Source organism: Nocardia sp. NPDC050799 (assembly GCF_040654015.1).
Taxonomy (GTDB): domain Bacteria; phylum Actinomycetota; class Actinomycetes; order Mycobacteriales; family Mycobacteriaceae; genus Nocardia.
This window is the reverse complement of sequence record NZ_JBFAHF010000005.1, coordinates 218,355-273,992: the sequence shown is the minus strand read 5'-3', so window position 1 is coordinate 273,992 and position 55,638 is coordinate 218,355. Positions and strand designations below refer to the sequence as shown.

The window sequence follows — 55,638 nt, the reverse complement described above, 5'->3', positions numbered from 1 at the left end:
CGATGTATCGCGCCTGGCTCGGGCTGAGCTGGGTGGACGAGAACGTGATGCGCCGGGTGGTGCCGCGGCAGTTCTTCTACAACGCCATGATCACCGGGGTGAAACCGGCCGCCGCCGGGAAATAGTGGGGTACGGCTTCAGCGCGGCCGATATCGGCTACCTCGGCTCGGCCGCGGGTACGGCCGCGCTGGCCGAGGTAGCGGAACTGGAACTCACCGCCGCCTCGCAACTCCGTGATGTGGCCGCGGTGCGCCGGGCCTACGGTGAGCGCGCCCCGGCGCTCCTCGAGACCGTCCGCCTGCGCCGCCGGGCCGCGGCCAAACTGTCCGGTGCGCAGAATTGGCTGCTGACCGACGACGCGGTACAGCAGGCCACCCCGACCCTGGTCGCCCGCCACCGCGCGGGCCGGCTGGCGGGTCGCGATGTCCACGACGTCACCTGCTCGATCGGCGCGGAGCTGACCGAACTTGCCCGTGTGTGCCCGCGGGTGGTCGGTAGCGACCTGGACCCGATCCGGCTCGCCATGGCCCGCCACAATCTGACCCACCCGGTCCCGATACCACCTGCTGCCGCGACAGCAGCACCCCCGCACTACAGGGGCGTCTCTGTGGCCGAAGCCGTCGAAGGGACAGAGCGGAGAGGTGGCGAACCAGGGCCCCGAGGGCTCGGCTCCGGTGGTGCCGCGGGCGAGGTGGACCGACACAGCTCGCCAGCGCCTCGCCCCACGGTGCCCCGGGCGATGCCGAATACTGTGCTCGTACGCGCCGACGCCCTGGCCCCGTGCACATCCGGCACGGTCGTGGTGGCCGATCCGGGTCGCCGGGCCGACGGGAAACGCACCCACGATCCGGCCGCGCTGCAACCGCCGCTACCGGATCTGCTGTCGGTGTACGCGGGTCGTGATCTGGTCGTGAAATGCGCTCCCGGACTGGATTTCGACCGGCTGGGCTGGGCCGGCGAGATCGAGGTCGTATCACTGGACGGGGGGGTCCGCGAAGCCTGCCTGTGGTCGGCGGGTCTGCGCGAGCCCGGTGTCGGCCGCCGGGCCACCGTCCTCACCTCCGCCGGTTCGGCGTCCACCCTGACCGATGCCGATCCGAGCGAGATACCGGAACGCGAGCCGGGGGAGTGGATCGTCGACCCGGACGGCGCGGTGGTCCGCGCCGGGCTGGTCCGGCACTACGCGGCCCGCCACGGTCTGTGGCAACTGGATCCGCGGATCGCCTACCTGACCGGTGACCGTATCCCGGAGGGCATGCGCGGTTTCCGGATCGTCGACCGCTGCGTTCTCCGGGAGAAGGTCTTGCGGGCCGAACTCCGTCGTCGCGACTGCGGCCCGCTCGAAATCCTGGTCCGCGGAATCGATCTCGACCCCGATATGCTGCGCCGCCGTCTGAAGCTCACCGGATCCCGGCCGTATACGCTCGTGATCACGCGCATCGGCACCACCGCCACCGTATTCCTGTGCGAGGCTTCGCGTCCGTGAGGCGGGGCCGTGCGGGCCGCGCGCAGGGGTCTGGATTGTCGCCTGGCTGGGCTACGGTCGGCACATGACGAGATACGCGGCGCTACTGCGGGGAATCATGCCCAGCAACCCGAATATGAGCAACGAGAAATTGCGCGGCGTATTCACCGGGCTCGGTTTCGAATCGGTGGCCTCGGTGCTGTCCAGCGGCAATATCGTGTTCGCGACCGAGGAGACCGGGAGCGCCGAACTCGAGGATCGCATCCAGGAGGCGCTGAGCGCCGAACTCGGGATCCCCGGCGGCACGATCATTCGCACCGAGGCCGAACTGCGCGATCTGCTCGACCGGGACCCGTTCGCCGGTTTCATCCACGGCCGTGGCACCTATCTCACCGCCACCTTCTTCAAGAAACAGGGCGAAGCCCCGCCGGCGACGCCCGCCGGCGACGATCCGCTCACGACGATCATCGGTTACGACGCGGCGGCCCGTGTTTTTCTCTCGGTCATCGACAACAGCACGCCGAAGACGCCGAATTTCATGGCGTGGCTCGAGCGCGCCTACGGCAAGGACATCACCACCCGCACCTGGCTGACGGTGCAGCGGGTGGTCAAGAAGATCGATGCGGTGAAGTAGCGGCGGCTCACGCCTCCTGCGTGACGCCGCTCTTCTTCCGGGCGATATCGGCCAGCGCCGCCTCCCGCGCCGCCCGCTGGGCCGCACCGGCCTCCCAGGTGGATTTCCGGTTCTTCACCACCCGTGCCGGTGCGCCGACCGCGATGCTGTAATCCGGGATCTCACCCTTGGCCACGGCGTGCGCGCCGAGCACACAGCCGCGGCCGACCCGGGTCTCACGCAGCACGGTGACCTTGGCCGCGATCCAGGTATCGGGGCCGATCCGGACCGGGCTCTTCACGATGCCCTGGTCCTTGATCGGCAGGGTGATGTCGTCCATGCGGTGATCGAAGTCGGTGATATAGCACCAGTCGGCGACCAGGGTGGATTCGCCGATCTCGATATCGAGGTAGGTGTTGACGACATTGTCTTTGCCGAACACCACCTTGTCGCCGATCCGCAGCGAGCCCTCGTGGCAGCGGATGGCGTTCCCGTCACCGATATGAACCCAGCGCCCGATCTCGAGCCGGCCGAGCTCGGGGGTCGCGTGGATCTCCACATTGCGCCCGAGGAACACCATGCCGCGCAGGATCACGTGCGGGTTGGCGAGCCGGAATTTGAACAGGCGGTAGTAGCGGACCAGGTACCAGGGTGTGTAGGCGCGGTTGGCCAGCACCCAGCGCAACGAGTCGAGGGTGAGGAACCGGGCCTGCCGCCGGTCACGGCGCCGGGAGCCCTGCCAGCGTGAGCGCAGCGGTGCGCCCCACATGCTCGTCACGAACGTGTCTCCTCGTATCCTGTGCTGCCAGTACTGCCGAACAGCCTACTTTCGTGCTCGGAAGGCCCGGCCTATACCCTTCCGTTAATCTTCCACACACGTGGGCTCGGGGAGACAGGACGACAGAGGAGACCAGCAGGTGCGTATCGGCAGCGGCGTACGGACCGTGTCCTGGCTTGCGGCGGCGGTGGCCGCCCTGGGGGTGCTCACCGCCTGCGGTACCGATGTCGACGACATCACCGTCGGCCGCGGCCTGGGCTGGCCCGCGCCGGGGCACGAGAGCCGCAACAGCGGCACCACCGCGGTGACCGGTTCGCAGGCGCTGAGCCTGCAGTGGTCGCGGCCGGTGGGCGGGCCGGTCGTGCAGCCGCTGACGGTGGGGTCGGACGGGCAGATCTTCGCCACCAGCCGCACCGACGCGGAATGCGATATCTTCTCCTATCAGATGCCCACGGGACGTAAGCGTTTCTGCAATCCGCTGGGTCCCAATGCCGTCTATTCGCCCACCCTGCTCGACGGCGCGAACAATGTGTACGTCGGTCTCGACAGCGGCGTGGAATCGGATAATCTGCTCGGCCAGCCGCGCTGGCGGACACCGGTGGCGGGCGTGCCGGTCGGGATGCAGTTCACCGGGGACGGTCATCTGCTGGTGATCACCCAGTCCGGCCAGGTCGACGTGCTGGAACGGCAGACCGGCAAACGGATGGTCCCCACGCAGCAATTGCTGCCACAGCCCGATTTCCTGCAGTCACCGAATCTGGACTGGCCGCCGGCCGGCGCCGGCCTGGAGGATTGCCGCACCGGCGGCCCGGATTGCGCGGTCGCCACGGTGGCGGCGATGGATATCGGCACCGGGCGGATCTACGCGACGGTCCGCAAGCCCGGGGAGTCCAAGGCCGCTCTGGTGGCGCTGCGCTATGGCGACGGGAAGGTCCAGCAGGAGTGGAGCCGGGAGATCCTGGCCGGCGGTAGTGCCACCGATCCGGCCCTGTCCGCCGACGGCGCGACGCTCTATGTCGGGGACAACAGCAAACGCCTGATCGCGGTGAACACCGCCGACGGCACCCCGAAGTGGGAGGCGCAGCTGGATTGGGAGCCGCGCCGCGGGATCTCTGTCTCCGACGACGGCCTGGTCATTCCGGCCGGTGACGACGGCTATCTGCTCGCCCTGCGGGACACCGGTGACAGTTTCGAACGGGTCTGGGAGCGTAAGGATCTCGCGCTGCGGGGCAGCCCCGTACAGACCGCGGGTGGGATCGGCTACGTCACCGCCGCCATCGGCACCGGGCTGAACCTGGTCACCTTCGACACCGGTACGGGCGCCACCCTCGACTCCGATGTTCTGCCAGGAGCCCAGGGCACCACCACCGGCACCGCGGTCGGCGCCCAGGGCGAGGTCGTGGTCGCCACCCGGATCGGGGAGATCTTCGCCTTCGCGGAAAACGACTGATACGTCGGCGCCCCGCCTGGGCGAGGGTCGCTCGTGCGCGAACGCCGCGAAGCTCTCCGGCGCCGCACACCGCGCGGGGGCGAATCGTCACTCCCGCGGTCACCCCAGCGGTGCGATCATCGACGGTGCGCTCGGCGAATGCCCCGGCGAGGACGAAGTGACGGTGACGCACGACGACCTCCGCGGACCGAGGTGAGCGGGGTGCGATGCGCAGGCTCGGATTACTGCGGATCCCGTTCCGGCAGCGGGCGTTCCACGATCACCGGGCGGCCCAGTGGATTGCGCACCCGCCGTTTCGCGTCCGAGTAGATATCGGCTGTTTCGGCCGCCACCACATCCCAGGCGAAATCGGCGGTCAGCCGCTCCCGCGCGGCGAACGCGCGCTCCTGGGCGGTCATCGGATCGTCGAGTACCGAGACCACCGCGTCCACCAGACCGTGCACATCGGCCGGTTCGAAAGATGCCCCGGTGACCCCGTCGATCACGGCTTCACCGAGCCCGCCGGCGGTCGAGGTGACCAGCGGGGTCCCGGCCGCGGCCGCCTCGAGCGCCACGATCCCGAACGGTTCGTAGCGGCTGGGCAGCACGATCGCGTCGGCGCCGTGCAGCCAGCCGAGCAGTTCCGCGTGGTCGAGCCGGCCCGCGAAATGTACGGCCCGCGCCACCCGGTGCGTCCGGGCGAGTTGGCGTAGCCATTCGAACTGGGTCCCGACCCCGGCCACGGTGAGGACGGTCCCGGGATGGGCCCGGCGGATACGGGGCAGGGCGGCGATGGCGTCCTGCACGCCCTTCTCGTATTCCAGGCGTCCCACGTAGAGCAGCCGGGGCGGGCCGCTGCGCGGCGAGCGGGTGCGGAATGTCCACGCGCCCACGTCGATTCCGTTCCGAATCACATGCACCGGGATCCGGTCGGGCCGGTAGAGCCGCTCCACCTCGTCCTTCATCGAGGTGGAGCAGGTGATCAGCACATCGGATTCGTTGGCCAGCCACCACTCCACCGAATGCACCTGCCGGTTGACCCGGCCGGCGACCCAGCCGCTGTGCCGGCCGGCTTCGGTGGCGTGGATGGTCGACACCAGCGGGACGTCGTAGTACTCGGCCAGCGCGATCGCGGGATGGGCGACCAGCCAGTCGTGCGCGTGCACCACGTCCGGTGTCCAGCCCTCGCCGATTCCCGGTTTGTCCAGTGCGACCCCCGCGCGCACCATCGCATGCCCCATGGCCAGGGTCCAGGCGAGCATATCCTCGCCGAAATCGAAGATCGGCGGATCTTCGGCGACCGCCACCACCAGCACCCCCTCGGCGATGAACGAATGGGTGGGGTGGGTGGCCGGGCTGGTGCCGGTGGGCCGCCGGGCGAGTACCACCACTTCGTGACCGGCCGCGGCCAGTGATGTCGCCAGGTGATAGACATGTCTGCCCAGCCCGCCGACGACCACCGGTGGGTACTCCCACGACACCATCAAGATTTTCATCGCGGTCCTTCTGCAGGGGTGACGCGTAGCCTACGCGCGTCCAGGGCCGGGAACACTCCGTCGGCCACCGCCCATCCTGCCGCCAAATCGTGCGCTCTGCCGAGTTGACCGGCTTCGACCGCAGCGGCGATTTCGCGAACCGCGTGCGCGTGCTGATGGGCTCGGTCGCGGGCATAACCGGCGGCAGAGTCCTTGCTGACCATGAACGCCCAGTCGCTGGACACGGCCAGGATCGCTTCGCGCAGCAGCTGGTCGGCCACCGGATCGCGGCCGGTCGGTGCGCCGGCGCGCATCTTGTCGGCGGTATCCAGCGCGAGCCGGACGATCTCGGAGTTCAGCTCCACCAGATCGCGGACCTGATCGCCGGCCCAGACCCGCCAGTCCTTCCCGGATCCCCAGGAGGAATCGGCGAGCGGAACCGGGTCTCCGACGAAGCCGCGGTCGCGCGCGTCGGCCAGGGTGCCGACGGTGATCCCGGCTTCCGGCAGCGCCCGCAGCACCTGCGCCAGCCACTGCGGGCCTTCGTGCCACCAGTGCCCGTAGAGCTCGGTGTCGAATGCGGCCACCACCAGTGCCGGGCGCCCGATCCGTTCGGATTCGGCGATCAGCCGCTCCCGCACCGTCTGCACGAAGTCCGCTACGTCGCGGCCGATCTGCGCGGCGGCGAGGTCGGGATCGTAGGGGGCCTTGTCCGGCCCGGCCACGGTTTTCCCGGTGACCCGGGCGGGCTTGAGTCCGGTCGCGTGATCATAGTGATGGAAGTCCCGGTAGGCCCCGTGCCCCGGATAACCCGATTTCGGCGACCACACCCGGTAACTGACCGTGAGATCGCGGCCGAACGCCAGGACCGGCGATTCGCGCACCGGCCGGCCCAGGGTCGTATCGCCGCGCAGCGCGGGCCCGTCGACCATGAAATGCGTCACACCCGCATCCGCGTAGCCCTGTTCCATCCCGGGGGTGAAGCCGCATTCCGGCGCCCAGATCCCGGACGGGGCGTGCCCCCAGCGCAGCCGGGCGTCGGTGAGGCCCTCGCGGAGCTGGAACTCGCGCAGCCGCTCGTCCAGCAGCGGCTGGAACGGGTGCGCCAGCGGACCGCCCAGCAGTTCGATGACGTCGGCGTCGAGGAGTTGCCGCCAGACCGGCGCGGCGCCGTGCCGCCAGTTCTGCTCGAATTCGGCCAGTGTCGCGGCCGCCAGCCGGTGTTCGTGTGCGCCGAGTGCGCGGTTTCCGGCTTTCGCGGCTTCGTCGGCTCGCAGCTGCCAATTGCCCAGCCAGTGGTGCATACCCGCCAGGCAGTGCGGATCGTCGAGCTGGGCGGCCAGTACGGGGGTGATCCCGAGGGTCAGCAGATGCGATCGGCCCTCGGCGGCCAGTGCGCGCAGTACTTCCACGACCGGGAGATAGGACGCGGCCCAGGACTGGTAGAGCCATTCCTCGCCGACCGGCCAGCGGCCGTGGTGGGCGAGCCAGGGCAGATGGGAGTGCAGGACGAGCGTGAACTGTCCGGGTACGGCGTCGGTGCGCTTGCCGCTCAAGGCTTCACCGCGAGCGCGACGAGATCGAGACTGGTGTCGATGGCGTCGGGGGTCAGCGCGAAATCGTCGACGGTGATCCCGGCGACGTCGGCGGTGAGTTCGGCGGGCCAGGGTTCACCCGCCAGGGCGCGTTCGATCTGGGCATCGATGAACGAGCCGCCGTGTTTGGCGTCGAGGGCCCGCAGTGTCGGCCCGTGATGCACGCCGGTCATCAGTTCCACCCGGAAGCCGGCCTCCTCGAGGAGTTCGGTGAGTTCGGCCGCGTTCAGTTCGCGCGTGTGGAAGGGATTGAGCGGGGTATCGCGGCCGGGCGAGAAGGTGATCCGGTTCGGGGTGCTGATGAGTAGTTCCCCGCCGGGACGCAGGACTCGCAGGCATTCGCGGAGAAACTCGGCCTGATCCCAAAGGTGTTCGATCACTTGGAAATTGACCACCGCGTCCACCGCGGATTCCGGGAGGGGGAGCGCGGCGAGATTGCCGCGGACCATCTGGACCGCCGGGTAGCGGGTGTGTACATGCGCCGCGGCGGTCCGGTCGTAGTCCAGGCCCACCACCGCTTTCGCGACCGCGGCGATCATATTCGCGCCGTAGCCTTCGCCCGATCCCGCCTCCAGGACGATCTTGCCCGCGCACCGCGGCAGCAGCCGGTCGTAGACGATCTCGTGCCGGCGGAACCAGTAGTTCTCCTCCGCGATACCCGGCACCGTGCGCTCGCCGGTCAACGGCAGCGGCTCCGGTGCGTCGTCGGTGGCCGGTGCGGCGGGAATCACAGCCTCGCTCATTGCGACGAGGTTACTGGTACGGCCCGGTACGGGAGACGCCCGGTGGTGCCTCGGAGCGGCTCGACACGTAAGTTACCCACGAGTAACTTAACGTAGGGTAATGTCTCGGCCTGAGCTACTCACATGGACGTACGGCCACTGGAGATCGTGCGACCGCCAATACAGGTAACCAGAACAGGAGGTCGACGAAGACCGATGCCGAATATCGTCGTACTCATCAAGCAGGTGCCCGATACCTGGTCCGAGCGCAAGCTGACCGACGGTGACTTCACCCTCGACCGTGAAGCCGCCGACGCGGTGCTCGACGAGATCAACGAGCGCGCCGTCGAGGAAGCCCTCCTGATCAAGGAGGCGCAGGGTGGCGAGGTCACCGTGCTGGCCGCCGGTCCGGATCGCGCCACCGAGGCCATCCGCAAGGCGCTGTCCATGGGCGCCGACAAGGCCATTCACATCAACGACCCCGCCATTCACGGCTCCGACGCGGTGCAGACCGCGTGGGTGCTGGCCGGTGCGCTGGGCCAGGTCGAGGGTGTCGAACTCGTCATTGCCGGTAACGAGGCCACCGACGGCCGCGCCGGCGCCGTCCCGGCCATCATCGCCGAGTACCTGGGCATCCCGCAGCTCACGCACCTGCGCAAGCTGACCGTCGACGGCGAGAAGATCACCGGTGAGCGGGAAACCGACGACGGTGTCTTCAAGCTGGAGGCCACGCTTCCAGCCATCGTGAGCGTCACCGAGAAGATCAACGAGCCGCGCTTCCCCTCCTTCAAGGGCATCATGGCCGCGAAGAAGAAGGAAGTGCAGACCTTCACCCTGGAAGATCTGGGCATCGACCCGTCGACCGTGGGTGTCGAGAACGCGGGCAGCAAGGTCACCGCGTCCACCCCGAAGCCGCCGCGTACCGCGGGCGAGAAGATCTCCGACGAGGGCGACGGCGGCACCAAGATCGCCCAGTACCTGGTCGGCCAGAAGATCATCTGAGTCCCGCACCCGCAGCAACTTCTAGGAGAACAGACAAATGGCAGAAGTACTTGTGCTCGTAGAGCACGCCGAAGGTGCGGTCAAGAAGGTCAGCACCGAACTGCTGAGCGCCGCCGCCACCCTGGGCGAACCGGCCGCGGTGGTGCTGGGCGCGCCCGGCACCGCGGACAAGCTGTCGGACGCGCTGGCCGCCGCGGGCGCCGCCAAGATCTACGTCGCCGAATCCGATGACGTGGAGAACTACCTGGTGACTCCGAAGGTCGACGTGCTGGCCGGCCTCGTCGAATCCGCTTCCCCGGCCGCCGTTCTGGTCGCCGCCACCGCGGAGGGCAAAGAGGTCTCCGGTCGGCTCGCCGCCCGCATCGGCTCGGGTCTGCTGGTCGACGTGATCGATGTGAAGGCCGACAGTACCGCCGTGCACAGCATCTTCGGTGGCGCCTTCACCGTCGATGCCCAGGCCACCGGCGATGTGCCGGTCATCTCCGTGCGCCCGGGTTCGATCGAGGCCAAGCCCTCGGCCGGCGCCGGAGAGAAGGTCACCGTCGAGGTTCCCGCGCAGGAAGACGGCGTCGTCAAGGTCACCAGCCGCGAGCCCGTGGTGGCCGGTGACCGTCCGGAACTCACCGAGGCGAGCATCGTCGTCTCCGGTGGCCGCGGTGTCGGTTCGGCCGACAACTTCTCCGTGGTCGAGGCCCTCGCCGATTCGCTCGGCGCGGCCGTCGGCGCCTCCCGTGCCGCGGTCGACTCGGGGTACTACCCGGGCCAGTTCCAGGTCGGTCAGACCGGTAAGACGGTCTCCCCGCAGCTGTACGTCGCCTTGGGAATCTCGGGCGCCATCCAGCACCGGGCCGGTATGCAGACGTCCAAGACCATCATCGCGGTCAACAAGGACGAGGAAGCCCCGATCTTCGAGATCGCCGACTACGGCATCGTGGGCGATCTGTTCAATGTCGCCCCGCAGCTGACCGAAGAGGTCAAGAAGCACAAGGGCTGATTCCAGCGCGCTTCGCGGAGAACGTCCGGCCGGTATCCGGCCGGACGTTTTCTATGCCCGGATACTGCGCCGGGTGCCCATCCGCTCCGCCTCCGCAGCCGGCGGCACCGGCCGCCGTAGCAGCCGACTCTCGTGGGCGGCGGGGGCTGCCCGGGAGCGGGGCCGCGGCCCGGCCGGTCAACTCCCGGCCGGTGGGGGATAGATTCGCCATAAAGCCCCCTGGACGGACGCGGGGCACAGCCGGGGGACGGATGAGGGAAGAGGACGGGATCGATGACCATTCTGGACGAGAAGCTCCACGACATCTATGCCGAGGTACTCCAGCGCAACCCCGGTGAAACGGAGTTCCACCAGGCGGTACACGAGGTGCTGGACAGTCTCGGTCCGGTGGTGGCCAAACATCCCGCCTACACCGACGCCGCGGTGCTGCGACGCCTGTGCGAGCCGGAGCGCCAGATCATTTTCCGGGTGCCCTGGGTCGACGATATGGGCCGGGTCCAGATCAATCGCGGCTTCCGGGTCGAATTCAACTCCGCGCTCGGCCCGTACAAGGGCGGGTTGCGGTTCCACCCCAGCGTCTACCTCGGAATCGTCAAATTCCTCGGCTTCGAGCAGACTTTCAAGAACGCGCTGACCGGTATGCCGATCGGCGGCGGAAAGGGTGGCTCCGACTTCGATCCGAAAGGCCGCTCCGAGGGCGAGGTGATGCGCTTCTGTCAGGCGTTCATGACCGAGCTCTATCGCCATATCGGGGAGTACACCGACGTACCGGCCGGTGATATCGGTGTCGGTGGACGCGAGATCGGTTATCTCTTCGGTCAGTACAAACGCATCACCAATCGTTTCGAATCCGGGGTGCTCACCGGGAAGGGTCTGGCCTGGGGCGGGTCCCGGGTCCGGACCGAGGCCACCGGGTACGGCGTCGTCTTCTTCGTCAACGAGATTCTGCGGGCACGCGGCGGCAGCTTCGAGGGCAAACAGGTCGTCATCTCCGGTTCCGGCAATGTCGCCATCTACGCGATCGAGAAAGTCGAACAACTCGGCGGCACCGTGGTCGCCTGCTCCGATTCCGGCGGCTACATCGTCGACGAGAAAGGTATCGACCTCGAGCTCCTCAAAGACGTGAAGGAGCGGCGACGGGCCCGGATCGGGAGTTACGCCGACGAACCCGGGGTGTCGGCCGAATTCATCGAAACGGGTTCGGTGTGGGAAGTGCCCTGCGATATCGCGCTTCCGTGCGCCACCCAGAACGAGCTCAACGGCCGGGACGCCGTCGCGCTGGCCGACAACGGTGTCACGATCGTCGCCGAGGGCGCGAATATGCCGTGCACTCCGGAAGCCGTGCGGGTGTTCGCCGAACGCGGGATCGTCTTCGCGCCGGGTAAGGCCGCCAACGCGGGTGGTGTGGCGACCAGCGCGCTGGAGATGCAGCAGAACGCCTCCCGGGATTCGTGGTCGTTCGAGCACACCGAAGACCGTCTCGCCGAGATCATGCGGGGTGTGCACGACCGCTGTCTGGCGACTGCCGACGAATACGGTTCACCCGGTGATTACGTCGCCGGTGCGAATATCGCCGGATTCATCCAGGTCGCGGACGCGATGCTCGCGCTCGGCGTCATCTGAGGGCACGCCCGCCCGCGGAGCGGCCGGAATCGGCCGGCGGAGTCATCCAGGAATGCCCGGGCCGGGGGCGTCGGCGCCGGGGCGGGGCCGGCGACCACGGCGGTCGGGGCCGTCGGCCGGCGGCAGCGCGAACGCGAGCGCGGCGGCGAGCGCCGGCACGACGCAGAGCACGGTCAGCACGGCCTGCGGCCCGTGCCGGTCGGCGATCCCCCCGAGTACGGGCATGAACAGCCCGCCCGCGCTCACCGCGATACCGAGGGTGACCCCGGCCGCGGTGCCGGGCCGGGCCGGAAGGTAGTCCTGACCCAGTTTGACCAGCACCGCGAACGGTAGGTTGGCGGCTACTCCGGCCAGCGCCACCAGCACCAGCGCGAGCCGCGGGTCGCCGCACAGGCGCAGGGCGACCAGTGCCGGAACCGCGACCGCGCCACCGAGCCGGACGGTCGCCCGCAGGCCGATCCGGTCCGCGATGCGCCCGCCGGATACAGTGCCCACCACGCCGCCGACCAGGAAAGTGGTGAGCGCGACGCCGCCCAGTACCTGGTCGGCGCCCAGATATCCGATCCAGTACAGCGCGATGAAGGTGTTCATCCCCAGGAAGAGGACCGAGCGGACGACCGCGACGACGGTCAGCACGAGGAATGGGCCCCACCGGTCCCGGCCCGCGGTGATACCGGCCGCCGGGAGGTGGGCTGTCCGCCGTGTCTGGTGCCGCCACAGGACGAACGCGGTGAGCACCGCCGGCGGAACGAACAGAGCGGTGGCCCCGAGGCCCAGCGCGGACAGCAGCGGCGTGGCCAGTGCGGGGGCCAGGAAGAATCCGACGCTACCGCCGGCCGCGAAGAGACTCATGGCCACCGTGCTGTCCCCGGCGGCGCGGCGGGCGTCCCGGCCGGCGGCGGGATGGAAAGCGGCGATACCGATTCCGGAGATCAGGATCAGCAGCCATACCACCGGATACGCCGGTGCGAGACCCGCCAGCCCGGCCCCGGCCCCGGCCACCAGCAGCCCGGCCGGGGCGAGCCACAGTAGTGGCCGGCGGTCGGCCAGCACCCCCAGCAGCGGTTGCGGCAGCGAACTACCCAGCGCGGCCGCCAGGGCGAGACCGGACGCGGCGACATAGCTGTAGCCACGTTCCAGGACGAAGAACGGGATACTGGCGGGGATCAGTCCCTGGTAGAAGTCGTCGACCGCGTGTGCGACGACCCAGTGCCGCATACGGTTCCATACCTGCACCGGGCCCGCGGTGGGCGCGGTGGCGGTCGTCGGGGTGTCCACAGCCGGATCCTCCTGATCGTCGGTCGAGGATCAGCGTAGGAAGCGACCGCGTATGACTTCTTCCGATAAAATGCCAAGATATGTCGATAACCCGCCCCGCCGTTCCCACGCCCACGCGGGTGCGGGATCTGCCGGCGGGATCGCATATCGATCCGCATCGCCATCCCGACCATCAATTGATCTACTGCAGCGGCGGTGCGGCGGAGGTCCGCACCGATACCGGTACCTGGATCGCGCCGCCGGACCGCGCGATCTGGATTCCCGCCGGGCATCGGCACGAGCACCACTTCTACGGACCGACTCGTTTCCACTGCATCGCTTTTCCGATCGCGCCGGAAGGGGACCGGCAGGCGCCGGTCGTGCTCGCCACTTCTGCGCTGGTGCGCGAACTGATCATCGCCTGTTCCGCGCCGGGCGAATTGCCGGACCCCGAACTGGGGCGGTTGCGGCAGGTCCTGCTCGACCAGTTGGGCCGGATGCCGCAGCAGCGGCTGCTGTTGCCGGTCGCCCGCGACGAACGCCTCCGGCGCGCCTGCGCCCTCGTCGAGTCGGATCTGGAAACCACCTGGACGCTGGCGGAACTCGGCCGGCGAGTGGGTGCCGGGGAGCGCACCCTCACCCGGCTGTTCCGGACCGAGTTCGCCATGACCTACCCGCAGTGGCGGACCCACCTGCGGCTGCACCGGGCGGTGCGATTGCTCGCCGAGGGGTATTCGGTGACCGCGGTGGCCGGTCGCTGCGGCTGGGCCTCGCCCAGCGCCTTCATCGATGTGTACCGGCACGCGTTCGGACGCACCCCGGGCAGTTCGCGACGTGGCAACGATCAGGAGCCGTGATCCCCACCGGGTGATATGCGGCCGACGTATAGGAATGCTGGGGCCGAAATGCCGCCGCCTCTAATTCGGTCTATTCCAATTATGTTGTAAGGGAATGTTTTACGTGTCGATACCTCTTTCGCCGAATGCTGTTCCGGGCGGAAGAATTGGCTAAACTGTGCGCGCCGATCGACGAGTCGGTGGCGTGGGGTGATCGGCCGGGGTCGCCGAATTCGGACAATTCAACAATGGCCGCCGCGGCGGCAGGAAATGGGGAACTGTGCACGGCCGTAGCAGGTTCGCTCCATTGCCGGACAGCCGAGTCGTTTCGACAGTGTTCGCTCGGGCCGCGCGATTCCGGACCGCCGGAGCGGCCGATTTCGGCTGCCCCATGCTCACCGCCGTCGCGGGCCTGGTGGACGCCCATCGGCGCCTGGCGGCGACGCGACCGGGCTGGGACGAGGTGGTGATGACCTGGATCCCGGGCCGGTCCGAACCGGAACTGCCCGGTACGGACCTCGCCGCCGATCCGTTCATCGGAGCCTGGGCGGACGCACAGCGGCGTCTTCTCGTCATAGACCTGGAGGCGCACCGCGTGCTCGGTGAACCGGGCAGCGGTGCGGTGGAACATCACGAGGGATTGGGTGCGGTGTTCGGCCGACTGGCGCATCTGTACACGATGTCGTTCGACCGCTTCGTCCGGGACGGGCCGGAGGCGGCGCACCGGCGGCAACTGGCTCGCGGGTATTTCTCCTACGAAAGTCTCGCGCGTGAATTGGCCTGCGGAGAGAAGTGTCTGCCGCCGCCCGGCGGGTCCGCCGCCGGCCTCGGGGATCGGTAATCGGCCGATCGCACGGCGTAACGGGGCACCGGCCGCCGGGGTTCCTGGAAGCGACCGCGGCCAGTATCCCGGAGGATGCCGAAACCGGGAAGGGCGGGGGCACCACTCCTACTACAACCTCTGTACGACAGTCCTTCCCGTACTCGAGGATTGCGCGCACCGCATGGCTGCTACCCGTGTCCACGGGAAATCACTCCGTGGGCCGATGCGGTGGTCCGGCGCGCGGGCCCAGGATGGTGGTGCCGTCCGCCACGGGGCGGACAGAGTGGAGTGGAGGTTCCATGAAGTTGGAAGCCGGGCAGGTCGCTGTCGTCACCGGAGCCGCGAACGGTATCGGCAGGGCCGTGGCCGCCGCGCTGGTCGATCGGGGGCTACGGGTGGTAGTGGCCGATGTCGAGGCCGAGACGCTGGCGCGGACCGCCGCCGAACTCGGTGACCCGGTGCTCGCCGTGCCGACCGACGTCGCCGATATCGATCAGGTCCGGGCTCTCGCCGACCGGACACTCGCCACCTTCGGCCGGGTGGACCTGGTCGTCAACAATGCGGGCGTGGGTGCGGGCGGGCCGAGCTGGGATATCGCTCCCGCGGAATGGGACCGGGTCTGGTCGGTGAACGTGGGCGGTGTGGTCAACGGTATCCATGTGTTCACTCCGCATCTCATCGCCGGCGGTGGCGGCCATATCGTCAACACCGCTTCGCTGGCCGGGTTGACCGTCGGCCTGTTCGGGGCGCCGTACGCGGCGAGCAAGAGCGCGATCATCTCGATCTCGGAATCACTGCGCGGCGAACTGGACATCATCGCGCCGAATATCGGGGTGACCGTGGTGTGCCCCGGTCCGGTGGATACGCGGATGTTCCGGGGTCTGGCCGAGATGGCCGCGCCGCCCGAGGGTGGGGCGCCGGAGGCGGCGATGTTGCCCGCGGAGGTTCTGGCCGCACTCGCACCGATGAGGGAGGCCGTGGGCGAGATGGCGAAGGAAATGCTGCCCACCGCGCGGGCCGCCGAGATCGTGCTCGCCGCCGTGGAGGCCGGAAAACTGTACGAGACCACGCATCCGGTGATGGCACACGCTGCACGGGAACGCATCGAAACGATTCTCGAATCGTTCGGTGCCTCCGCCGGATAGCGGTGCGCGATCTTCGGATGGAGGCGGCGGTATAACACAGCCCGAGGCCCTGGCCCGGCCCGTATGGCGCAGCACCGGACATCCGCGTTTCCCGTTGGCCGCCCAGGTGGCGGGGCGCTGGTGGGTGCTGCGCCTGAACCCCTTCCCCGACCACTGCCTGTGGACCCTGTTCGTCGACGCGGTGGTCCGCTACGACATCGAGGAAGTGCCGGCTGCCTGGGGGAAGCTGTCTCCGCGGTCGGCGCCACCCCTGGGTCCGGCCGTCGCGGAAACCGTGCTGGCCCCGGTGCGCCACCTGGCCGTCTACGGCAGTGAGGTGGGCCGGCCCTGTGACTGCCTGTGCTGCGGCGACTGAACCGGCCCCGATTCCCAGCAGACTCCCAGCTGTCTCCCCGGCCTGCGCACAGCGACGCGAACTACCGTCGTCGTTATCCGAGGTCCGATCGATGTGATCGGCGAACGATGCAGTGGGACAAGGAGTTTGACAATGAAGCTGAAACCGGCGAGTAGAGTCTTCGCGGCGTTGGTCTGCGCTGCGGGGGTCGGCGGCGCGGCCGTGGCGGGAGCCGGTATGGCCGGCGCCGATCCGGGCCCCGAGAAGAAGATCGTCATCAACGGCCAGGAGCGGCCCGATGTCGACCGGGTGATCCTGCGCGAGGACATCGACCGGGAACTGCCGGGCTATCGGCTGCCCCCGGGCAGCCCCGGCGTGATCATCCTGAAGAGCGGCGAGGTTCAGGCGGTGCCCGAGGGCGCCGTGTTCCGGCAGCACCGCCTGGAGCGGTAACGGCACTGCAATAGCACCTGCCGTCCGCGGACGGCCCCACGAACCGGCCCGAGCCGGATCCCTCGCCACTCGGGTGACCGGTGGCCCGCCGTGCCGACCCGGCGACGCCACCGAGGTCCCGGCCGCCACTGCCCGGCTGCCGGGGCCCACCGGCCCGGTACGCGCCCCACGCGTATCGGGCCGAGTGCGTTCGGGGCGATTCCACTGCGCGGGCGGAACGGGATGGCTTGTCATCAGGCGCAGTGCAACCCGTCGAGCAGTGAATCGAGGATAGGTGTGCGCCGGGTGTCGGCGCGCAGGACGGCGGAGACGGGGATACGGAGGCGGTGGTCGGCCAGCGGAAGCGCGGCGATGCCCTCGGTGGAACTGTTGGCGTAGAGAACCGTCCAGGCGTCGGGGTGGTTGATCAGTTCCATCGTCGCGGTGTGGTCCGGCGGGATGGGCGGGCCGAACGTCGGGCCGGTGGGCAGATCGGCGAAGGCGGTCCGGATGACATTGTGCAGGAGGAACTGTTCGGACTCCGGAGGGAGGAGCAGCGGGTAGGCGCTGAGTTCGGCGAGGGTGACGTCGGTGCGGCCGGCCAGCGGATGCGCGGGCGCGGTGGCCAGCGTGAGGTCTTCCACCCACAATTGCTCGACGACGAGTCCGGCCTGCTGCACACTGCCGCGGATCAGCGCCAGATCGCAATCTCCGTCCGCGACGGCCGCGACCCGCTGGCGGAACGGTTTGATGACGAACTCGATCTCCGCGCCGGGATGCGCCTCGCGAGTGCCGGCGATGGCCGACAGCGATCGGGTGGCGAACGACATATTCGCCGCGAGCCGGATACGGGGGCCGGTGGTACGGATGGAGGCGCGAATGGCCGATTCCAGACCTAGCATCTGCTTGGCGAGCGGTAGTAGCCTGGTGCTCGCGTCGGTGGGGACGACCGAACGGGTCGAACGCTCGAAGAGCTGGACGCCCAGGTCGTGTTCGAGCCGGGCGATCTGGTGGCTGATCGCCGATTGTGAGATGAAGCACCGAGCCGCCGCCCGGCTGAAGCTGAGCTCCTCGCACACCGCGACGTAGTACGTGAGCTGGCGGAGTTCCACTTCGATCTCCATTCATGACCAGAACAGATAAGAGTCATCTCAATTATGCGCCCTGAACCCTGAAATATCTGCCTTACGGATGACGGTTCCTAATGAGTGAAGGAGGCTGTCATGCACAAGGTCACTGAGATCGGCGCCGGCGTCGAGTATGCGGACGTCGTGATCATCGGTTCGGGATTCGGCGGACTCGCCGCGGCCAAACAATTGGCCAAAGCGGGAGTGGACTATGTCCTGATCTCGAGCACGCCGGAACATTTGTTCCAGCCGCTGCTCTATCAGGTCGCCACCGGGGTGTTGGCGTCCGCGGAGATCGCACCCCCGATCGCGAACATTCTGCGTCGGCACAAGGAGGCCGACGTCCGGCTGGGCGAGGTCACCGCCATCGAGCCCGATGCCGCCATCCTGACCTACCGCACCGGCGAGGAGGTCCGCCGGATCCGCTACGGATCGCTGATCGCGGCCACCGGTGCGAGCCAGTCGTACTTCGGTCGCGACGACTTCGCCGACAAGACCTACTCGCTCAAGACCATCGACGACGCCAGGCTGCTCCGGGCCCAGATCGCGCGAGTGTTCCGCGAGGCGGCCCAGGTCGACGAGGAGACCAGGCGGCGGTTGCTGTCGTTCGTCGTGGTCGGCGCCGGGGCCACCGGTGTGGAGGTCGCGGGACAGCTGAAGGAGCTGGCGAAGCGGTACTACCACGAGGAAGTCTCGGTGACCCTGGTCGAGGGCGCCGGTGCGGTGCTACCGCCGTTCGGCGGCGGGCTGTCGGAGTACGCGAAGAAATCGCTGACCCGCATCGGGGTCGAGGTGCTGCTGGGCACCTTCGTCACCGATATCGAGGACGGGCACGTCACGGTCAAGGACAAAGCGGGCACCGAGCGGCAGATCGACGCCGAGACCATCGTGTGGTCGGCGGGCGTGCAGGCGGGCGGTTTCGCGAAACTGCTGGCCGAGGCCACCGGCTGCGAGACCGACCGTGCCGGACGACTGCTGATCAACCCCGACCTCACCGTGGGCGGCTATGCCGATATCTATGCGATCGGCGATATGACGTCACTCAACGGCTACCCGGGCCAGTCGCCGGTGGCCATGCAGGAGGGGCGGCACGCGGCCGACATCATCAGCCGCGACAAGCACCCGGGCACTTCGTTCGTGTACTGGGACAAGGGCAGCATGGCGGTGATCAGCCGGTTCAGCGCCGTCACGAAGCTGAACGACAAGATCACCTTCCAGGGTGTGTTCGCGTGGTTCATCTGGCTGGCCGTGCACCTGTTCTACCTGGTGGGCTTCCGGAACCGGTTCGCCGCGGTCCTGTCGTGGCTGGTGGCGTTCATCGGTACCGGGCGGCCGGGTTTCCAGGAGGTGGACCGGCAACATCTGGAACGGGTGCGCGAACCCGAACGTTTCGTCGCATAGCACCGCGTATGGCGGGCCCGGCGGACGGGCCCGCCCGCAACGCGTCCGAGCGGCGAATTCCAGGTTGCGCCCGGTCCAACGGTGGAGCCGTTTCCGCTGTTCACGCGAACGGGCGGGGGCCGATCGGTGAACGTCGGGTGTGACCTGCGTCTCGTTAACCGAACCGGCATGTCCGCGACATGTTGTGGACGCCCGGACGCCGTGTCGGGCTGGCCTGCTGAGCATTATGGCTATTACGTCCGTGCTGACGGCCCCGGCTCGACCGGCCGCCGGCGAGGATCACCGGTCCCGATACGCACTGATCGTCTCCTCCGACACCGACCATCGCATCGCGGCGCAGCGGTTGCGGTACAACGTATTCGCCAATGAGCCGGGTTTCCGGATCCCCGACGACGGCACGGGGCTGGACGCGGACCGGTTCGACGAACACTGTGATCACATGCTGGTTCGCGACGAGGCCACCGGCGAATTCGTCGGATGCTACCGGATGTTGCCGCCGGACAAGGTCGCCGCCGCCGGCGGATACTACACCGCCACCGAATTCGACCTCACGAATCTCGACCCGGCGGGTATGCGGACCGTGGAGATGGGCCGGGCCTGTGTGGTCCCCGACCACCGCAACGGTTCGGTGCTCACCCTCATGTGGGCGGGAATCCTGCACTACATCCAGCTCACCGGTTACGACTGGGTGATGGGATGCGCCTCGGTCCCTATGCAGAACAGCCCCGGCGACCCGGCCGGGGTCAATGTGCGCGGCGTCCGCGATCTCCTGCTCGGCAAACACGCCTGCGCGCCCGAGAAGCGCGTCCGCCCCTATCGTCCCGTAGTGGTCGACGGGGTGGCCCTCGACGAGCTGCCCGCCCCAGGGCGCCCCAAACTGCCGCCGCTGCTCAACGGCTACCTGCGGCTCGGCGCCGAGATCTGCGGGGAGCCCGCGCACGACCCGGATTTTGCCGTGGCGGATTTCGTGGTGTTGCTGGGGCTCGACACCATCAACACCCGGTATCTGGATCGGTTACGCGACGCGGCCGCGAATTTCGACGGCGGGCGGTGACGCGATGGAAACCGTCGCACAGCAGGTGGACCGGGAACCGGTGCAGGCCGCCACCCCGCACGCCTGGATGCCGGTGAGTCCGTGCGGGACCGGTTGTGTGCAGCAGCGCCCCGAGATCGGTGTCGCCAGGGCCGGGTTGCGGGCGGCGGGTGCCGTATCGGTGCTGCTCGCCTATCCGTTCGTGCACCTCGTCACGCCGCCGTCCCGGCGTTCGGGGGTGCAGCGGAGGTTCGCCCGGACCCTCCTGCGTGCGTGCGGTATCCGGCTGCGGGTGGTGGACCGGCGCGCGGGAGCCGCGGCGATCGGGCCGCGGTACGCCGCGCCGGGCACCGGAGTGCTCGTCGTCTGTGGGCATATCGGCTGGGCGGATATCGTCGTGCTCGCCTCGGTGCAGCCGCTCGCGTTCGTGGCGCGGGCGGATCTGATCGATTGGCCGGTGCTCGGCACGCTCGCCCGGGTGATGCGGGTCATCCCGATCGAGCGGGAACGCCTGCGCCGCCTGCCGGATGTGATCGAGCAGGTCGGGCACCGGCTCGCCGCGGGCGAACGGATCGGATTCTTCCCGGAGGGCACCACCTGGTGTGGCCGTGCCTACGGGTCGCTGCGGCCCGCGCTGTTCCAGGCCGCGATCGATACCGCGACCCCGGTGCAGCCGGTCCGGCTGCGGTACCTGGACGCGCACGGTAACCGGTCCACCGTCCCGGGTTTCGTCGGGGACGACACCTTGGTCGGTTCCATCGTGCGGGTATTGCGGGCCCGGCACCTGACCGCCGAGGTGGTCTTGGCGCCGGTGGAATCGGCGGGCGTCGACCGGAAAGAGCTGGCCCGGCGGTGTGAGCGAGCGGTGCGCGCGGAAGAGCTCACGGACGCCGCGCACGCGGTGCTGGCGGCAGCGGGCCGGCAGCTGACGAAAGCGGCGGTCGCCCCCGTCTGAACCGAGCGGCTCCGGCCAGGCCTACCGGGGTAGGCCCGGCCTTTCTGCTGCTATCTATTGACTCGCTTACCTATGTACCGTCGAACAACGGTCACTTGTCCGCTGTATCAGCGTGCGCTGCCCGTGCCCGGCAGGGCGGGGAGGCCCGGCAGGGCGAAGGGCAGCGGCGGCAGCACCGGCAGCAGGACCTGCGGGAGCAGGCTGGGCGGGGGCGGCGGGATGTAGGGGTTGGGCATATTCCAGTTCGGCGGTGCGCCCCCGCCGCCGCGAGGATTCTCGTGGTGGTCCCAATCGGCGGGTCGGTCGTAGTCGCGGCCGCGGTCGTTGTGCGAATCGCGGTCGGGGTACTGATTGCCGCCGCTGTTGAGGTGGTCCTCCCAGCCGTCGTAATCCTGCCGGTGGTGGTCCTTGTAGCCGTAGTGGCCGTTGTCGTCCCAGCCGAAATCGTCGTTGTCGCCGAAGTCGTCGCCGTCCCAGGCCTGATGATCGTTGTCGTCCCAGCCGTTGCTGTCCCAGCCGGAGCTATCGCCGAAGCTGTCGCTGGAATCGCTGCTGACGTGGGTCGCGCCGATCTGATCGGCGAGGGCGGGGCCGGCACCGGCGGCCAGCGGCGCGAGGGTGATGACGGCGAGCGCGGCGATCCGCGCCGCGAGACGGCGGGCGCGCTGTTCGTGGTTTCGGTTCATCGGTGGGGTCCTCACTCGGTCACGCCCCCGTTCGTCATCCGGGGCGGATCGCACTCCGCGAGTGCTTATTGATACATCGATTACCGTACCGCTGAATAACGGTACGTTCAATAGGTAGATGTCAAGCGGGGTGATCGGTGCAACTGTTGGGGCGGAGTCCCCCGCCCGGCCTCGGGCCGCGGCGCCACACGGGTTTCCGGCGTGCGTGACACAGCGGGTGCCATATGCGGCTACGGTGGTGAGGAAGACCGTTGAGCAGCCGTCCGGCTGCCGAACTCCGAGGGACCCGGTCGCGATGTGCCCCCGGCCCCCGGGAAGCTCCGCTCGGCAGCACCGGCGCCGAGTGCCATGGGTTTCGGATGGGTACCCCCGAAAGGTCACGCCCCCGATCCGACGCGGACCGCCGGCGCGGGACCCACCCCCTCGACCTCTGCTGTACGGAACTCGTGCCGGCAGCGCACACCGAAGATCGGAGCACGACCATGTACGACGACCATCCCGGGCTGTTCAGTCACGTCCCCGCCGAACCCGAGCCGTACGCGTTACCGGCCGACGATCACCATCCGGTCTTCCTCACCGCGGCTCCCGAGACCGACAGCCCCGCCGCGCCGGACGCCGGTACCAAGTAGCGATGCCGGGCCGGGCGCAAGACCTCGGTTATGCGGCGGGCTGGCGCCTGGTGCGGGCCCTGCCGCACCGCTCGGCGGTACGCCTGTTCGACGCGGCCGCCGACCGGATCGCGCGCCGCGACGGCGGTCCGGTCCAGTTGCGGCGCAACCTCGCCCGGGTCCTCGGCGTCGACCCCGCGCAGGTTCCGCCGGAGCTGGTCCGGGCGAGTCTGCGTTCCTATGCCAGATATTGGCGGGAGGCCTTCCGATTGCCCGCGATGGATCCGTCTGTGCTGGCGGACACCATCGAGTCCTCGGCCACCGGACTCCACCGGATCCGGGAGGCGTACGCCGCCGGTCGCGGTGTGGTGATCGCCCTGCCGCACAGCGGGAACTGGGACCTCGCCGGGGTCTGGCTCGTACAGCGGGTCGGTACGCCGACCGTGGTCGCCGAACGCCTGCGGCCGGAGTCGCTGTTCCGCCGGTTCGTCCGCTTCCGGGAGGGGCTCGGCTTCGAGATCATCCCGCTCACCGGTGGCGACACACCCCCGTTCCGGCTGCTCACCGACCGGCTGCGCGCGGGCGGTGTGGTCTGTCTGCTCGGTGAGCGTGATCTGTCCGGCCGGGGTGTGCCGGTGACCTTCTTCGGGGCGCCGGCGCGGTTACCCGCCGGGCCCGCGCGGCTGGCCATCGATACGGGCGCCCCGCTGCTGCCTGTGCACTGCTGGTTCACGGCGGACGGATGGGGATTCTCGGTCGGGGACCCGATCGATACCTCCCGCGGGGTCGAGGCCGCCACCCAAGAGCTGGCCGACCGGTTCGCCGCCGGTATCGCCGCCCATCCCGCGGACTGGCACATGTTGCAGCGGGTCTGGACGGAGGGATGAGGGGGTGCCGCCGGGCCCGCTCGGGCGGGCGCCGGATCCGCCCACGTCGGCCGCTCCCGAGCCGGGGGGAATAAGCGCCGACTCCGGACAGCTGTCCTTTACTGGTCGTGAAGGTCGCAGTCTCGGCAGGTAGAGACCCGGCTGCGGCGAGTCCGCGGAGAATGACCTGCCGTTCACAGATGGACATGCGCTCGGTGTCTCTCACCCGCACCGGAGGTCTCGGCCCGGCATGATCGGTGCAGTGAAGCGGCGCGTGCGCCGGCAACGCGGTCGCGGACCGGATTTTCGACCGGGAGGCACGCGGCAGGGTGGATGGGGCTACTGTAGTAACGAACACCGTCGAGCAGCCGATCGGCTGCCGAATCCGACAGGACCTCTCTCGACTGCCGCAGTCCCGTTACCTCAGGGCAGGGGTTGCTCCACTCGACATTCCGGCGCGGAGTGTCTGCGGGTTCGGGTGATAGCCCCGCGGATGGCCCGGACCGCCGGTCGGCTGGACCACACCACCACAGGACGCGCATCTCGACCCTGCCTGCCGCGACTCTCAGCGGCAGCGCACACCGAAGATCGGAGCACGAACATGTACGACGACAACCCCGGACTATTCAGTCACGTCCCCGCCGAACCCGAGCCGTACTCGATATCGGCCGATGCTCCGCAACCGGTGTTCCTTACCGCGGTGCCCGAGCCGGACACCGCCACCCGCCCGGACGCCGGTTCCAAGTAGATCGGTTGTGGCCAGGGGCCGACGCCCGTGCGTGCGTTGTCCGGCCGGTGGGCGGTCCGTCTCTGTGGGTCCGGATGCTGCACTATCCCGCCCACCGAAACCCGTGACGTCGCCGGTGCAGCAGGCAGTCGTTCCTCGTATCAGCCGCGGCCCCGACCATCGCGTTCGTGCGGCACGAGCAGCAGACGTGGCTTACCTCGAGCGAAGTGAGCGAGGTCGTCGTCAGGCGTTGCGGTAGTTCACCAGCCGCTTGACAAACACAGCGGAACCCCCGCTTCCTTGGAGGGCTGGAACATCCGCACGAAGTCTCTGTTGCGTAGCCGATCCCCGTCCTGTCGCCCCCCCCGGCCTCCTGGCCCAGGCCCTGGCCCCGGCTGGATAAGGCGCCCGGGACGGACGGCCGGGGTGTCGAGGCGGTGGCCGGTATCGGGCCACCACGCGACCGCGATTCGGTAGCCGAGGAGGCAGCCGGCCAACTGACAGATCGTGATCACCGGCCGAAGATGCAGTCCACCAGCTTGTTACCGGTGCCGGCATCACCACCCCGGTACCGAGCCTCTCCGCGCGATACCGGGCAACCAGGTGTTCACCGACCTTCTCCGGTTAACGGGGGGAGCCGGTAGTGCAGCGCGAGGAAGGCTCGGTGAGCATCGCGGGCTCGGCGACGGCGCGCCGGGTCATGAGCACCGCTTGTGAAGTCGGCGGGCTGCCCGAGTTCAGTCGGCCAGGGTTCGCCAGTCCTGTCGCGCTGCCCACTGTTCGAGGGTTGACGTGGTCAGGCCGTAGCGGGCGGCGTGGTGCGGGCGTGCGGGGTAGCCGACGCGGTCGGTCCACGTATCACCCCACGCCGACGGTGCACCGACGCGCTTCGCCTGCTCCTCCGGGGAGATGAAGACGGCTGTGATTTCGCGACCGGTGGCTTTGGTGAGGGTGTCGGCGATTTCGGTGTGTGTCAGCGCGTCGCCGGCGAGTTCGATTTCGGCTTCGTGAAACGTGTCGGGATCGGCCACGGCGGCGGCGACCGCTGCTCCGAAGTCGTCCGCGTTGATCAGCACCAACACGGCCTCCGGGCTCGCCGAGGTGACCAGCTTGCCCTGAGGCAGTTCGGGAAACTGAAAAGCCAGCTTCGACGGCAGGAGGTAGTTGTCCATGTAGAAGGCGGGCTTGAGGATGGTCCAATGGTCGAAGCCCGCCTGCCGGACCACGTCCTCCGCGGCTTCCTTCTCGTCCCAGTACGCCTTCATCACAGGGTCGGTGATCTCGATGTCCGGATGTTGTTTGCGCCACCCGGTTGCCGAGACGGAGGTGTGGATGATCTGAGCGACGCCCGCGCGTTTGGCCGCGGTGGCGATATTGCGGGCCTGGCGCTGCTCGGCGCCGGGATCGGCCGGGTCGACGCCCGCGAGTTGTACGGAGAAGACCGCGTGGTGTCCGGTGGCGGCGGCCTCGAGGGATGCGGGGTCTTCCAGGTTTCCGGTCGCGATGGCGGCGCCCTGGGCGGCGAGCGGCTGGGCGGGGGCCGAGGAGGGGTCGCGCACGAACGCGGTCACGGGATGTCCCGCGCGCAGGAGCGCCTTGATAGCGGCGCCGCCCTGCATCCCTGTCGCCCCCGTTACCAGCACCTTCGCCTTGTCGTTCGATGTCACAGCACGTCCTGCTTTCGGTTGGCCTCGATTGATCGGCTTACGGGCACCCTCAACTAGAGACTGTATAGTATCGAGTCTCGAGTGTATCTAGTTGATGGGTGTGCTTGAGCGGAGGCCGGCCGGTAGCCGGCCGTGCAGGCGGGACGCGGAATCGAGAAGCCGGCCGGAAGAGCCTCAGCCGTTGGGGGTGCCACCGACGAGGGGCAGCAGTACCTGGTCCACCAGGCGGGCTATCCCCTCGACGTCGAGAACGGCACCGAGCAGGTCCTCCTGCAGGACCAGCACCCCGACGGCCGCGGCGATCTCCAGCCTGCCCGGCGCCAGCAGCCGCTCGACCCGCTCCGCGGTGATTTCGCCGCGCTCTCGAGCGCGGTGCAGACAGGAGGCGATTCCCTCACGCTGCACGGTGATGTACCGCTCCCGCAAGGTGTCGGCGATCTGCGGGTGTGAGGCGGTGGCCGCGGCCAGCACAGCCGAGAAGCGACGCTCCCGGGGTCGCAAGCACGCGGAACTGTGGGTCAGCGTGGTGATGAGGTCCTCGCGTAGCGTCGCGGCGGCCGTGGCTCCGGCCGGGGCAGCGGGGATCATGATGCTTTCCAGGGCGTCGGCGACCAGGTCTTCGCGCGAGGCCCAGCGACGGTAGACGGTGGCCTTGGCCACCTCCGCGCGCGCGGCCACCGCACCCATGGTGAGATCGGCGTACCCGCTCTCGACGATCAGGTCCAAGACCGCTTCGATAATGCGCGCATTCCGCGCCTCGTCACGGATAGGCCCGAAGGCCCCACTGGGACGCTGGCGTCCAGCGGGGCGGGTCGACCTGGTCATACGCACGACGGTATCGCATCCGCTTCCCCTGCCATCGGGGTCGAGGAGGCGCAAGAGTTCGTCGAAGTCCCCGCCGCGTGCGGCGGTGAGGAACGCATCGACGACGCGGCGTGGACCGGCCAGGTTCGGATCCGGGCCCGGCCTCGCCCCGTGGACTGGGCGCCGGAGCTTTTGGGTGGTCTGTGGAGTGCGGTCGACGATGGGCCCGATCCGCTCATATGGCAGGGCGAACATGTCGTGCAGGACGAAGGCGAGTCGTTCGGCCGGGATCAACGATTCCAGCACCACCAGTAGGGCCGGCCGACCGAATCGGCGAGCACCCCGGCCGAGCAGTGGACCGCTGTCGCGGTCTGATAATTCGACACCGCCGGCTGTGGGGCCGGGGCGATTGCGCTCCGGCCCTACAGCATTGCCGGTGCCCGGTACCTCCGCGGAATCACCCGGCAGCGTCCGGTCGCATGGCTTTGAGGAAAACCTCGACGAGAGTGTCGGCGTATTCGATGGTCAGCGGTCCGGACCGGAGCAGCCAGCGCTGATAGAGGGGCGCGTAGAGCAATTCGAGCGCCAGGTCGAGGTCGGCGTGGGCGTCGAGTTGCCCGGCCCGTTGCGCGCTACGGAGCCGGTCCTTCTTGGCCTCGTCCAAAGGGCCGGACAGCTTGGCGTGGTACTGGGCGGCCAGGGCGGGGTCGTTGATGATCTCGGTGTTGAGCGCGCGGATCGGTCCCTCGAACGCGGGGTCGGCGAATTCGGCCACCGTCGCCCGCATCACGGTCTCGAGGTCGGCTTTCAGGTCTCCGGTGTCGGGCAGTGCCATGCTCTGGTCCGGGCCCTCTTCACTGAGCGCCAGGAAGGCGTCCAGGACCACCGCGCCTTTGGAGGGCCACCAGCGGTAGATGGTCTGTTTGCCCACGCCGGCCCGGGCTGCGATGGCCTCGACGGACAGCTTCGGATACCCCAACTCGGAGACCAGCTCCCGGGCCGCGGCGAGGATGGCCTGCCGGGAGCGCTCACTGCGACGGGCGGGATCGGGCTGCTTGACCATGCTCGGATCATAACCGCTAAGCAAGACGAGTCGGTCCGTCTTGCCAAAACCGATGGCGAGACGTATCGTCTTGTCTCGTCACGATCGATCGAGAATGAGGAGGTGGAGCCCATGACCCGGGTATGGCTCATCACAGGCGCGTCACGAGGACTGGGCCGGGCATTCACGGAAGCGGCACTCCAGGCCGGCGATCGGGTGATCGGGGCCGCGCGCAACGTCGAACCCCTCGCCGACCTCGCCGCGCAGTATCCCGACGACCTGGTACGACTACCGCTAGATGTCACCGACCGCGCAGCCGTGTTCGCGGCCACCGAGCGGGCGGTCGCTGCCTTCGGAAGGCTCGACATCGTGATCAACAACGCCGGCGCCATGCTGCTGGGGATGGTGGAAGAGGCCGGCGAAGAGCAGATCAGAGCCCACTTCGACGTCAACCTGTTCGGCGCGGTGTGGGTGACCCAGGCCGTGTTGCCGCACCTGCGCGCCCAGGGTGGTGGACGCATCCTGCAGGTCACCACGATGGGCACCGGCGGCGGGTTCCCCATGGTCGGCATGTACGCGGCCGGCAAATCGGCGCTGGACTCGGTGAGCGAGGCCGTGGCGATGGAGGCCGAGCAGTTCGGCGTCAAGCTCACCATCGTCCAGATGGGCGGCTACGACACCGGCCTGTTCACCACCGGCACCACTGCGACGACACCCGATCCGCACTATCAGAAGCTGCGCGACGAACTGATCGAGATGTGGGGCGACGAGGCGGGTCCCGCCCCGGCCACCGCCGCTCCCGTGATAATGGAGCTGGTGGACCTGCCGGACCCGCCACGGCGCCTCATCGTCGGCTCCGGGTCCTTCGATGTTGTCCAGCAGGACCTTCAGGACCGCGCGGCTCAGTATCGTGCCTACGAACACCTCAGCCGCAAAGTGCCCGGCTGACCCTGACAACACGAACAGTCAACCCAAGGCAGGGCGGATATCAGAAGCGGCTACCGGCACCGGCGCCCCTGCCGAGGGTGGCCCGGGGTACATCCGGCATGCGGCGATCTACGCGTGCCACAAGGTGATCGACTGGATCTCGGTCAGTCGATGCCTTCGACGATGCGGAAGTCGCGCTCGACGCCGTCGGAGAGGACGACCAGCGCCTCCCGGTAGGCCGCACTCTCGTGCGCCGCGACGGCCTGCTCGAAGCTGTCGAACTCGATCAGGACGGTGCGCTCGGCGATTCCGGCGTCATGCGCCACGACCCGACCGTCACGGGCGAGGACCCGACCGCCCCCGGCCTTGACGGCCGGAGCGGCCAGCTTGTTGTAAGCAGCCAGCTTCTCAGGGTCTGAAATGGTGCGGTAGGCGCTGACCCAGTAGCCCTTGGGCATGGAACCTCCAGTGTTGGGATGAGTGCATCTGACTTACGGGTTGGTCTCGGACGAGCGTCGGCGGGTGAGAGCGAGGCTTGTCAGCGTCGCGATCGCCATGGCGCCCATGCCGACCAGCGCCGCGGTGGTGTAGGCGCTGTTGTCGGGGAAGAGGTGGCCGGGGCCGGTGCCCGCGGCGAGGATCAGGCCGCCGATGGCGCTGCCCAGGGAGTACCCGACGCTGCGGACGACGTAGTTGAAGCTCATGGCGCTCGACGTCTCGCTTTTGGGGGTGACGGACAGGATGACGCCGGGCATCGCGGCCGAGAAGCCGCCGACGCCGAAGCCGAGCACGCCCATCGCCGCGAACAGTTCGGCCAGGTCCGACCGGGCTGCCGCGAACAGGGCGAACCCGCCGCCGACCACGACGGCGCTGCCGGCCAGGAGCAGGGGGTCGGCGATCCGCGTCCGGACCCGCGGCGTGAGCTTGCCGGCGACGAACCCCAGCACCGAGAACGGGATGAGGACCAGCCCGGCGACGAAGGTCGTCAGCCCGAAGCCGTAGCCGGCGCCGTGCGGCGTCTGCGCGTACCGGGTGATGAGCGTGAGCAGGAGGTACATGCCGATCCCGCCGACGAACATGGCGAGGTTCGCCCCGGCCACCGCCGGGTGCCGCACCGCCCGCACATCGACCAGGGGCGTCGTGCTGCGCAGCTCGATGACGGCCCAGACGCAGAGCAGCACCACCGCGACGCCGGCGAGGCCCGCCGCCACGGCGAGGTGCCGGCTCCACAGATTCCGTTCGCCGGCGAGGAACAGCGCCAGGACCAGCGCAGCGGCCAGGACGACCGCGCCAGCCACGTCCACGTGGGCGGAGCGGCCCTCGGGGGCTTCGGGCATGGAGCGCCACGCGGTCAGGAGGGCGGCGGCGGTGACGACCAGGCCGAGGCCGTAGGCGGCCCGTACCCCGCCGAGCTCGGCGAGCAGTGCGGCCAGCGGGTAGCCGACGCCGGCCCCGATGATCGAGACCACCGAGATCAGGGCGATCACGGCGGCGCTGCGCTCCTCGGGGAGATGGTCCCGGGCCACGCCCATCATCAGCGCCGTCAGCCCGAGCCCGACGCCCTGGGCCGCCCTGCCGGCCAGCAGCCACGCGAACGGCAGCGGCAGCACGGTGAGCGCGCTGCCGGCGACGACGATCGCCAGCGTGGCGAGGATCGTGGCCCGCCGATGTGGGCCGGCTCCGAGCCGTCCCAGGACCGGCGTGGCGACCGCGCCGCTGAGCAGCGCGACGGTCAGCGTCCACTGCGCGCTGCCGAGCGAGACGTGGAACGAGGTCGCCACGCTGGTGATGAGCGGCGCCCCGAGGCCGGCGACCGCCGCCACGACCAGAGCGATGAACATCAGAGCGGGGACCAGCAGCCGCGCCTCGGAACGCGCCACCGGGTCCTTCACCGCAACCCCGCCGACCGGCTGCCCGGTCACTGCTTAGGCCCTTCGCGGTCCTGGCTTTCGAGCTCTGCCAGATGCTTCAGCGCCGGAAGGGCCGCCACCAGCGCCTCGACCTCGTCGCCGGTGAGCTCGCCGATCAACCGCTCGAACGCGTGGACGCCCGCCTGGCGCCGCGTCCGGACATAGGAGGCGCCGGCCTCGGTCAGGCATACCAGCGTGACCCGCTTGTCGGACGCGTCGCCCCGCCGCTCGACCAGGCCGGACTCCTCCATCACCCGGACCAGGGCGGTCATCGCGGGCTGGGTGACGCCCTCGACCGCGGCCAGATCGGTGATGCGCCGCGGGCCGGTCCGGTCCAGGGTGGCCAGGGTGGCGGCGGACGTCAGGCTCATATCCCGGGGCAGGCGTCTCGCGGCCCTGGTGGCCAGGCCGTAGAGGGCTGCCCCGATGGCGGCGGACGCGCCAGGAGCGGTGTCTTGACGACTCACGCTCGAAGCATAACACTTTTATATTCATAGTTTATGGAAATCCCGTGGTGCAGTCCCGGCGCCCCGCCGGTGTTCGGAGATCGTTTCTCGAACGGTCGAGCCGCGACGGACTCCGGCGCCGAAACGCCCAGGTCGCCGAATCTCGCCGACTGTTCAAAAACATGTCGTCCAGTCAGTTTGTCCAATAACGACTTGGCACCCTTCCCGTCCCGCGGGGCCGGCAACTCGAGGGCTACCTGCACTGGGCCCACCTCTACGCCGAGGCCGGTGTGGACGTGGCCGCCGAGCCGAGCGTCCTGGGCCGCCCTCGGCCGAATCGACAAGGAGCTGTTTCGCGTCGCTCGAGTCGTATCAGTTCGGCGAAGGCCGGTGTCCGGCGTGCCGCCGCTGGAGCCGCCTGCCATAGCTCTTGCTCCACTGGACGACGATGACCAGCATGACCACGAGCAGCAGGGCGCTGAGCAGCGGGACGGAGTCGACGGGCAGCGTGTAGGCCATGACGACGCGCGAGACGGCGTCGATCACGAAGGCGCAGCCCCAGGCGGCCGTCATGATCCGCATGACTCTGCGGAACGCGGGTTCCTTCTCCCAGTTGTCACGCCAGGACTGCGCGCTGGACGGGGGCAGCATGGCCAGCATCGTGGTCAGGATGAAGGGGTGGCGGCCCAGCAGCGAGCCGAGCATCCACAACCCGATCAGGGCGGTGATGTAGCTCTCTCGGGCCAGCAGCAGCCGGGGGTCGCTGGTGAGCAGACCCACCGCGGTGCCGCAGAGCAGCATGCTGAGCGTGAACAGGGTGACACGGTTGACCCGTCGTCGCCGGGCGAGGGTGTGGCCGATCCGCAGAATCGGGACCGCGCCGCTGATGACCAGTGCGAGCCACTGGTCGATTCCGGCCATCCGCAAGCCGTAGAACAGGGCGAGGGGCAGGGCGGCGTCCAGCCCGAGCGAGATCAGTTCACGACGTGGATCGCGTTCCGGCGAGGGGGTCATTTCGCTTCCCGGGCGGTGGCGAGTCCGAAGAGGGTGACCAACTCGCCGGTGTAGGAATCGATGTCGAAGTCGGTGTCCGCGACCAGGTGACCGGCGGCGGCGTCCACGGCCGCGCGGATTGCCAGCGCCATGGGACGCGGGGCGAAGTCCCGGAACTCCCCGGACTCTTGGCCGTCGCGCAGGATCTGCTCCAGATGGTCGATCACCGGCTCGCTGTCCTGCGGGGCGAAGCGCGGGCCGCCGTCGTCGCCTCGCAGATTGGCCAAGATGATGAGCAGCGCGACGATGTGGGTCGGGTGCGCCTTGATGAACCCCAAGTTGGCCTGGAGATAGGCGCGCAACGAACCGGCCGCGGTCGTCTCGCCTGCCACCCGAGAGGCGATGGCCTCACCGGCGCGGGTGAAGACGTCGATGACGACGTGCGTGAGTAGTTCGTCCTTACTGGCGAAGTGGTACGCGACCCCGCTCTTGCTGATCCTGGCCTGCTGCCCGATCTCTGCCAGCGAGGCCCGTGAGAACCCGACGGACGCGATCGTCTCGATCGCGCACTCGATGATCTGGGCACGCCGCGCACGCTCGATGAAGCTGCGATCATCCTGAACGCTTGGACGGTTTACTGAACGCATAGACGGATACTAGCAAAGCCGCCTGGCTGTACGACCAGCGCGGCATATCCGTTGCGGACGCTTGGAATCCGGGAATGTCGGTGGTGCCTGCGTGGTTGTGAATCGCGTGCAAATCGTAGAAAAATCGTAGAAAGCGGGGGTAGACCCCACGGATGTGCAGGTCAACGGTGGGATAGGCTTTGTCGGTCATGAAGTCGGTTTTCCCGGGTGCTGTCAGCGGTGTGCCCACGACGGTCTACCTCGATCATGCGGCGACCACACCGATGCTGCCCGCCGCGATCGAGGCGATGACGGCTGCCTTCGCGCAGGTCGGGAACGCGTCCTCGCTGCACGGCTCGGGCCGGGCGGCCCGGCGCCGGCTGGAGGAGTCGCGCGAATCGATCGCCGCGGACCTCGGCGCCCGGCCCTCCGAGGTCATCCTCTGTTCCGGCGGAACCGAGAGCGACAACCTCGCGGTCAAGGGGATCTATTGGGCCCGGCGGGACGCGGACCCGCGCTGTCACCGGATCCTGGCCGCCGCCGTCGAGCACCACGCGGTGCTCGACGCCGTGGAATGGCTGGAACGGCATGAGGGCGCCCGGGTCACCTGGTTGCCGGTGGACGCCGAGGGAATTGTCTCCCCGGAGACGCTGCGGGCCGAACTGGCCGCGCATCCCGGCGAGATCGCGCTGGTCACCGTGATGTGGGCCAACAACGAGGTCGGGGCGATCCAGCCGATCCGGGAGCTGGCCGAGATCGCGCGGGACGCCGGAGTGCCGATGCACAGCGACGCGGTCCAGGCCGCCGCGCAGCTGCCGATCGATTTCGGCGCCGCCGGGCTCGCCGCCGCGAGTTTCGCCGGGCACAAGCTGGGCGGGCCGCACGGGGTCGGCGTCCTCCTGCTCGGCCGCCAGGTGGGTTGTGTGCCGCTGCTGCACGGCGGCGGCCACGAACGGGACCTGCGCTCGGGGACCTCGGATGTCGCGGCGGTGGCCGGGCTGGCCGCGGCCCTGCGGCAGACCGTGGCCGAGATGCCGGCCCGGTCCGCCGAACTGTCCGGCCTGCGCGACGACCTGATCGCGGGCGTGCGGCAGGCCGTCCCGGACGCGATACTCAACGGACCCCACGACGACCGCCGGCTGCCCGGTAACGCGCACTTCACCTTCCCCGGCTGCGAGGGTGATTCGCTGCTGATGCTGCTGGATGCCGCGGGAATCGAATGTTCGACCGGTTCGGCGTGCACGGCCGGGGTGGCCTCGCCGAGTCATGTCCTGGTCGCGATGGGTGTCGCGGCCCGTGACGCGCGGGGGTCGCTGCGGTTTTCCCTTGGACACACCTCGCAGCGCTCCGATATAGAGGCAGTACTGGAAGTACTGCCGCAGGTGGTGGAACGAGCCAGGGCCGCGGGTCTGGCCGGTGCGAGAGGAGGTGCGTAGCGTATGCGAGTGCTCGCCGCGATGAGTGGTGGAGTCGATTCCGCGGTGGCGGCGGCACGGGCCGTCGACGCCGGGCACGAGGTGGTCGGCGTGCATCTGGCGCTGTCGAGTGCGCCCGGTACGTTGCGCACCGGATCGCGCGGCTGCTGTTCGAAGGAGGACGCGGGCGACGCCCGCCGGGCCGCCGATGTGCTCGGCATCCCCTTCTACGTCTGGGATTTCGCGGACCGTTTCAAAGAAGACGTGATCGACGATTTCGTCGCGTCCTACGCGGCGGGGGAGACACCCAACCCCTGCCTGCGCTGCAACGAGAAGATCAAATTCTCGGCGCTCGCCGATCGGGCCATGGCGCTCGGCTTCGACGCGGTGGTCACCGGCCACTACGCCCGGCTCGCCGACGGTGTGCTGCGCCGGGCGGTGGACGCGGACAAGGACCAGTCCTATGTTCTTGCGGTGCTGACCGCCGAGCAGCTGTCGCGGGCCATGTTCCCGGTGGGGGATACGCCCAAGCCGCAGATCCGGGCCGAGGCGGCCGAACGGGGCCTCGCGGTCGCGAACAAGCCGGACAGCCACGACATCTGCTTCATCCCGTCCGGGGACACCCGGGCGTTCCTGGGCGCGAAGATCGGGATCCGCCCCGGCGCCATCGTCGACTCGGGCGGCGCGGAGCTGGGCCGGCACGAGGGTGTGCACGGATTCACCATCGGCCAGCGCAAGGGTTTGGGCCTGCCCGGGCCGGGCCCCGACGGCACACCGCGCTACGTCACCGATATCGACCCCGATTCGGGCACCGTGCACGTCGGCTCGGCCGATGATCTGCTGGTGTGGTCCATCGAGGCCGACCGGGCCGTCTGGACCGGCGGCGCGGCGCCCACCGAACCGTTCGACTGCGTGGTGCAGGTCCGCGCGCACGGCGGCACCGCGCCCGCGACGGCCGAGGCGGTCGGCGACGGTCTCGCGGTGCGGCTGCGCGAACCGCTCAGCGGGGTCGCGCGGGGGCAGGCCGTGGTGTTGTACCGGCCCGACAGCGCGGGCGACGCGGTGCTCGGCAGCGGCACCATCACCGCGACCGCGCGTACCGCGCCGGCGGGCGTACCACGATGAACCTCTCCGGTCTCCCGGCCGGGATCGCGACGGGGGTGGGATCGTGGCCGGGCACCGATCCCCGGGAAGCCGCGGCGGTGATCGTCGGCGAGCTGACCGGTCTGCCGCATCTGGTGGAACTACCGGCCCGCGGCGTGGGCGCCGATATGGTCGGGCGGGCTTCGGCGCTGCTCGTGGACATGCGATTCGACACCACCCCGCGCGGCTACCGCCTGGCCGCCCGGCCGGGTGCGGTTTCGCGGCGTGCGAGCGATCTGCTGCGCACCGATCTGGACGCACTCCAGGAAGCCTGGGAGAACGCCGGGCTGCGTGGATCCGGCCGCCCGGTGAAGGTGCAGGCCGCCGGGCCGCTGACCCTCGCCGCGCAGGTGGAGCTGGCCGGTGGGCACCGGGTACTGACCGATCGGGGCGCGGTACGCGATCTGGCCGAATCGCTGGCCGAGGGTCTGGCCGCGCATATCGCCGAGGTCGGGTCGCGGCTCGAGGCCGAGGTGGTGCTACAGCTGGACGAACCGTCGCTGGGCGCCGTGCTGACCGGCTCCCTGCGTGGGGCGAGTGTGCTGAACACGGTGGCGGCCGTACCGGAGCCGGAAGCGCTGGCGCTCCTGGAAACGGTGCTGGCGTCCCAGGGTGTGCCCACGGTGGTACACAGTTGCGCGAGCCCGCCGCCACTGGCCTTCCTGGGGCAGACTTCCGCGGCCGCGCTGGGGTTCGATCTGGCCGCGGTATCGGGCACCGCCGGTCTGGACGCGCTGGGTGAGGCGCTGGACGGGGGCAAACAGCTGGTTCTCGGGCTCGTACCCACTACCCGCCCTGCCGCCGCGGCGACCTGGCGCGAGATCGCCGAACCGGGCGCTCGACTGGTCGATCGGCTCGGTTTCCCGCGCGCCGACCTGGCGCGTCGGGTGACGGTGAGTCCCGCCTGCGGTCTGGCCGCGGCGCCGGTGAGCTGGGCCCGGGACGCGCTGCGCCTGGCCGTCGATACCGCGGAGGCCTTCACGCGGGACCCGGAGTCTCTCGTCGCCGGGTGATGCCGATCGGGCGTCGCGCGCGCGTCGCCGGGTGATGCCGACGACTCCGTTCGCGGCCGCTGCCATATCGCGGCAGGTATCCCGCCACCCGGGCCGGGCCTGCCGCGGCGAACCGAGCGACGAAACCGCGACTTACTACCGGTGCGCGGGCGGTGAAACCGCGACCGGTTCCCCGTGCGCGGGCGATCGGGAAGCGAAGGCACTATCGGGTAGCTGCCGACCGGGCGATCGGGAAGCGAAGGCACTATCGGGTAGCTGCCGACCGGCGGTCCGCTGCTGTCACAGGCTTGCCGGCCGTAGCGGGCCTCGGTGTGCCGGGAATGCCCGGCGACGTGCGGTAACAGTGCTCGGGGGTGTCGGTGGGCTGGACTACCCTGCGAGATGTGAGTGACACCGTTGGCCCCATCGAACAGGACGATGTCCGCGGAGCGGCCGCTCCCGCCCCGGCCGCCGGCGCAGAGCGGGTGCGCTGGCAGGAGCTCGCCGATACGGTGCGCGAGCATCAGTTCCGCTACTACGTGCGGGACGCGCCGATCATCTCCGACGGTGAATTCGACACGCTGTTCCAGCAGCTGCTGGCGCTGGAGGAACGCCATCCCGACCTGCGCACGCCCGATTCGCCGACGCAGCTGGTGGGTGGGGGTTTCGCTACCGATTTCACCCCGGTCGACCATCTCGAGCGGATGCTGTCGCTGGACAATGTGTTCTCCGAAGCGGATATGCGGGCCTGGGCGGCCCGCGTCGAGGAGGAGACCGGCCCGGGCCTGCACTATCTGTGTGAGGTGAAGATCGACGGGGTGGCGTTGAACCTGGTGTACCGCAACGGGAAACTGGAGCGCGGCGCGACCCGGGGCGACGGGCGCACGGGCGAGGACGTCACCCTCAATGCCCGCACCATCGAGGACATCCCGCGCGAACTGAACGCCGATACCGAGTTCCCGATTCCGGACCTGCTCGAAGTGCGCGGTGAGGTGTACTTCCGGCTGGCGGATTTCGAAACCCTCAATGCGGCGATCGTGGCCGAGGGCAAACCGCCGTACGCCAACCCGCGCAACACCGCGGCCGGTTCGCTGCGGCAGAAGGATCCCTCGGTCACCGCGCGACGGCGGCTGCGGATGATCTGCCACGGGCTCGGGCGCACCGAGGGTTTCACGCCGCGGTCCCAGCACGAGGCCTACCGCGCGCTGGCGGCCTGGGGTCTGCCGGTCTCCGCGCACACCCGCCTGGTGCAGGGGGTGGACGCGGTACTCGAACGGATCTCCTACTGGGCCGAGCACCGCCACGATATCGAGCACGAGATCGACGGCCTGGTGGTGAAGGTCGACGAACTGTCGCTGCAGCGGCGGCTCGGCGCCACCTCGCGGGCCCCACGCTGGGCGATCGCCTACAAGTACCCGCCCGAGGAGGCCACCACCACGCTGCGCGATATCGCGGTGAACGTCGGCCGGACCGGCCGGGTCACCCCGTTCGCCATGATGGAACCCGTCGTGATCGCCGGTTCCACGGTCGCCATGGCGACCCTGCACAATGCGGCCGAGGTCGTGCGCAAGGGGGTGCTGATCGGGGATACGGTCACCATCCGGAAGGCCGGGGACGTGATCCCGGAGGTGCTGGGTCCGGTGGTGGACGCCCGCACCGGCGACGAGCGGGCCTTCGTGATGCCCACCCACTGCCCCGAATGCGGCACCGAACTCGCCTACGAGAAAAAGGGCGACGCCGATATCCGCTGCCCCAACCAGCGGAGCTGTCCCGCGCAGCTGCGGGAGCGGGTGTTCCATGTGGCCGGTCGCGGCGCCTTCGATATCGAGGCACTGGGCTACGAGGCGGCGATCGCGCTGCTGAATTCCGGCGCGATCACCGACGAGGGGGACCTGTTCGATCTCGACGCCGACCGTCTGCGCAACGTCGCGCTGTTCGTCAACAAGAACGGCAGCCTCTCGGCGAACGGCAACCGGTTGCTGAGCAATCTGGCCGCGGCGAAGGACCGCCCGCTGTGGCGGGTCCTGGTCGCGCTGTCCATCCGGCATGTCGGGCCGACCGCCGCGCGGGCGCTCGCGGCCGAGTTCGGCAGTCTGGAACGAATCGAACAGGCATCGCTGGAGGAGCTGGCGGCCGCCGAGGGCGTCGGGCCGACCATCGCCACCGCCGTCGCGGAATGGTTCGCCGTCGACTGGCATCGCGCCATCGTGGACAAATGGCGGGCCGCGGGGGTGCGGATGGCGGACGAACGCGACGAATCCATCCCCCGCACACTCGAGGGGCTGTCCATTGTGGTGACCGGCTCGCTGGAGGGCTTCTCCCGCGACGGCGCCAAGGAGGCGATCCTGCTGCGCGGGGGTAAGGCCGCGGGGTCGGTATCGAAGAAGACGGCCTTCGTCGTCATCGGGGAATCGCCCGGGTCCAAGGCCGCGAAGGCCGAGGAACTCGGGGTGCCGATCCTGGATGAGGACGGTTTCCGCGTTCTGCTCGAATCCGGCCCGGACGCGGTCGGGTCCGGTGCGGCGGCGGAGGCCGAATCGGCGGAGTAGCGGCGGCGCGGTCCGGGACACGACCCGGTACCGATCCCGCGGGACCGGGTCCGGACACGGCAGGATGGCGGGATGTTGCGCAGTTTTCGGGTGTCCAACCACAAATCGCTGGCGGATCTACAGGAATTGCGGTTGACCCGCGGCGCGGCCGCGCCGGTCGCGGTGCCGGTGACCGCCGTCCATGGGGGCCCGGCCGCCGGTAAATCCAATCTGGTCGACGCCCTGGGTCACATGCGGGACGCGGTGCTGCACTCGGTGAGCGGCTGGGACCCCTACGCCGGTCCGGTCCGGGCTCCCCATCTCGCGCTGCCCGGGCAGCCGAGCGATTTCGAGGCCGTTTTCGTGGCCGAGGGCGTGCCCTACACCTACGGTTTCCGGTTGGACGCCGCCGATGTCGCCGCCGAATGGCTCTACAGCCATCCGCGGTCACGCAAGCGGATCGTTTTCGAACGCGAGGGTGAGGCGATCCGGGTCGGGCCGATGTTCGAGCCGGCGCGGTTCGGGATCACCGCCCTGGTGCCGCTGGTACGCCCGAACGCCCTGCTGCTGAGCCTGGCCGGGCAGATGTACGCCGAGGCGCTGGTCCCGGCCTACCGGTGGTTCGAGACCATGCTCGAGGTGTCGGCCGGTTCCGCCGATATCGCCTCGATCGAGCTGCGGCTGGGTTCGCATCTGTCACGATCCACCGAGAACGCCGCCCGGCTGCTGACCCTGCTGCAATCCGCGGACCTCGGTATCACCGATCTGCTGATCGCCCAGAACGACTCCGGCTACGCCGACTACCTGCGCGATCTCGACGCCGATATCGCCCTACTCGGGGCACAGATCGATCGCGCGGCCGGTTCGGCGGCCTATGCCGGGCAGCTGGAACAGGACAGCGGTTTGAACGCCACCCAGCTGGCCCGCGAACTGACCAATATGCGCAATGCGCGCGATGCGCTCTACTCCCGGATGGTCGGGCGGCACGGTGTCGGACTGCGGCTCGTGCACACCGATGTGGAGCCGGTGTTCACCCTGGCCGAGGAATCCTCGGCGACCCGCGCCCTGCTGCGGTTGCTACCGATACTGCTCGACTCGCTCGACGCGGGAAAAGTGCTCGTGGTCGACGATATCGGCGCGCGGCTGACGGTGGAGGAGACCGACCGGCTGGTGCAGCTGTTCCAGAATCCGGAAACCAATACGCGCGGTGCGCAACTGGTGTACACCACCGGTGACCGGGCACTGGTGGACCGGGGAAACGGCCGCTCGGCGCGGACCCGCACCAGTGCCTGGACCGTCCGGCGTGCCGCGGGCGGTGCCAGTACTCTCACGGTGTCCTGAATCCCGGTCGCCGCGGCACGGCGACCGGGATCCGGTTCTACCGGCTGGGTTCCGGCAGGTTGCAGCCCATCTTCGGGTTGAGGCCGACGTAGTTGAGTGGACCGGCCACCACGGTCACCGCCAGCGTCGCGAAGTGGGAGCACTGCTCCGGTGGATCGTTGAAATAGCCCCGTTGCCACGCGGCGACAATTCCCGCCACGAACCAGACCAGTACTACGAGGCTTACTACTCGGCTACCCATTGCACCTGCTCGAATCGTTGATTCCGGCATGACGATCGCTTCCTTCCATGTCCGGTGGATCTGAAATACCCCGTCCCGCACGACTCATGCGCGGGCGCGTGCGTCTCACAAAAGTGATGGTCAGCGGGCCGGGCGGCCGGATTTTCGCCGTCGCAGCGTCATTCGGCCGGATATGTCGTCGCATGCCCGGGCGCCGCCACGGTGACCTCCCCCGGTAGTGGTGTCCGCCACCGAATCGCGACGCCCCGGGCGTCGGCGGCCGGCACGACGCCGCGGGGCCTAGCATGGTGGGGTGTTCGAACTGGCGATGCTGGCGATCATGGTGGCCGCACTGGTGGGAATGCTCGTGCTGGTATTCCGCGGGCGGCGGGGTGGGCGTATGCCCGCGGACGCGGAGATCGGTTCCCTGTATCTGACGGGGGTGAGTCCGCGCCCCGAGGCGATGGGCGAGCAGTTCGTCACCGTTACCGGGAACCTGTCCGGGCCGTCCGAGCCGGGGAAGGTGGTCTACGGGCGCATGGTGTGGGATGCCGCCTATTGGCCGTCGGTCGGGGACACGCTCACCGTCGCCTACCCGCCGGGCAGGCCGGATCGGTGGCGCATCGTCGAGCCGGGCGCCGACCGGTAGTTCACCGCCGGCGGAACTCAGCCCAGGACGGTGGCGACGATTCCGGCGAGATAGCCCAGCCGCGCGATCTCCGAGGGCCGGAAATCGGGCCCGCCGGGACGGCCGAGCAGGAGTGCCTTGCTGGAGGGTCCGAGCGGCGCGGCGGCCAGTTTGGTGTCCATATCGCGCCAGATCTCGGGGACCCAGTCGGCGTTGCCGTCGAGCGCGGTCGGTTTCTGCAGCGGCATCCACGGCACCGACGCCGCCTGGGTCTGCGGCGCGCTCTGACTGCCCACCACGCGGTAGGCGCCGTGCGTCCCCATGTCCAGGACGGTGCTCCAACCGACCCGCAGCACCCGCGGGACCCCGTCGACCAGCACCTGGAGCCGATCGTCGCGGGCGTTGGCCACATTGTCGATCAGTTCGAGCTCGCGATGGGTGTCGAGCACGCCGGAGTAGGGACGGATGGAATCGACGCGGACATCGCCGAGCGATTCCGCAGCGGTGATGAGAGTGTCGGGCAGGGCGTTGGGGGCGATCTCGACCACGAGATCGTCGACCGCGTAGCCGGCACCACGCTCCACCACGTCCAGGGAAAGGATATCGGCGCCGACCGTACCCAGTGCTACGGCTAGCGACCCGAGGCTTCCCGGACGATCCGGAAGTTGCACGCGGAGCAGATAAGACACGTGCGTTTCCCTTTCCTTCTGCGGCCGAGGCTTACAACGAATACCCGGTCTGCCCATCCTTACACCCATTGCCAAGGGTTATCGAGTCGAATTGTGCGCCCGGAACGGGGGTCACAGGTAGCGAATGGTGTGAAATGCGTAACTTTCGGATTTCGGCGCGGCTGCGGGCCGGCGCCGGCGAACCCTCGCGCGGACCGGTGGCCGCGGCCCGTGCGGCCTGCCGGACAACCCGGTCCGGCCACACCATTAGGCTGTTCGATGCTTGTGATCCGCAGTCCAAACTATCGCCGAAAGGGGTTCGCGGTGACCGCCATCTCCCGCGACGAGGTCGCACACCTCGCCCGGCTGTCCAGGCTCGCCCTGTCCGAGGACGAACTCGACCAGTTCGCCGGGCAGCTGGATTCGATCCTCAGCCATGTGCGGACCATCTCCGAGGTCGCCGCCGCCGATGTCCCGGCCACCGCGTCGCCGGATCCGGTGACGAACGTGACCCGCCCCGACGAGGTCCGCCCCGGTCTCACTCCGGATCAGGCGCTGTCCGGCGCACCCGCCGCCGAGGAACAGCGGTTCCTGGTTCCGCAGATTCTGGGGGAGGCCGAATGAGCGCGAGTGAACTGACCCGGCTCGGCGCGGCCGACCTCGCGAGCCGCATCCACGGTGGCGAAGTCTCCTCGGTGGAGGTGACCCGGGCCCATCTGGACCGGATCGCCGAGGTCGACGGGGAGTACCACGCCTTCCTGCACGTCGCGGAAGAGCGGTCGCTCGCCGCCGCGGCCGAGGTGGACGCCGCCCTGTCCGCCGGTGCGGTGCCCGCCTCGCCGCTGGCGGGGGTGCCGCTGGCGCTCAAGGACGTGTTCACCACGACCGATATGCCCACCACCTGCGCGTCGAAGATCCTCGAGAACTGGGTCGCGCCCTACGACGCCACGCTGACCACCCGGCTGCGGGCCGCCGGGATCCCGATTCTGGGCAAGACCAATATGGACGAGTTCGCGATGGGCTCCTCCACCGAGAACTCCGCCTACGGGCCGACCCGTAACCCGTGGGACACCACCCGCATCCCCGGCGGCTCCGGCGGCGGTTCGGCGGCGGCGCTGGCCTCCTATCAGGCGCCGCTGGCCATCGGCACCGATACCGGCGGCTCGATCCGGCAGCCGGCCGCGGTCACCGCCACCGTCGGCACCAAGCCCACCTACGGCACCGTGTCCCGGTACGGACTCGTCGCCTGCGCGTCCTCGCTCGACCAGGGCGGTCCGTGCGGCCGGACGGTGCTGGACACCGCCCTGCTGCACGAGGTGATCGCCGGACACGATCCGCGCGATTCCACCTCCCGTGACGTCGCGGTCCCGGCCGTGGTCGACGCCGCCCGGAAGGGCGCGTCGGGCGATCTGCGCGGGGTGAAGATCGGTGTGGTGAAGGAACTGCACTCCGACAGCTACCAGCACGGGGTGCTCGCCTCCTTCGACGCCGCGGTCGGCGTGCTGAAGGATCTGGGCGCCGAAGTGGTCGAGGTGTCCTGCCCGCATTTCGAGTACGCCCTGGCGTCCTACTACCTGGTCATGCCCAGCGAGGTCTCCTCCAACCTGGCCCGTTTCGATGCCATGCGCTACGGCCTGCGGGTCGCCGACGACGGTCACCACAGCGCCGAGCAGGTCATGGCCGCGACCCGTGCCGCCGGATTCGGTCCGGAGGTCAAACGACGGATCATGATCGGCACCTATGCGCTCTCGGCGGGCTACTACGACGCCTACTACGGCCAGGCGCTCAAGGTCCGCACGCTGATCGCGCGTGATTTCGACAAGGCCTACGAGCAGGTGGACGTGCTGGTCTCCCCGACCAGTCCGTTCACGCCGTGGAAGCTGGGCGAGAAGGTCGACGATCCGCTGGCCATGTACCTGTCCGATCTGTGCACCCTGCCCACCAACCTGGCCGGGCATCCGGCCATGTCGGTTCCGTCCGGGCTGAGCGGCGACGACGGGATGCCGGTGGGTCTGCAGATCATGGCGCCGGCGCTGGCCGACGATCGGTTGTACCGGGTGGGCGCGGCCTATGAGGCGGCCCGCGGCGATATCGCCTGACCACACCGATCCGCCGGGAGCGGCGAGAACTCACCGATGGCGGTGGTCCGAACGGGCCACCGCCATCGGTGTGCCCGGGGCTCGCTCCGGAGACGCCGATGGGACGGTCCACGCCGCCCGAGGCGGCGATACAGGGGCGGGTCAGCGGGCGTGCAGACGTTCGGCTTCCCGTTCGACCGCGGTGGTCATCCCCGGGAACCCCTTCTTGAATCCGCGCCCGAACAGCAGGCCGACCAGCGGGGCGAGCCAGCCGTCGAGTTCGAAATGGGATTCGTAGCGGGTGCGGTCACCGGCCAGCGGGGTCAGCGTGTGCGAGCGTTTGCTGCGCAGCGCGCCGAGCGGGATCGGTTTCATGGAATAGCTGAATTCCCGGCCCGCGGTGACGCTGCGGATCCATTCGCGCATCCGGATCGGCCGGGGCGCGAGCTGCTCGACCCTCATATCGATCGGCGCACCCACTGTCAGATCCGCCCGGCAGCGGCTGATGAACGGATTCCAGTCGCCGTACCGATCGAAATCGGTGAGCACCGACCACACCACCTCGGCGGGAGCGTCCACCTCGACCACGTCGTCCACAACAAGCACGTCCTCAAATTAGAACGTGTTTCAAGGCGGGTCAACCGTGGTCAGCCGGTCCGGGCGAGTGGCGGCGTGGCGGCCGGCAACAGGTGCGTCCCGGCCGGAGACGCGGGGTCGGCTGGGACGGCCGCGGGCCGGGGCGCGAAGCCGGGCAACCATCGGGCACACGGCAGCAGAAGACGGGTGAACGCGGGCCGCGGCAGGCCGGTGGCGCGGCCGGGCCGCACGGCCCCGACCGGGATGCGGACACCGGGCGCCGCACGCCGGATCCGCCGGTGCAAGCGGCGGATCCCGAAGACCAGGGCGGCCATCGTCGCCAGGCCGAGCGCGACCGCGCGCAGCAGCCAGGGCCGGGTCGGATGGTCCGTGGCGGCCTGGGCCGCCACCTGGCTCAAGGTCTCCGCCACCGGGACCCCGTAGTGCTGCCGGCGCGAATTCAACTCCACCGCGGTGGCCGCGATCCCGGCGAAGGTCTCGCAGCGGGTGCGCACCACCGGTTCGGTATGCGTTTCGCAGGCCTGGTGCAGCCGGATGCTCATTGTCCGGTCCAGGGCCTGCCGGGCCCACGGCCCCAGCGGGGCGCCGGTGCGATCGGCGTATCGCAGCAGGTCGTAGCCGAGATCGTGGGCCATACAGGCGGTATCGAATTCCGGTGGCAGCTCGACCGGCGACGAACAATCGCCGTCGGGAGCCACGAGCACGCCCTGCCGGACGACGGGCCGGTAGCCGAGCCGGTCCGCGAAATCCCGCGGGATGGCCGCCACGGTATCCACCACCGTGTCACCCGAGGTCAGGCCCACCACCGCCGGCCCGGCCGGCGCCGTGACCGAACCGTCGATACCGACGGCCTCGGAGGTCGGCGCCGGCACGGCGGTGATCACCAGACCGAACAGCGCGGCACCGGTGAACGCCGGCAGCGAGATCCGCCGGAACCGGCGCCGGGGCCGGCGCGGGCGATCGTTACGGGGTGAAGCCATGGTGGGACACCTTAAGCGTTACGGAACTGTGGGCTCGCACGGCAGGTCCCGCTCCCGATAGCCACCACCGCCGCGGCGGCACCCCGCATCCGGCCGGCAAACCCGCTGCCGCGGCGGCGGAGCACCTCACGCCGGGCCGCAACCGGGCAGCGCGGTCCCCTGATCGGTGTCGTACCGGTGGCCGTGTCCCGGTGGCGCGCCGAGGGCGCCCAGCAGGTCCGCGGTGGTCTGCAGGAAACCGGCCACGGGGAGCCAGGGCGGGGTGGGTGCGTCCCGGCGGGCGGCGGTGAGGTCCGGCGGCCGCCACAGCAGGTCGAGTGACCAGTGCACGACCGGATCGGACGTATTGGCCAGTACCGCGGTGCGCGCACCGGGCGCGGGCCCACCGCCGCCGGGCATCCCGGCCCACAACGCCGAACACACCCGGCGGTTCTGCTCGGCGGCGCCCGCGAACACCGCGCTGCCGCCGAGCGCGCCCAGGCTCTGTCCGTACAGGTGCAGCCGGGGCGGGTCCGGCATCGTGGCGATGTGCTGTTCGACGGCGGTGACCAGCGCCCGCGCCGAGGCCGTCGCCGCGTCCCGGCCGAGGACGAAGGTGACCCAGCTCGGCGCGTACGAGTACTGCAGCGCGACCACCGCCACATCGCCGCCGAATCGGGTATCGAAACCCTGCTGCGCCCGCGCGTCCACCCAGCCCGACCCGGTGGGCACGGCGATCACCAGATCGGAGCGGTCGAAGCCACCGGCCCGATCCACTTCCCGGACCGCCAGCGCGGCGCGCGCGGCCAGGTCCGGCGCCGAGCGGAGCCCGATATAGACCCGGACCGCGCCCGGCGGCCCGGCGGTGACGAACCGCTGCCCCTCGCGCCCCAGCGTCGACCAGTTCACCATCGACGCGGCGCTCCCGGACCGGGTCACCGCCACCGGCCGGACCAGGCCCGGGTCGGCGGTGGCGCTCGCGGCGGCATAGGTCCGGTCGCCCCAGCTCACCGCCGCGGGGACCGCGAACAGGGCCGTCGGCAGACCCGCGACCATCGTCATCACCAGCGCCCGCGACCAGCCGATCCGCCGGAGCAACCGGCCGCACCCGCGGATCACCACCACCGTCGCGACGGTGAGCAGGGTCGCGCCGACCGCCCACCCCACCCAGTGGCCCGGGCCGGTCGGCGCCATATCCATCGCCGACCGCAGTATGTGCTGCCAGCGTGCGGCGTGCACCACCGTGCCGAGAACGCCGGCCGCGGTGGCCGCGAACACCAGCCGCCGGGTTCGCGGTGTGGCGACCGATGCGCGCCCCGCGGTGTACCGGATCGCGAGACGGATGAGCCGCGCGACACCCAGCGCCATGACCACGGTCACCGCGGTGAGTACGGCCTGCGTGGCGGCGGTCCGGGGCAGCAGGCCGGGTGCCAGGGACACCGCGGTTCCGGCACCGACGGCGAGTGTGGTCGCTACCGGTGGCCAATGCCGCGGTAGCCGGGTCCGGATGTATTCGAGCGGGCCCTTGCGAGACCGGGGTTGCGACGGTGTCGGGACGTGATCGGCCGGATCGGTGCGGCGGCGGGGTAGCGCGGGTGTCGGAACGTTATCGGCTGGTTCGGTGCGAGGGCGGGGCTGCGCGGGCGCCGGGACATCGTCGGGTCGGCCGGTGCGGGGTACAGAGGGTGCCGCGAGGTCGTCGGGTAGGTCGGTGCCAGGGCGTGGCAGGGAGAGTGCCGGGACGCTCTCGGGCGTGCCGGTGCGAGGCGGGTTCGGGTTGTCGTCGGCAACGTCGGGTCGGGTTTGTGACCGAACGAGCGACGGGACGCTCCCGGGTGTGCCGGTGCGAGTCCGCGCCCGGCCGGGTGTCGGGACGTCGGCGGGTCGGCCGGTGTGGGGCCTGGGCCGGGCAGATGTCGGAACGTCGTCGGGTAGCTCGGTGTGGAGCGGTGGCGGGGAGGGTGCCGTGGCGTGGCCGGGCAGGCCGGTGCGGGGCCGGGAGCGCGACGAGTTCGGGACGGGTACGGCTGTGGTCGTGTCAGACATGGGAACCCCCGGTGACGGCGTGGTACGGGCGGATCGGACGGCGGGTCCCGGGCGCCGGGAGCAGCGGCGCGGCGACCGGACGGCCCAGGAACAGGACGGCCGTGACGAGCAGGAGCAGGCCGCAGATCCGCGACAGCCACGCGGGGACCGCGTCGGCCAGGGCGAAGTCCTCCACGACCGGTACGCCGTAGTCCTGCCGCATCGAATTGAGGTCCACGGCGATTCCGGCGGCCTCGGCCATCACGGCGCAGCGGGCGCGCGGCAGCGGCTGCGGCCGCCGCGCGCACGCGGTGTGCATCCGTTCGGCGAGGGTCCGGTCCAGCTCCTGCCGGGCCCAGGGGCCGAGCGGGGCACCGGTGTGGTCGGCGTACCGCAGTAGGTCGTAGCCGAGGTCGTGGGCCTTGCAGGCGGTATCGAACTCCGCCGGCAGCGGTACCGGGGAGGAACACGATCCATGCGGCGCGACCAGCATCCCGTCGACCCGCGCCGGGGCGTAGCCGGACACCGCACGGAAATCCGCGGGTATCGCGGCGACCGTTCCCGGGGTGGTGAGCGCGCGTACCGCCGCCGCGACGACCGGCCGGGGTGCGGGACCGGCGGCATCGGCCGCGGGCGCCGAGAGCAGGGATACCACCGCGGCGAAGCCGGCCGCGGCGGTCGCCGCGCGCCGCGCGGTCTGCGGGGACAGCCGGGCCGGGAGGCGCACGGCATTGTTCGGGACAGCCATGGCCGAGGACGTTATGAACGGAAGACGGTCGCGGCCGTCCCGCCCGGGTGGGGTTTGCGCGCCGATCCCGGAACCTACGCCGGTACGGGGCTAGCCCCGGTGTACCGGCCGTAATTCACCCCACGGTATGAGGTGCGCCGGGGCCGGAGTTCCTAGTGTCGGGGGCATGAACGATACGAGCATCGCGGTGCCGGTGCGCCGGCGGCGGGGCCTGTGGGGCCTGATCGCCGGCCTGGGTCTGCGCTGGTGGCTCGACGCCGCCTCGGTCCTGACGGCGGTGACACTGTTCTCGGTGGCGTGGCCCACCCTGCATCTCACCCACGACGTGCCCGCGCCGCTCGCGCCGCTGATCGCCGCGTTCGCCGCGCTGCCGGTACTGCTGATGGGCAGGAACGCGCTGCTGGGCTGGGCGGTCTCGGCGGGCTCGGCGCTGTTCATCGCGCTGGCCGTGCCGAATCTGCCGGGGGAGGAGATCCCGGTCCAGGTGGTGCATATCGTCGCGCTGTACTTCCTGGTGTTCGCGGTGGCCCTGCGCTCGCCACTGCAACTGCTGGCGGTGGTGTGGGGGGCGACCTCGCTGCTGCTGGGTGCGGCACTGTCCGCCGAGGGGATCGACGCCGACCCGTGGGCCTGGCCGGTCTCACTGGGCGGGCTGGTCTTCGTGGCGCTGCTGGTGCGGTCGCTGATCCGCTCCCGGTCGGAGCTGAGCAAGCAGACCGAACTCAGCGATCTGGAACGGGCGCGCCGCACGATTCTCGAGGAGAAGGCCCGCATCGCGCGCGACCTGCACGATGTGGTGGCCCACCATATGTCGCTGGTGGTCGTGCAGGCGCAGACCGCGCCCTACCGGGTGGAGGGTGTGAACGACGCGGCGCGCGCCGAATTCGAATCGATCGGCGCCACCGCACGGGAGGCACTGAACGAGATCCGCGGGCTGCTCGGTGTACTGCGCAGCGACGGACAGCTCGCCGAGCACACGCCGCAACCGACCGCCGCCGATCTGGAAGCGCTGTTCATCGGTGCGGCCCGCGCCGGGGTGGACCTCACCTGGTCGGTCGACGGAACCCTGGCCGTGATCCCGGATATCGTCGGTTCCGCGCTGTACCGGATCGTCCAGGAATCGCTGGCCAATACCGGTCGGCACGCCCCCGGCGCACCGGTGCGGGTGACGATCTCCTGTACGGGCGAGGTCGACCTCACCGTGGTCAACGGCCCGGGCAGCGGTGCCCCCGGCGGCGGTACGGGCGGGCACGGTATCCCGGGTATGCAGGCGCGCGCGCTCGCGGTCGGTGGCCGGGTCGACGCGGGACCCGCCGCCGACGGCGGGTTCCGGGTCCACGCCCGGTTGCCGCTCGCCCCCGCCGCGGAGTTCGCGCTGCCCGCCGCCGCGCCGGGTGCGCGCTGACCCCGGCGGTTCCGCTGGCGTCCCGCGCCGCGGGATGGCACCGCGGGCGAGAGCAATACTGTGTCCGGCGGCGGTCTTCGCCGCCGGACACTCGGCGCACGCCGGTTTGATCCGGGAATTAAGCTGGGCCCGTGGCAATAACCGTGTTGATCGCCGACGATCAGGCCATGGTGCGGCAGGGATTCGGAGCATTGCTCGCCGCCCAACCCGATATCAGTGTCGTCGGCGACGCGCCCAACGGAAAAGTGGCGGTCGCCGAATCGGCGCGGTTACGACCCGATGTGGTGCTGATGGATGTGCGTATGCCGGAGATGAACGGGCTCGACGCGGCCCGCTCGATTCTGGGGGCCGGATTCGATCCGCCGGTGCGCGTGCTCATGCTCACCACCTTCGATATCGACGACTATGTGTACGAGGCCCTCGGGATCGGCGCCAGCGGATTCCTGCTCAAGGATGCCCCGGCCGAGGAACTGGTGCGGGCGGTCCGGGTGGTCGCCGCCGGGGAGGCGCTGCTCGCGCCGACCGTCACCCGCCGGCTCATCGCGGAAGTGACCACCCGCCGCGCGGCCCGGCGCGCCCCGGCCCCGGCGCTGGCCTCACTGACCCCGCGCGAACGGGAGATACTCGAACTCATCGCCCGCGGTATGTCGAATACCGAAATCGCCACGGCGCTGTTCATCGCCGAGCAGACGGTCAAAACACATGTGTCCAAGGTCTTCACCAAATTGGATCTGCGCGACCGCGCGCAGGCCGTGGTGCTGGCCTACGAATCCGGGTTGGTCACCCCCGGCTGAACGGACTGTCAGGTATTCCATGAAGTGCCCTGAATCCCGTTGTCACGGGGGAAACGGCGCGCTGTGCCCGGTAGGCTCTCCAGTCTGTCGGTCGCCTGAAGGGGGTCGTGTTGCTCAACAACGGTGACGTGTTCGCCGGGTTCACCGTCGAGCGGTTGCTCGGCGAAGGCGGAATGGGCGCCGTATATCTGGCCCGGCATCCCCGGCTCGGGAAACAAACCGCGTTGAAGCTGCTCAAACCGGAACTGTTCGCCGACGCCGCGATCCGCACCCGGTTCGAACGGGAAGCCGATCTCGCCGCCGCGCTCGACCATCCGAGCATCGTCACGGTCTACGACCGGGGCGTGGAGGGCGAGCACCTGTGGATGTGCATGCAGTACATCGACGGCGCCGATGCCGGCACGGTCAATCCGCTGGCCCTGGCTCCGGAGAAAGCGGTCCAGATCATCGCCGGCGTGGCCGACGCGCTCGATTACGCGCACGGTAGGGGGGTTCTGCACCGCGATGTGAAACCGTCCAATATCCTGCTCGCCCGCGCCAATCCCGGGCAGGGCGAACGTGTTTTCCTCACCGATTTCGGATTGGCCCGATTACGCGCGGAAACGGTGCGGTTGACCCAGACCGGTATGTTCACCGCCACCCTCGCCTTCGCCTCGCCGGAACAGATGACCGGCGGCGACATGGACGGCCGTTCGGATCAGTATTCGCTGGCCTGCGCGCTGTACTGGCTGCTCACCGGTATGGCGCCGTTCGATTCACCCAACCCCGCCGATATCATCCACGGCAACCTGCAACTCGCCCCGCCGCCGCTGGCGGTGAAACGCCCGGGGCTGCCGCCGGGGCTGGACCCGGTGCTGGCGAAGGCGATGGCCAAACATCCCGGTCACCGGTACCGCACCTGCGTCGAGTTCGCGCGGGCCGCCGAGCAGGCGCTCACCGCCCCGGCACCCACGCAGAACGAGGCGAGCGGTCCGGCAACGGTGTATCCCGGTGCGGCGGGCGGATATTCGGCCGTGCCCGGCGCCCAGCCGGCGCCGACGGGTCCGCCCGGTGCGCCTGCGGGACCACCGGGAGCGCCCGCCGGATCACCAGGTGCGGTCGCGGGGGCGACCGGCGGTTACGCCGAGGGTGGATACGCGGGCGGCCCGGCCGCTCGCGCCGGTGCCGCGCTGCCGCCCGGCGCGCCGGGACCGGCCGTGGAACGCACCGGTGGCGTGACGATCGCCCCGGCCGGTGCGCCGGTGCGGGCGGGCGATGTCGAACACACCGGCGCCCAGCCGGTCGTGACACCGCCGGGGCCGGCGGCGCGCCCGGGACCGGCCGTGGAACACACCGGCTCCGCCGGGGCGGCGCAGAGTGTGGGGGTCGAGCACACCGGGGGGATGCCCGTGCAGGCCGTCCCGCGACCTCCGGCGCCCGGGCAGTACCACGGCTATCACCCGGCTCCGGCCGCGCGCCGGCGCAGCCGGGCGCCGTGGATCGCGGTGGCCATCCTGATCCCGCTCATCGTGCTGGCCGTGATCGTGGCGGCTGTTCTGGTGGTGGTGGGCAGCAACGATTCCGGTTCCGACGGTGCGCCGGACGCTACTCGACCCGCCACGCTCGAACGGGGCCCGACCGGTACCAGCGGTGAATCCGGGACCTCGCCGGGGACAGAACCGGGCGACCGCACCCGGCGGTTGTTCCCCACACTGCTGCCGCAAGGGTCGGAGCTGGACGGTTTCGGGTATCAGGACGCGCTGTGCAGTCAGTACGAGCCCGGTGAACAGATCCCGATACTCGAAGTGGTCCCGGTCTTCGACGAGATCCTGGAAACCCGCCCGTGGGAATCGATCTGGGACTGCCGGCAGCGCTCGCTGGAGGCCACCCGGCTCGACTACACGGTCATCACCTACCCGGATGCCGAGGACACCATGGAGGTGGTCGAGAGCCTGCCGCCCCACGATTCGGTCTCCGGTGCCAAGAGTGGGGAACCCTATACCGCGCATCGGTGGGAGGAACCCGGCGATCGGGGCCGGTCCACCGCGAATATGGTGGTGGGTTTCGGCGCCAGAACCGATTCGCCCCGGAGCAATTCGCTGTTGTTCGTCCGCTACTGGGGTGCGGGAGCCCGCAGCGATATCGACCGCTGGTGGGCGGACGCCCCACTGTGAGCGCCGCCGTGCGGCGGGTGGGTGTCAGGCGCCGACGCCGCGCCGAATGCGCCGGCCGCCGGCCGCAGATCGATACCGTCGAGTGCCCGGACCGGTTGTTCGCCGGCCCGGTACTCCTTCACCACATCGGTCGGTTCCGGCATGGCCGGCTGCGTTATCGCCACCCCGTCTTCCACGGATGTTCGGTCGGATCCGCGCGACCCGATCAGGCCACCGGCACGGGTGACGCCGTGCGCGCGTCGAGCACCGCGTAGAGCACGGGTTGTTCGGTCGCCAGCTCGAGCCGGGCCTCTTCGGCGGTCCAGCAGCGGCCCGGGTCGAGCTCCAGCTTGGCGTCCACATGGATCTTCCACCGATAGCGCAGCGCCGCAAGAACTCCCTGCGGTCCGCCGAACAGACGGTCGAGGTGCGGGATGTCGTCGAAGAGGTCCGGTCGCGCCGGATCGTGGGCGGCGCGGTCGAGGACGGTGTGCAGGATCTCGGTACGTAGGTGCTGATCTTCCCAAGACATGATCCGAGCCCTTTCGGTCGGGGGCCTGGTTTCGCCGGCCCGGTGGTACGGCGACCTCGTGTTCCACGCTAGGAATCCGGCGCCGGTAAATCGTCGTGCCGTGGATGTGAATCGCTGTCCTACCGTGGTCGGAGCCGGGAACCGGCCGTAGCAGGATGCCGAGCGGTGCTGTGGGTGCTTACCCTGGACAGATGAGTGAGAGCCGCCTCACACCGGTTGCCGCCGCGGGGGACCGTGCGCGGCCGGTGGCGGGTGGCGCGATGGGCGGATCCGCTCCGGACGCCCCGGATCCGCCGGTCACGACGACGGACCCGGCCCCGGAGCGAGCGCCGGCGGTCCGGCCCGGACGGTGGGTTCGAGGCCGCCGCCGGTTGGGCGCTCTGCTGGCGAAACTGCTCCCCGGGGCCCCGTACCCGCTACGCGAACTGCCCTTCGACTATCCGCCCAAGGTCGTGCTGTTCACGGATCTGGCGTTCTTCGTCATCGGCGTGGTGGCCTGTCTGCAGCGGCACGAGTACTTCCCCACCGCACTGCCGGTGATCGCGCTGGTGCTGCTGTTCGCCTCCGGCCCGATCTACGTGCTGTTCGGGATCGTGCCGCGGCCGCTACCACTGTTCGCCGCCACGATGATCGCGGCGGCACTGTTCTTCGTCCAGCCGGTGGACTCCGATTTCGCGCCCTTCGTGCTGATGGTCGGTATCGCCGAAATCGCGGCGATCGCCCCGAAGCGGCTGAGTATCCTGCTGGCGGTGGTCGCCGCGGCCGAACTGCTCGCCTTCGCCTTCGTCGGGGAGGCACTGTGGGGCGATCACTCGCTGCGCACCGGCTTCCCGATGTACGCGCTCGGTATCCTGCTCGGCTGGCTGGTGGGAGTGATGTTGCAGTATCAGCGCCTGTTCCTCTACCAGGAACGGGAGAACCAGAGCGCACGCGCCGCGCAGGCCGCGGCCGCCGAACGCAACCGGATCGCGCGCGAAGTACACGATGTCATCGCCCACTCACTTACCGTGACCCTGCTGCACGTGACGGCCGCCCGGCACGCACTGACCTCCGATCGCGATGTGGACGAGGCGGCCGACGCCCTCGTCGACGCCGAACGACTGGGCCGCCAGGCCATGGCCGATATCCGGCGCACGGTCGGCCTGCTGGATTCGGTGCCGTCGGCGGCCGGGGTCGAACCGGGCGCCGGCGATATCCCCGCCCTCGTCGACGACTTCGTCAACGCCGGCCTTACGGTGAACAGGCGTTTCACCGGCGATTTGTCCGGGGTGTCGGCGGCCGTCGGGCTGGCGCTCTATCGCATCTGCCAGGAATCGCTGGCCAATATCGCCAAACACGCCCCGGGCGCGGCCGTGGAGCTGAAGGTGGCCGTGGACGGTCGCTCGGCCGTCGTACGCGTGCACAATACGATCCCCCGCGGCCTGCCCCCGCAGCTCGGCAGGGGGACCGGGGTCGCCGGCATGCGGCATCGGTCCGACGGGTTGGGCGGTCGCATCAGGGTCGGTCCGGAGGCCGGCGGGTGGCTCGTGCGCGCGGAGTTCCCGCTGGACGAGCGCCCCGCGGACGCCGCGGCCCCGAGCCGGGACCGGCTCCGCTGCCCGATCTCGGAGATCATCGCCGACCACGACGCGGGCCCCGGCCGCGGCGACGAACCGCGTCCGGCATGAGAGGCTGCGGCCGGACAGGGTGCGCGCGCGGACCGGCGCGGGCGGTCCGGCGGCCCGGCACCGACGCCGACCGGTCGACCGGGTGCGGATCCATTGCCGGCGACGACCGTGAACCCAGAAGAGGAATTATGATGCGATACCTCCGCCTTCGCTGCGGCCTCCGGGGACCGCGTGGATCTGCTTCGCAGGAGGAATTATGATGCGATACCTCCGCCTTCGCTGCGGCCTCCGGGGACCGCGTGAACCCGCTCCGAAGGCGGAGTTTTGATGGGGGTGGCCGATAGCGAGCCGCAGGTGGTCGAGGTGCTGATCGCCGATGATCAGGAACTCGTCCGCGGTGGATTGCGGCGCATTCTGCGGCGGCGCGACGGCTTCCGGATCAGCGAATGCGCCGACGGTGACGAGGTGCTCGCGGCGGTCGCCACACACAGCCCCGATATCGTGCTGATGGATCTGCGGATGAAACGGGTCGGCGGCATCGAGGCCACCCGTATGCTGCGCGCCCGCGCTCCCGAACCCCCGGTCCTCGTTCTCACCACCTTCGACGACGACCAGCTGCTGTCCGGTGCCCTGCGTGCGGGCGCGGCCGGGTTCCTGCTCAAGGATTCCCCCGCCGAGGACCTGATCCGTGCCGTCCGCACCGTCGCCGCCGGCGGCGCCTGGCTCGACCCCGCCGTCACGGGGCGGGTGCTGTCCACCTACCGCACTACCGCCGCCGCTCCGGCCGCGTCCGTCGTGGCCGTCGAGCTGACCTCCCGGGAACGCGAGGTCCTGGCTCTGATCGGCCGCGGCCGGGTCAACAGTGAAATCGCGCACGCGCTCGGAATCTCCGAGGTGACCGTGAAATCCCATGTGGGTCATATCTTCGGGAAGCTGGGCGTGCGTGACCGCGCGGCGGCCATCGTCTACGCGTTTGACCACGGTGTGGTCTCCCCTGGACAATCCAGGGTCTGACGGGCAGCCCGGGTGCGATCCGCGGCCGGCTGAGACGGTGCCCGCGTGTGGAGAGGATGGACGGGTGCAGGCGCCTGGCTCCGAAGTCGGTCGGTGGTTCGGTCCCTACGAGCTGCGCTCACTGCTGGGTAAAGGCGGGATGGGCGAGGTCTACGAGGCCTACGACACCGTGAAGGAGCGGGTCGTCGCACTCAAACTGCTCTCCGACGCGCTCGCCGGCGACCCCGAGTACCAGATCCGGTTTCGCCGGGAATCGCAGGCCGCGGCCCGCCTCGCCGAACCGCACATCATCCCGATCCACGACTGGGGTGTCATCGACGGCCGCCTGTTCATCGATATGCGCCTGGTGCAGGGCGCCGACCTGCGGGCGCTGTTGCAGGCCGAGGGGCCGCTGAGCCCGCCGCGGGCGGTGAGCGTGATCGAGCAGATCGCCGCCGCGCTGGACGCCGCGCACGAGGGCGGTCTGGTGCA

The 55,638-nt window shown here is 69.7% G+C and carries 55 protein-coding genes and 2 pseudogenes (2 of these 57 running past the window's edge); 33 read left to right on the top strand and 24 right to left on the bottom strand.

The annotated features are described in order from the left end of the window. The 3 genes from AB0H42_RS08270 to AB0H42_RS08260 all read left to right on the top strand — a co-directional run. Positions 1 to 125, top strand: partial view of a methyltransferase domain-containing protein gene (locus tag AB0H42_RS08270; protein ID WP_357051656.1) — the 3' end only. It extends 856 nt beyond the left edge of the window; only the last 125 of its 981 coding nucleotides appear in the window; its start codon lies beyond the left edge, outside the window; the stop codon is at positions 123 to 125. Next, complete coding sequence (locus AB0H42_RS08265) at positions 125 to 1,486, top strand: class I SAM-dependent methyltransferase (RefSeq protein ID WP_357051653.1); 1,362 nt, start codon at positions 125 to 127, stop codon at positions 1,484 to 1,486. The genes AB0H42_RS08270 and AB0H42_RS08265 overlap by 1 nt, the downstream gene beginning before the upstream one ends. Positions 1,487 to 1,550: 64 nt before the next feature. Then, on the top strand, positions 1,551 to 2,099 hold the full coding sequence (locus AB0H42_RS08260; RefSeq protein WP_357051651.1) for a DUF1697 domain-containing protein: 549 nt from the start codon (positions 1,551 to 1,553) through the stop codon (positions 2,097 to 2,099). A gap of 7 nt (positions 2,100 to 2,106) precedes the next feature. Here the strand turns inward: AB0H42_RS08260 and AB0H42_RS08255 are convergent, their stop codons facing one another. Beyond that, positions 2,107 to 2,856 carry an acyltransferase gene (locus tag AB0H42_RS08255; protein ID WP_357051648.1) on the bottom strand — a complete coding sequence of 250 codons (750 nt, stop codon included), beginning with the start codon at positions 2,854 to 2,856 and terminating at the stop codon, positions 2,107 to 2,109. A 139-nt stretch (positions 2,857 to 2,995) separates the two neighbouring features. Here AB0H42_RS08255 and AB0H42_RS08250 point away from each other — a divergent pair, with 139 nt between their 5' ends. After that, entirely contained in the window at positions 2,996 to 4,306 is a 1,311-nt protein-coding gene (locus AB0H42_RS08250) for a PQQ-binding-like beta-propeller repeat protein (protein WP_357051645.1), read from the top strand. Positions 4,307 to 4,527: 221 nt separating this feature from the next. On the opposite strand, the gene AB0H42_RS08245 is transcribed toward AB0H42_RS08250, so the two are convergent. Genes AB0H42_RS08245 through AB0H42_RS08235 form a run of 3 tightly spaced genes read right to left on the bottom strand, consistent with a single transcriptional unit; the run spans position 4,528 to position 8,098 of the window. Further along, entirely contained in the window at positions 4,528 to 5,781 is a 1,254-nt protein-coding gene (locus AB0H42_RS08245) for a glycosyltransferase family 4 protein (protein ID WP_357051642.1), read from the bottom strand. Then, a complete protein-coding gene (locus AB0H42_RS08240) occupies positions 5,778 to 7,316 on the bottom strand; it encodes a glycoside hydrolase family 57 protein (protein WP_357051639.1) in 1,539 nt (512 codons plus the stop codon). Before AB0H42_RS08240 ends, AB0H42_RS08245 begins: the two co-directional genes overlap by 4 nt. After that, positions 7,313 to 8,098: a methyltransferase domain-containing protein gene (locus tag AB0H42_RS08235; protein ID WP_357051636.1), complete on the bottom strand. Its 786-nt coding sequence runs from the start codon at positions 8,096 to 8,098 to the stop codon at positions 7,313 to 7,315. The genes AB0H42_RS08240 and AB0H42_RS08235 overlap by 4 nt, the downstream gene beginning before the upstream one ends. Before the next feature lie 195 nt (positions 8,099 to 8,293). Between AB0H42_RS08235 and AB0H42_RS08230 the strand changes: the two genes are divergently transcribed. The 3 genes from AB0H42_RS08230 (at position 8,294) to gdhA (ending at position 11,696) form a co-directional block, all read left to right on the top strand. After that, positions 8,294 to 9,079, top strand: coding sequence for an electron transfer flavoprotein subunit beta/FixA family protein (locus AB0H42_RS08230; protein ID WP_357051633.1), 786 nt, complete (start codon positions 8,294 to 8,296; stop codon positions 9,077 to 9,079). Between the two features lie 37 nt (positions 9,080 to 9,116). Next, positions 9,117 to 10,073, top strand: a complete 957-nt coding sequence (locus AB0H42_RS08225) for an electron transfer flavoprotein subunit alpha/FixB family protein (protein ID WP_357051630.1) — start codon at positions 9,117 to 9,119, stop codon at positions 10,071 to 10,073. A 273-nt stretch (positions 10,074 to 10,346) separates the two neighbouring features. Further along, a complete protein-coding gene (gene gdhA / locus AB0H42_RS08220; RefSeq protein WP_357051627.1) occupies positions 10,347 to 11,696 on the top strand; it encodes an NADP-specific glutamate dehydrogenase in 1,350 nt (449 codons plus the stop codon). Between the two features lie 42 nt (positions 11,697 to 11,738). Here the strand turns inward: gdhA and AB0H42_RS08215 are convergent, their stop codons facing one another. Next, a complete protein-coding gene (locus AB0H42_RS08215; protein ID WP_357051695.1) occupies positions 11,739 to 12,914 on the bottom strand; it encodes an MFS transporter in 1,176 nt (391 codons plus the stop codon). A 140-nt stretch (positions 12,915 to 13,054) separates the two neighbouring features. On the opposite strand from AB0H42_RS08215, the gene AB0H42_RS08210 reads away from it, so the two are divergent. The 5 genes from AB0H42_RS08210 (at position 13,055) to AB0H42_RS08190 (ending at position 16,544) form a co-directional block, all read left to right on the top strand. Beyond that, positions 13,055 to 13,810 (top strand): helix-turn-helix transcriptional regulator, encoded by a 756-nt coding sequence (locus tag AB0H42_RS08210; RefSeq protein ID WP_357051624.1) that lies wholly within the window; start codon positions 13,055 to 13,057, stop codon positions 13,808 to 13,810. A gap of 313 nt (positions 13,811 to 14,123) precedes the next feature. Beyond that, entirely contained in the window at positions 14,124 to 14,630 is a 507-nt protein-coding gene (locus tag AB0H42_RS08205; RefSeq protein WP_357051621.1) for a hypothetical protein, read from the top strand. A 281-nt stretch (positions 14,631 to 14,911) separates the two neighbouring features. Beyond that, the gene (locus AB0H42_RS08200; RefSeq protein WP_357051618.1) at positions 14,912 to 15,757 is read left to right on the top strand and encodes an SDR family NAD(P)-dependent oxidoreductase; all 846 of its coding nucleotides are present in this window, start codon (positions 14,912 to 14,914) and stop codon (positions 15,755 to 15,757) included. Between the two features lie 94 nt (positions 15,758 to 15,851). After that, positions 15,852 to 16,112 carry a hypothetical protein gene (locus AB0H42_RS08195; protein ID WP_357051615.1) on the top strand — a complete coding sequence of 87 codons (261 nt, stop codon included), beginning with the start codon at positions 15,852 to 15,854 and terminating at the stop codon, positions 16,110 to 16,112. A gap of 132 nt (positions 16,113 to 16,244) precedes the next feature. Further along, positions 16,245 to 16,544, top strand: a complete 300-nt coding sequence (locus tag AB0H42_RS08190) for a hypothetical protein (RefSeq protein ID WP_357051612.1) — start codon at positions 16,245 to 16,247, stop codon at positions 16,542 to 16,544. Positions 16,545 to 16,777: 233 nt separating this feature from the next. Here AB0H42_RS08190 and AB0H42_RS08185 read toward each other — a convergent pair whose 3' ends face one another. Next, positions 16,778 to 17,647: a LysR family transcriptional regulator gene (locus AB0H42_RS08185; RefSeq protein ID WP_084481577.1), complete on the bottom strand. Its 870-nt coding sequence runs from the start codon at positions 17,645 to 17,647 to the stop codon at positions 16,778 to 16,780. Between the two features lie 99 nt (positions 17,648 to 17,746). On the opposite strand from AB0H42_RS08185, the gene AB0H42_RS08180 reads away from it, so the two are divergent. The 3 genes from AB0H42_RS08180 (at position 17,747) to AB0H42_RS08170 (ending at position 21,039) form a co-directional block, all read left to right on the top strand. Further along, positions 17,747 to 19,051: an NAD(P)/FAD-dependent oxidoreductase gene (locus AB0H42_RS08180; protein ID WP_357051609.1), complete on the top strand. Its 1,305-nt coding sequence runs from the start codon at positions 17,747 to 17,749 to the stop codon at positions 19,049 to 19,051. 226 nt (positions 19,052 to 19,277) lie between these two features. Beyond that, on the top strand, positions 19,278 to 20,105 hold the full coding sequence (locus AB0H42_RS08175; protein ID WP_357051606.1) for a GNAT family N-acyltransferase: 828 nt from the start codon (positions 19,278 to 19,280) through the stop codon (positions 20,103 to 20,105). A gap of 4 nt (positions 20,106 to 20,109) precedes the next feature. Continuing rightward, positions 20,110 to 21,039: a lysophospholipid acyltransferase family protein gene (locus AB0H42_RS08170; RefSeq protein WP_357051603.1), complete on the top strand. Its 930-nt coding sequence runs from the start codon at positions 20,110 to 20,112 to the stop codon at positions 21,037 to 21,039. A 107-nt stretch (positions 21,040 to 21,146) separates the two neighbouring features. Here AB0H42_RS08170 and AB0H42_RS08165 read toward each other — a convergent pair whose 3' ends face one another. After that, a complete protein-coding gene (locus AB0H42_RS08165) occupies positions 21,147 to 21,725 on the bottom strand; it encodes a hypothetical protein (protein ID WP_357051600.1) in 579 nt (192 codons plus the stop codon). Positions 21,726 to 22,207: 482 nt separating this feature from the next. On the opposite strand from AB0H42_RS08165, the gene AB0H42_RS08160 reads away from it, so the two are divergent. The 3 genes from AB0H42_RS08160 (at position 22,208) to AB0H42_RS08150 (ending at position 23,947) form a co-directional block, all read left to right on the top strand. Continuing rightward, positions 22,208 to 22,354, top strand: coding sequence for a hypothetical protein (locus AB0H42_RS08160; RefSeq protein WP_357051597.1), 147 nt, complete (start codon positions 22,208 to 22,210; stop codon positions 22,352 to 22,354). Positions 22,355 to 22,356: 2 nt separating this feature from the next. After that, entirely contained in the window at positions 22,357 to 23,220 is an 864-nt protein-coding gene (locus AB0H42_RS08155; protein WP_357051594.1) for a phosphatidylinositol mannoside acyltransferase, read from the top strand. A 580-nt stretch (positions 23,221 to 23,800) separates the two neighbouring features. Next, complete coding sequence (locus AB0H42_RS08150) at positions 23,801 to 23,947, top strand: hypothetical protein (protein WP_357051591.1); 147 nt, start codon at positions 23,801 to 23,803, stop codon at positions 23,945 to 23,947. A 716-nt stretch (positions 23,948 to 24,663) separates the two neighbouring features. Here AB0H42_RS08150 and AB0H42_RS08145 read toward each other — a convergent pair. The 4 genes and pseudogenes from AB0H42_RS08145 to AB0H42_RS08130 form a co-directional block, all read right to left on the bottom strand. Continuing rightward, positions 24,664 to 25,593: an NmrA family NAD(P)-binding protein gene (locus tag AB0H42_RS08145; protein WP_357051588.1), complete on the bottom strand. Its 930-nt coding sequence runs from the start codon at positions 25,591 to 25,593 to the stop codon at positions 24,664 to 24,666. A 174-nt stretch (positions 25,594 to 25,767) separates the two neighbouring features. Continuing rightward, on the bottom strand, positions 25,768 to 26,418 hold the full coding sequence (locus AB0H42_RS08140; protein WP_357051692.1) for a TetR/AcrR family transcriptional regulator: 651 nt from the start codon (positions 26,416 to 26,418) through the stop codon (positions 25,768 to 25,770). A 33-nt stretch (positions 26,419 to 26,451) separates the two neighbouring features. Then, positions 26,452 to 26,738 (bottom strand): annotated as a pseudogene (locus tag AB0H42_RS08135) (RNA polymerase subunit sigma-70); the annotation flags it as partial. A 116-nt stretch (positions 26,739 to 26,854) separates the two neighbouring features. Next, on the bottom strand, positions 26,855 to 27,460 hold the full coding sequence (locus AB0H42_RS08130; protein ID WP_357051585.1) for a TetR/AcrR family transcriptional regulator: 606 nt from the start codon (positions 27,458 to 27,460) through the stop codon (positions 26,855 to 26,857). 111 nt (positions 27,461 to 27,571) lie between these two features. On the opposite strand from AB0H42_RS08130, the gene AB0H42_RS08125 reads away from it, so the two are divergent. After that, on the top strand, positions 27,572 to 28,387 hold the full coding sequence (locus AB0H42_RS08125) for an SDR family NAD(P)-dependent oxidoreductase (protein WP_357051582.1): 816 nt from the start codon (positions 27,572 to 27,574) through the stop codon (positions 28,385 to 28,387). 143 nt (positions 28,388 to 28,530) lie between these two features. Here AB0H42_RS08125 and AB0H42_RS08120 read toward each other — a convergent pair whose 3' ends face one another. The 6 genes from AB0H42_RS08120 to AB0H42_RS08095 all read right to left on the bottom strand — a co-directional run bounded on the left by AB0H42_RS08120 (position 28,531) and on the right by AB0H42_RS08095 (position 32,591). After that, entirely contained in the window at positions 28,531 to 28,824 is a 294-nt protein-coding gene (locus AB0H42_RS08120) for a DUF1330 domain-containing protein (RefSeq protein ID WP_357051579.1), read from the bottom strand. Positions 28,825 to 28,857: 33 nt separating this feature from the next. Continuing rightward, positions 28,858 to 30,288: an MFS transporter gene (locus AB0H42_RS08115; protein WP_357051576.1), complete on the bottom strand. Its 1,431-nt coding sequence runs from the start codon at positions 30,286 to 30,288 to the stop codon at positions 28,858 to 28,860. Next, entirely contained in the window at positions 30,285 to 30,743 is a 459-nt protein-coding gene (locus tag AB0H42_RS08110) for a MarR family transcriptional regulator (protein ID WP_229894102.1), read from the bottom strand. The genes AB0H42_RS08115 and AB0H42_RS08110 overlap by 4 nt, the downstream gene beginning before the upstream one ends. A gap of 351 nt (positions 30,744 to 31,094) precedes the next feature. Then, complete coding sequence (locus AB0H42_RS08105; RefSeq protein ID WP_357051573.1) at positions 31,095 to 31,736, bottom strand: VC0807 family protein; 642 nt, start codon at positions 31,734 to 31,736, stop codon at positions 31,095 to 31,097. After that, positions 31,733 to 32,362, bottom strand: coding sequence for a TetR/AcrR family transcriptional regulator (locus AB0H42_RS08100; RefSeq protein ID WP_357051570.1), 630 nt, complete (start codon positions 32,360 to 32,362; stop codon positions 31,733 to 31,735). The genes AB0H42_RS08105 and AB0H42_RS08100 overlap by 4 nt, the downstream gene beginning before the upstream one ends. After that, positions 32,328 to 32,591, bottom strand: coding sequence for a hypothetical protein (locus AB0H42_RS08095; protein ID WP_357051701.1), 264 nt, complete (start codon positions 32,589 to 32,591; stop codon positions 32,328 to 32,330). Before AB0H42_RS08095 ends, AB0H42_RS08100 begins: the two co-directional genes overlap by 35 nt. Here AB0H42_RS08095 and AB0H42_RS08090 point away from each other — a divergent pair. The 5 genes from AB0H42_RS08090 to AB0H42_RS08070 all read left to right on the top strand — a co-directional run bounded on the left by AB0H42_RS08090 (position 32,551) and on the right by AB0H42_RS08070 (position 39,760). Further along, positions 32,551 to 33,777 (top strand): cysteine desulfurase family protein, encoded by a 1,227-nt coding sequence (locus tag AB0H42_RS08090; RefSeq protein WP_357051567.1) that lies wholly within the window; start codon positions 32,551 to 32,553, stop codon positions 33,775 to 33,777. The genes AB0H42_RS08095 and AB0H42_RS08090 overlap by 41 nt on opposite strands. Before the next feature lie 3 nt (positions 33,778 to 33,780). Next, on the top strand, positions 33,781 to 34,881 hold the full coding sequence (gene mnmA, locus AB0H42_RS08085; RefSeq protein WP_357051564.1) for a tRNA 2-thiouridine(34) synthase MnmA: 1,101 nt from the start codon (positions 33,781 to 33,783) through the stop codon (positions 34,879 to 34,881). Beyond that, positions 34,878 to 35,912: a methionine synthase gene (locus tag AB0H42_RS08080; protein ID WP_357051561.1), complete on the top strand. Its 1,035-nt coding sequence runs from the start codon at positions 34,878 to 34,880 to the stop codon at positions 35,910 to 35,912. The genes mnmA and AB0H42_RS08080 overlap by 4 nt, the downstream gene beginning before the upstream one ends. 383 nt (positions 35,913 to 36,295) lie before the next feature. Then, the gene (gene ligA, locus AB0H42_RS08075; protein ID WP_357051558.1) at positions 36,296 to 38,440 is read left to right on the top strand and encodes an NAD-dependent DNA ligase LigA; all 2,145 of its coding nucleotides are present in this window, start codon (positions 36,296 to 36,298) and stop codon (positions 38,438 to 38,440) included. A gap of 72 nt (positions 38,441 to 38,512) precedes the next feature. Next, the gene (locus AB0H42_RS08070) at positions 38,513 to 39,760 is read left to right on the top strand and encodes an AAA family ATPase (RefSeq protein ID WP_357051555.1); all 1,248 of its coding nucleotides are present in this window, start codon (positions 38,513 to 38,515) and stop codon (positions 39,758 to 39,760) included. Positions 39,761 to 39,797: 37 nt separating this feature from the next. Here AB0H42_RS08070 and AB0H42_RS08065 read toward each other — a convergent pair whose 3' ends face one another. Beyond that, positions 39,798 to 40,001: a hypothetical protein gene (locus AB0H42_RS08065; RefSeq protein WP_357051552.1), complete on the bottom strand. Its 204-nt coding sequence runs from the start codon at positions 39,999 to 40,001 to the stop codon at positions 39,798 to 39,800. A 340-nt stretch (positions 40,002 to 40,341) separates the two neighbouring features. Between AB0H42_RS08065 and AB0H42_RS08060 the strand changes: the two genes are divergently transcribed. Further along, positions 40,342 to 40,629 carry a hypothetical protein gene (locus AB0H42_RS08060; protein WP_357051689.1) on the top strand — a complete coding sequence of 96 codons (288 nt, stop codon included), beginning with the start codon at positions 40,342 to 40,344 and terminating at the stop codon, positions 40,627 to 40,629. Positions 40,630 to 40,646: 17 nt separating this feature from the next. On the opposite strand, the gene AB0H42_RS08055 is transcribed toward AB0H42_RS08060, so the two are convergent. Next, positions 40,647 to 41,297, bottom strand: a complete 651-nt coding sequence (locus tag AB0H42_RS08055) for an amino acid-binding protein (RefSeq protein WP_039825984.1) — start codon at positions 41,295 to 41,297, stop codon at positions 40,647 to 40,649. A gap of 303 nt (positions 41,298 to 41,600) precedes the next feature. Between AB0H42_RS08055 and gatC the strand changes: the two genes are divergently transcribed. Then, positions 41,601 to 41,900, top strand: coding sequence for an Asp-tRNA(Asn)/Glu-tRNA(Gln) amidotransferase subunit GatC (gatC, locus tag AB0H42_RS08050; protein ID WP_030521919.1), 300 nt, complete (start codon positions 41,601 to 41,603; stop codon positions 41,898 to 41,900). Continuing rightward, positions 41,897 to 43,375, top strand: coding sequence for an Asp-tRNA(Asn)/Glu-tRNA(Gln) amidotransferase subunit GatA (gene gatA, locus AB0H42_RS08045; RefSeq protein WP_357051549.1), 1,479 nt, complete (start codon positions 41,897 to 41,899; stop codon positions 43,373 to 43,375). Before gatC ends, gatA begins: the two co-directional genes overlap by 4 nt. A gap of 141 nt (positions 43,376 to 43,516) precedes the next feature. On the opposite strand, the gene AB0H42_RS08040 is transcribed toward gatA, so the two are convergent. From AB0H42_RS08040 to AB0H42_RS08025, 4 genes are all read right to left on the bottom strand, one after another. Beyond that, positions 43,517 to 43,960, bottom strand: a complete 444-nt coding sequence (locus tag AB0H42_RS08040) for an SRPBCC domain-containing protein (protein WP_357051546.1) — start codon at positions 43,958 to 43,960, stop codon at positions 43,517 to 43,519. Positions 43,961 to 44,001: 41 nt separating this feature from the next. Then, positions 44,002 to 44,931 carry a hypothetical protein gene (locus AB0H42_RS08035; RefSeq protein WP_357051543.1) on the bottom strand — a complete coding sequence of 310 codons (930 nt, stop codon included), beginning with the start codon at positions 44,929 to 44,931 and terminating at the stop codon, positions 44,002 to 44,004. 126 nt (positions 44,932 to 45,057) lie between these two features. Next, entirely contained in the window at positions 45,058 to 46,350 is a 1,293-nt protein-coding gene (locus AB0H42_RS08030; RefSeq protein ID WP_357051540.1) for an alpha/beta-hydrolase family protein, read from the bottom strand. 598 nt (positions 46,351 to 46,948) lie between these two features. Next, positions 46,949 to 47,683: a hypothetical protein gene (locus AB0H42_RS08025; protein ID WP_357051537.1), complete on the bottom strand. Its 735-nt coding sequence runs from the start codon at positions 47,681 to 47,683 to the stop codon at positions 46,949 to 46,951. 166 nt (positions 47,684 to 47,849) lie between these two features. Between AB0H42_RS08025 and AB0H42_RS08020 the strand changes: the two genes are divergently transcribed. The 3 genes from AB0H42_RS08020 to AB0H42_RS08010 all read left to right on the top strand — a co-directional run bounded on the left by AB0H42_RS08020 (position 47,850) and on the right by AB0H42_RS08010 (position 52,035). Beyond that, positions 47,850 to 49,088 (top strand): histidine kinase, encoded by a 1,239-nt coding sequence (locus AB0H42_RS08020; protein ID WP_357051534.1) that lies wholly within the window; start codon positions 47,850 to 47,852, stop codon positions 49,086 to 49,088. 131 nt (positions 49,089 to 49,219) lie between these two features. Beyond that, entirely contained in the window at positions 49,220 to 49,882 is a 663-nt protein-coding gene (locus AB0H42_RS08015; protein ID WP_063126784.1) for a response regulator transcription factor, read from the top strand. A 107-nt stretch (positions 49,883 to 49,989) separates the two neighbouring features. Next, entirely contained in the window at positions 49,990 to 52,035 is a 2,046-nt protein-coding gene (locus AB0H42_RS08010) for a serine/threonine-protein kinase (protein WP_357051531.1), read from the top strand. 205 nt (positions 52,036 to 52,240) lie between these two features. Here the strand turns inward: AB0H42_RS08010 and AB0H42_RS08005 are convergent, their stop codons facing one another. Continuing rightward, positions 52,241 to 52,546, bottom strand: coding sequence for a hypothetical protein (locus tag AB0H42_RS08005; protein ID WP_357051528.1), 306 nt, complete (start codon positions 52,544 to 52,546; stop codon positions 52,241 to 52,243). Positions 52,547 to 52,737: 191 nt separating this feature from the next. Here AB0H42_RS08005 and AB0H42_RS08000 point away from each other — a divergent pair, with 191 nt between their 5' ends. From AB0H42_RS08000 to AB0H42_RS07990, 3 genes and pseudogenes are all read left to right on the top strand, one after another. Beyond that, positions 52,738 to 54,213 (top strand): histidine kinase, encoded by a 1,476-nt coding sequence (locus AB0H42_RS08000; protein WP_357051525.1) that lies wholly within the window; start codon positions 52,738 to 52,740, stop codon positions 54,211 to 54,213. A gap of 267 nt (positions 54,214 to 54,480) precedes the next feature. Beyond that, a complete protein-coding gene (locus AB0H42_RS07995) occupies positions 54,481 to 55,167 on the top strand; it encodes a response regulator transcription factor (protein WP_357051523.1) in 687 nt (228 codons plus the stop codon). A 64-nt stretch (positions 55,168 to 55,231) separates the two neighbouring features. Next, a pseudogene (locus tag AB0H42_RS07990) lies at positions 55,232 to 55,638 on the top strand (serine/threonine-protein kinase); its annotated part runs 436 nt beyond the window's last position; the annotation flags it as partial.

Excerpts from the sequence above, each read along its gene's own strand:
- AB0H42_RS08120 (WP_357051579.1), bottom strand. The coding sequence starts at position 28,824 with ATGCCCAAGGGCTACTGGGTCAGCGCCTACCGCACCATTTCAGACCCT.
- AB0H42_RS08185 (WP_084481577.1), bottom strand. The coding sequence starts at position 17,647 with ATGGAGATCGAAGTGGAACTCCGCCAGCTCACGTACTACGTCGCGGTG.
- AB0H42_RS08155 (WP_357051594.1), top strand. The coding sequence starts at position 22,357 with ATGCCGGGCCGGGCGCAAGACCTCGGTTATGCGGCGGGCTGGCGCCTG.
- mnmA (WP_357051564.1), top strand. The coding sequence starts at position 33,781 with ATGCGAGTGCTCGCCGCGATGAGTGGTGGAGTCGATTCCGCGGTGGCG.
- AB0H42_RS08225 (WP_357051630.1), top strand. The coding sequence starts at position 9,117 with ATGGCAGAAGTACTTGTGCTCGTAGAGCACGCCGAAGGTGCGGTCAAG.
- gdhA (WP_357051627.1), top strand. The coding sequence starts at position 10,347 with ATGACCATTCTGGACGAGAAGCTCCACGACATCTATGCCGAGGTACTC.
- AB0H42_RS08060 (WP_357051689.1), top strand. The coding sequence starts at position 40,342 with ATGCTCGTGCTGGTATTCCGCGGGCGGCGGGGTGGGCGTATGCCCGCG.
- AB0H42_RS08105 (WP_357051573.1), bottom strand. The coding sequence starts at position 31,736 with ATGACCCCCTCGCCGGAACGCGATCCACGTCGTGAACTGATCTCGCTC.
- AB0H42_RS08090 (WP_357051567.1), top strand. The coding sequence starts at position 32,551 with ATGAAGTCGGTTTTCCCGGGTGCTGTCAGCGGTGTGCCCACGACGGTC.
- AB0H42_RS08260 (WP_357051651.1), top strand. The coding sequence starts at position 1,551 with ATGACGAGATACGCGGCGCTACTGCGGGGAATCATGCCCAGCAACCCG.
- AB0H42_RS08245 (WP_357051642.1), bottom strand. The coding sequence starts at position 5,781 with ATGAAAATCTTGATGGTGTCGTGGGAGTACCCACCGGTGGTCGTCGGC.
- AB0H42_RS08000 (WP_357051525.1), top strand. The coding sequence starts at position 52,738 with ATGAGTGAGAGCCGCCTCACACCGGTTGCCGCCGCGGGGGACCGTGCG.
- AB0H42_RS08160 (WP_357051597.1), top strand. The coding sequence starts at position 22,208 with ATGTACGACGACCATCCCGGGCTGTTCAGTCACGTCCCCGCCGAACCC.
- AB0H42_RS08165 (WP_357051600.1), bottom strand. The coding sequence starts at position 21,725 with ATGAACCGAAACCACGAACAGCGCGCCCGCCGTCTCGCGGCGCGGATC.
- AB0H42_RS08190 (WP_357051612.1), top strand. The coding sequence starts at position 16,245 with ATGAAGCTGAAACCGGCGAGTAGAGTCTTCGCGGCGTTGGTCTGCGCT.
- AB0H42_RS08100 (WP_357051570.1), bottom strand. The coding sequence starts at position 32,362 with ATGCGTTCAGTAAACCGTCCAAGCGTTCAGGATGATCGCAGCTTCATC.
- AB0H42_RS08020 (WP_357051534.1), top strand. The coding sequence starts at position 47,850 with ATGAACGATACGAGCATCGCGGTGCCGGTGCGCCGGCGGCGGGGCCTG.
- AB0H42_RS08065 (WP_357051552.1), bottom strand. The coding sequence starts at position 40,001 with ATGGGTAGCCGAGTAGTAAGCCTCGTAGTACTGGTCTGGTTCGTGGCG.
- AB0H42_RS08150 (WP_357051591.1), top strand. The coding sequence starts at position 23,801 with ATGTACGACGACAACCCCGGACTATTCAGTCACGTCCCCGCCGAACCC.
- AB0H42_RS08175 (WP_357051606.1), top strand. The coding sequence starts at position 19,278 with ATGGCTATTACGTCCGTGCTGACGGCCCCGGCTCGACCGGCCGCCGGC.
- AB0H42_RS08210 (WP_357051624.1), top strand. The coding sequence starts at position 13,055 with ATGTCGATAACCCGCCCCGCCGTTCCCACGCCCACGCGGGTGCGGGAT.
- AB0H42_RS08035 (WP_357051543.1), bottom strand. The coding sequence starts at position 44,931 with ATGGCTTCACCCCGTAACGATCGCCCGCGCCGGCCCCGGCGCCGGTTC.
- AB0H42_RS08200 (WP_357051618.1), top strand. The coding sequence starts at position 14,912 with ATGAAGTTGGAAGCCGGGCAGGTCGCTGTCGTCACCGGAGCCGCGAAC.
- AB0H42_RS08235 (WP_357051636.1), bottom strand. The coding sequence starts at position 8,098 with ATGAGCGAGGCTGTGATTCCCGCCGCACCGGCCACCGACGACGCACCG.
- AB0H42_RS08125 (WP_357051582.1), top strand. The coding sequence starts at position 27,572 with ATGACCCGGGTATGGCTCATCACAGGCGCGTCACGAGGACTGGGCCGG.
- AB0H42_RS08180 (WP_357051609.1), top strand. The coding sequence starts at position 17,747 with ATGCACAAGGTCACTGAGATCGGCGCCGGCGTCGAGTATGCGGACGTC.
- AB0H42_RS08080 (WP_357051561.1), top strand. The coding sequence starts at position 34,878 with ATGAACCTCTCCGGTCTCCCGGCCGGGATCGCGACGGGGGTGGGATCG.
- gatA (WP_357051549.1), top strand. The coding sequence starts at position 41,897 with ATGAGCGCGAGTGAACTGACCCGGCTCGGCGCGGCCGACCTCGCGAGC.
- AB0H42_RS08070 (WP_357051555.1), top strand. The coding sequence starts at position 38,513 with ATGTTGCGCAGTTTTCGGGTGTCCAACCACAAATCGCTGGCGGATCTA.
- AB0H42_RS08130 (WP_357051585.1), bottom strand. The coding sequence starts at position 27,460 with ATGGTCAAGCAGCCCGATCCCGCCCGTCGCAGTGAGCGCTCCCGGCAG.
- AB0H42_RS08170 (WP_357051603.1), top strand. The coding sequence starts at position 20,110 with ATGGAAACCGTCGCACAGCAGGTGGACCGGGAACCGGTGCAGGCCGCC.
- AB0H42_RS08230 (WP_357051633.1), top strand. The coding sequence starts at position 8,294 with ATGCCGAATATCGTCGTACTCATCAAGCAGGTGCCCGATACCTGGTCC.
- AB0H42_RS08215 (WP_357051695.1), bottom strand. The coding sequence starts at position 12,914 with ATGCGGCACTGGGTCGTCGCACACGCGGTCGACGACTTCTACCAGGGA.
- AB0H42_RS08005 (WP_357051528.1), bottom strand. The coding sequence starts at position 52,546 with ATGTCTTGGGAAGATCAGCACCTACGTACCGAGATCCTGCACACCGTC.
- AB0H42_RS07995 (WP_357051523.1), top strand. The coding sequence starts at position 54,481 with ATGGGGGTGGCCGATAGCGAGCCGCAGGTGGTCGAGGTGCTGATCGCC.
- AB0H42_RS08140 (WP_357051692.1), bottom strand. The coding sequence starts at position 26,418 with ATGACCAGGTCGACCCGCCCCGCTGGACGCCAGCGTCCCAGTGGGGCC.
- AB0H42_RS08025 (WP_357051537.1), bottom strand. The coding sequence starts at position 47,683 with ATGGCTGTCCCGAACAATGCCGTGCGCCTCCCGGCCCGGCTGTCCCCG.